Origin of the sequence: Paenibacillus sp. IHB B 3415 (genome assembly GCF_000802655.2) — a bacterium.
Taxonomy (GTDB): Bacteria; Bacillota; Bacilli; order Paenibacillales; family Paenibacillaceae; genus Paenibacillus_AQ; species Paenibacillus_AQ phytohabitans.
The window spans coordinates 1-57671 of record NZ_JUEI01000026.1 but is presented as its reverse complement, the minus strand read 5'-3'; the positions used below and the strand labels follow the sequence as shown (position 1 = coordinate 57671).

At 51.4% G+C, this 57671-nt stretch carries 57 protein-coding genes, 1 pseudogene and 2 riboswitches (1 of these 60 running past the window's edge); of the genes and pseudogenes, 47 read left to right on the top strand and 11 right to left on the bottom strand.

Annotation, left to right across the window (positions count from 1 at the left end; genetic code table 11):
* Both QW71_RS13985 and QW71_RS13980 read right to left on the bottom strand, forming a co-directional pair.
* Window positions 1-203: the 5' portion of an alpha/beta hydrolase gene (locus tag QW71_RS13985; RefSeq protein WP_039298987.1), read on the bottom strand. Its footprint begins 748 nt before the window's first position; the window shows 203 of its 951 coding nt (coding positions 1-203); the start codon lies at window positions 201-203; its stop codon lies beyond the left edge, outside the window.
* 301 nt (window positions 204-504) lie between these two features.
* Window positions 505-1821 (bottom strand): APC family permease, encoded by a 1317-nt coding sequence (locus tag QW71_RS13980; protein ID WP_039298984.1) that lies wholly within the window; start codon window positions 1819-1821, stop codon window positions 505-507.
* Between the two features lie 117 nt (window positions 1822-1938).
* On the opposite strand from QW71_RS13980, the gene QW71_RS13975 reads away from it, so the two are divergent.
* Together QW71_RS13975 and QW71_RS13970 are read left to right on the top strand one after the other, a co-directional pair.
* Window positions 1939-2853 carry a LysR family transcriptional regulator gene (locus QW71_RS13975; RefSeq protein WP_039298981.1) on the top strand — a complete coding sequence of 305 codons (915 nt, stop codon included), beginning with the start codon at window positions 1939-1941 and terminating at the stop codon, window positions 2851-2853.
* Window positions 2850-3782 (top strand): tyrosine-type recombinase/integrase, encoded by a 933-nt coding sequence (locus tag QW71_RS13970; protein ID WP_047013777.1) that lies wholly within the window; start codon window positions 2850-2852, stop codon window positions 3780-3782. The genes QW71_RS13975 and QW71_RS13970 overlap by 4 nt, the downstream gene beginning before the upstream one ends.
* Window positions 3783-4155: 373 nt before the next feature.
* Here the strand turns inward: QW71_RS13970 and QW71_RS13965 are convergent, their stop codons facing one another.
* Window positions 4156-5079, bottom strand: a complete 924-nt coding sequence (locus QW71_RS13965; protein ID WP_039298976.1) for an L-lactate dehydrogenase — start codon at window positions 5077-5079, stop codon at window positions 4156-4158.
* 268 nt (window positions 5080-5347) lie between these two features.
* On the opposite strand from QW71_RS13965, the gene QW71_RS13960 reads away from it, so the two are divergent.
* The 17 genes from QW71_RS13960 (at window position 5348) to murB (ending at window position 24080) form a co-directional block, all read left to right on the top strand.
* Entirely contained in the window at window positions 5348-6733 is a 1386-nt protein-coding gene (locus QW71_RS13960; protein ID WP_039298973.1) for an APC family permease, read from the top strand.
* Between the two features lie 28 nt (window positions 6734-6761).
* Window positions 6762-8054 (top strand): YCF48-related protein, encoded by a 1293-nt coding sequence (locus QW71_RS13955; RefSeq protein WP_047013776.1) that lies wholly within the window; start codon window positions 6762-6764, stop codon window positions 8052-8054.
* Between the two features lie 213 nt (window positions 8055-8267).
* A complete protein-coding gene (locus QW71_RS40930; RefSeq protein WP_171715899.1) occupies window positions 8268-8444 on the top strand; it encodes a hypothetical protein in 177 nt (58 codons plus the stop codon).
* Window positions 8445-8671: 227 nt separating this feature from the next.
* Window positions 8672-9064, top strand: a complete 393-nt coding sequence (locus QW71_RS13950) for a DUF2500 domain-containing protein (protein WP_039298970.1) — start codon at window positions 8672-8674, stop codon at window positions 9062-9064.
* Window positions 9065-9357: 293 nt separating this feature from the next.
* Complete coding sequence (locus QW71_RS13945) at window positions 9358-9780, top strand: cell wall hydrolase (RefSeq protein ID WP_039298967.1); 423 nt, start codon at window positions 9358-9360, stop codon at window positions 9778-9780.
* A 215-nt stretch (window positions 9781-9995) separates the two neighbouring features.
* Window positions 9996-10391 carry a spore coat protein GerQ gene (gerQ, locus tag QW71_RS13940; RefSeq protein ID WP_235441461.1) on the top strand — a complete coding sequence of 132 codons (396 nt, stop codon included), beginning with the start codon at window positions 9996-9998 and terminating at the stop codon, window positions 10389-10391.
* 314 nt (window positions 10392-10705) lie between these two features.
* The gene (locus QW71_RS13935; protein WP_039298964.1) at window positions 10706-12022 is read left to right on the top strand and encodes a hemolysin family protein; all 1317 of its coding nucleotides are present in this window, start codon (window positions 10706-10708) and stop codon (window positions 12020-12022) included.
* A gap of 201 nt (window positions 12023-12223) precedes the next feature.
* Window positions 12224-14143: an ATP-binding protein gene (locus tag QW71_RS13930; RefSeq protein ID WP_052770022.1), complete on the top strand. Its 1920-nt coding sequence runs from the start codon at window positions 12224-12226 to the stop codon at window positions 14141-14143.
* Between the two features lie 93 nt (window positions 14144-14236).
* Complete coding sequence (locus QW71_RS13925; RefSeq protein ID WP_052770021.1) at window positions 14237-14992, top strand: DsbA family protein; 756 nt, start codon at window positions 14237-14239, stop codon at window positions 14990-14992.
* Window positions 14989-15423: a disulfide oxidoreductase gene (locus QW71_RS13920; protein ID WP_039298958.1), complete on the top strand. Its 435-nt coding sequence runs from the start codon at window positions 14989-14991 to the stop codon at window positions 15421-15423. Before QW71_RS13925 ends, QW71_RS13920 begins: the two co-directional genes overlap by 4 nt.
* Before the next feature lie 225 nt (window positions 15424-15648).
* Window positions 15649-15808: riboswitch (cyclic di-AMP (ydaO/yuaA leader) on the top strand.
* 128 nt (window positions 15809-15936) lie between these two features.
* Complete coding sequence (locus QW71_RS13915) at window positions 15937-17754, top strand: APC family permease (RefSeq protein ID WP_039298955.1); 1818 nt, start codon at window positions 15937-15939, stop codon at window positions 17752-17754.
* Between the two features lie 198 nt (window positions 17755-17952).
* Entirely contained in the window at window positions 17953-18966 is a 1014-nt protein-coding gene (locus QW71_RS13910; RefSeq protein ID WP_083442547.1) for an iron-hydroxamate ABC transporter substrate-binding protein, read from the top strand.
* Window positions 18967-19186: 220 nt separating this feature from the next.
* Window positions 19187-20245, top strand: coding sequence for an iron ABC transporter permease (locus QW71_RS13905; protein ID WP_039298952.1), 1059 nt, complete (start codon window positions 19187-19189; stop codon window positions 20243-20245).
* A gap of 11 nt (window positions 20246-20256) precedes the next feature.
* The gene (locus QW71_RS13900) at window positions 20257-21279 is read left to right on the top strand and encodes a FecCD family ABC transporter permease (RefSeq protein ID WP_373604765.1); all 1023 of its coding nucleotides are present in this window, start codon (window positions 20257-20259) and stop codon (window positions 21277-21279) included.
* 58 nt (window positions 21280-21337) lie between these two features.
* The gene (locus tag QW71_RS13895; RefSeq protein ID WP_039298947.1) at window positions 21338-22144 is read left to right on the top strand and encodes an ABC transporter ATP-binding protein; all 807 of its coding nucleotides are present in this window, start codon (window positions 21338-21340) and stop codon (window positions 22142-22144) included.
* Between the two features lie 42 nt (window positions 22145-22186).
* Window positions 22187-22996: a (2Fe-2S)-binding protein gene (locus tag QW71_RS13890; RefSeq protein ID WP_052770020.1), complete on the top strand. Its 810-nt coding sequence runs from the start codon at window positions 22187-22189 to the stop codon at window positions 22994-22996.
* 169 nt (window positions 22997-23165) lie between these two features.
* The gene (gene murB / locus QW71_RS13885; protein ID WP_039298944.1) at window positions 23166-24080 is read left to right on the top strand and encodes a UDP-N-acetylmuramate dehydrogenase; all 915 of its coding nucleotides are present in this window, start codon (window positions 23166-23168) and stop codon (window positions 24078-24080) included.
* 138 nt (window positions 24081-24218) lie between these two features.
* Here the strand turns inward: murB and QW71_RS13880 are convergent, their stop codons facing one another.
* A complete protein-coding gene (locus QW71_RS13880; RefSeq protein ID WP_039298941.1) occupies window positions 24219-24554 on the bottom strand; it encodes a hypothetical protein in 336 nt (111 codons plus the stop codon).
* A gap of 299 nt (window positions 24555-24853) precedes the next feature.
* Here QW71_RS13880 and QW71_RS13875 point away from each other — a divergent pair, with 299 nt between their 5' ends.
* From QW71_RS13875 to QW71_RS13830, 11 genes and pseudogenes are all read left to right on the top strand, one after another.
* The gene (locus QW71_RS13875; protein WP_039298939.1) at window positions 24854-25594 is read left to right on the top strand and encodes a ZIP family metal transporter; all 741 of its coding nucleotides are present in this window, start codon (window positions 24854-24856) and stop codon (window positions 25592-25594) included.
* A 90-nt stretch (window positions 25595-25684) separates the two neighbouring features.
* A riboswitch (PreQ1 riboswitch) is annotated at window positions 25685-25728 on the top strand.
* A gap of 175 nt (window positions 25729-25903) precedes the next feature.
* Window positions 25904-26404 (top strand): preQ(1) synthase, encoded by a 501-nt coding sequence (gene queF / locus QW71_RS13870; RefSeq protein ID WP_039298937.1) that lies wholly within the window; start codon window positions 25904-25906, stop codon window positions 26402-26404.
* A 48-nt stretch (window positions 26405-26452) separates the two neighbouring features.
* Window positions 26453-27115 (top strand): 7-cyano-7-deazaguanine synthase QueC, encoded by a 663-nt coding sequence (queC, locus tag QW71_RS13865; RefSeq protein ID WP_039298934.1) that lies wholly within the window; start codon window positions 26453-26455, stop codon window positions 27113-27115.
* Window positions 27115-27597 (top strand): 6-carboxytetrahydropterin synthase QueD, encoded by a 483-nt coding sequence (gene queD / locus QW71_RS13860; protein ID WP_039298931.1) that lies wholly within the window; start codon window positions 27115-27117, stop codon window positions 27595-27597. Before queC ends, queD begins: the two co-directional genes overlap by 1 nt.
* Window positions 27590-28312, top strand: a complete 723-nt coding sequence (gene queE, locus QW71_RS13855; protein WP_039298927.1) for a 7-carboxy-7-deazaguanine synthase QueE — start codon at window positions 27590-27592, stop codon at window positions 28310-28312. The genes queD and queE overlap by 8 nt, the downstream gene beginning before the upstream one ends.
* Before the next feature lie 216 nt (window positions 28313-28528).
* Window positions 28529-28690, top strand: coding sequence for a hypothetical protein (locus tag QW71_RS40925; RefSeq protein ID WP_167549552.1), 162 nt, complete (start codon window positions 28529-28531; stop codon window positions 28688-28690).
* Between the two features lie 188 nt (window positions 28691-28878).
* A pseudogene (locus QW71_RS41320) lies at window positions 28879-29405 on the top strand (cysteine hydrolase family protein).
* On the top strand, window positions 29402-30220 hold the full coding sequence (locus QW71_RS13845) for a VanW family protein (protein WP_039298924.1): 819 nt from the start codon (window positions 29402-29404) through the stop codon (window positions 30218-30220). The pseudogene QW71_RS41320 and the gene QW71_RS13845 overlap by 4 nt, the downstream one beginning before the upstream one ends.
* An 88-nt stretch (window positions 30221-30308) precedes the next feature.
* The gene (locus QW71_RS13840; protein WP_039298921.1) at window positions 30309-31445 is read left to right on the top strand and encodes a zinc-dependent alcohol dehydrogenase; all 1137 of its coding nucleotides are present in this window, start codon (window positions 30309-30311) and stop codon (window positions 31443-31445) included.
* A 158-nt stretch (window positions 31446-31603) separates the two neighbouring features.
* Entirely contained in the window at window positions 31604-32518 is a 915-nt protein-coding gene (locus QW71_RS13835; RefSeq protein ID WP_039298918.1) for a DMT family transporter, read from the top strand.
* A 65-nt stretch (window positions 32519-32583) separates the two neighbouring features.
* Entirely contained in the window at window positions 32584-33420 is an 837-nt protein-coding gene (locus QW71_RS13830; protein ID WP_039298915.1) for a class I SAM-dependent methyltransferase, read from the top strand.
* Window positions 33421-33874: 454 nt separating this feature from the next.
* On the opposite strand, the gene QW71_RS13825 is transcribed toward QW71_RS13830, so the two are convergent.
* Window positions 33875-34801, bottom strand: a complete 927-nt coding sequence (locus QW71_RS13825) for a LysR family transcriptional regulator (RefSeq protein WP_052770017.1) — start codon at window positions 34799-34801, stop codon at window positions 33875-33877.
* A 260-nt stretch (window positions 34802-35061) separates the two neighbouring features.
* Between QW71_RS13825 and QW71_RS13820 the strand changes: the two genes are divergently transcribed.
* From QW71_RS13820 to QW71_RS13790, 7 genes are all read left to right on the top strand, one after another.
* Window positions 35062-36009, top strand: a complete 948-nt coding sequence (locus QW71_RS13820) for a phosphate ABC transporter substrate-binding protein PstS family protein (protein WP_039298912.1) — start codon at window positions 35062-35064, stop codon at window positions 36007-36009.
* Between the two features lie 99 nt (window positions 36010-36108).
* Window positions 36109-37011, top strand: coding sequence for a phosphate ABC transporter permease subunit PstC (gene pstC / locus QW71_RS13815; RefSeq protein ID WP_039298909.1), 903 nt, complete (start codon window positions 36109-36111; stop codon window positions 37009-37011).
* Window positions 37008-37904, top strand: coding sequence for a phosphate ABC transporter permease PstA (gene pstA, locus QW71_RS13810; protein WP_039298906.1), 897 nt, complete (start codon window positions 37008-37010; stop codon window positions 37902-37904). Before pstC ends, pstA begins: the two co-directional genes overlap by 4 nt.
* Window positions 37905-37950: 46 nt before the next feature.
* Entirely contained in the window at window positions 37951-38727 is a 777-nt protein-coding gene (gene pstB, locus QW71_RS13805) for a phosphate ABC transporter ATP-binding protein PstB (RefSeq protein WP_039298903.1), read from the top strand.
* Between the two features lie 320 nt (window positions 38728-39047).
* Window positions 39048-39776: an MBL fold metallo-hydrolase gene (locus QW71_RS13800; RefSeq protein WP_039298899.1), complete on the top strand. Its 729-nt coding sequence runs from the start codon at window positions 39048-39050 to the stop codon at window positions 39774-39776.
* Entirely contained in the window at window positions 39769-40353 is a 585-nt protein-coding gene (locus QW71_RS13795) for a TetR/AcrR family transcriptional regulator (RefSeq protein ID WP_039298896.1), read from the top strand. The genes QW71_RS13800 and QW71_RS13795 overlap by 8 nt, the downstream gene beginning before the upstream one ends.
* Window positions 40354-40377: 24 nt before the next feature.
* Window positions 40378-41070: a hypothetical protein gene (locus tag QW71_RS13790; RefSeq protein ID WP_083442546.1), complete on the top strand. Its 693-nt coding sequence runs from the start codon at window positions 40378-40380 to the stop codon at window positions 41068-41070.
* Between the two features lie 177 nt (window positions 41071-41247).
* Here the strand turns inward: QW71_RS13790 and QW71_RS40465 are convergent, their stop codons facing one another.
* Both QW71_RS40465 and QW71_RS13785 read right to left on the bottom strand, forming a co-directional pair.
* Window positions 41248-41421 carry a hypothetical protein gene (locus QW71_RS40465; RefSeq protein WP_156118649.1) on the bottom strand — a complete coding sequence of 58 codons (174 nt, stop codon included), beginning with the start codon at window positions 41419-41421 and terminating at the stop codon, window positions 41248-41250.
* 397 nt (window positions 41422-41818) lie between these two features.
* The gene (locus QW71_RS13785; protein WP_039298893.1) at window positions 41819-42430 is read right to left on the bottom strand and encodes a TetR/AcrR family transcriptional regulator; all 612 of its coding nucleotides are present in this window, start codon (window positions 42428-42430) and stop codon (window positions 41819-41821) included.
* Between the two features lie 111 nt (window positions 42431-42541).
* On the opposite strand from QW71_RS13785, the gene QW71_RS13780 reads away from it, so the two are divergent.
* Window positions 42542-43753: an MFS transporter gene (locus QW71_RS13780; protein WP_373604764.1), complete on the top strand. Its 1212-nt coding sequence runs from the start codon at window positions 42542-42544 to the stop codon at window positions 43751-43753.
* A 250-nt stretch (window positions 43754-44003) separates the two neighbouring features.
* On the opposite strand, the gene QW71_RS13775 is transcribed toward QW71_RS13780, so the two are convergent.
* On the bottom strand, window positions 44004-45233 hold the full coding sequence (locus QW71_RS13775; RefSeq protein ID WP_039298887.1) for an aminopeptidase: 1230 nt from the start codon (window positions 45231-45233) through the stop codon (window positions 44004-44006).
* Between the two features lie 52 nt (window positions 45234-45285).
* On the bottom strand, window positions 45286-46524 hold the full coding sequence (locus QW71_RS13770; protein WP_039298884.1) for an aminopeptidase: 1239 nt from the start codon (window positions 46522-46524) through the stop codon (window positions 45286-45288).
* 166 nt (window positions 46525-46690) lie between these two features.
* Between QW71_RS13770 and QW71_RS13765 the strand changes: the two genes are divergently transcribed.
* Window positions 46691-46972 carry a hypothetical protein gene (locus QW71_RS13765; RefSeq protein WP_039298880.1) on the top strand — a complete coding sequence of 94 codons (282 nt, stop codon included), beginning with the start codon at window positions 46691-46693 and terminating at the stop codon, window positions 46970-46972.
* Between the two features lie 133 nt (window positions 46973-47105).
* Here QW71_RS13765 and QW71_RS13760 read toward each other — a convergent pair whose 3' ends face one another.
* Window positions 47106-48452 carry a TrkH family potassium uptake protein gene (locus QW71_RS13760; RefSeq protein ID WP_039298877.1) on the bottom strand — a complete coding sequence of 449 codons (1347 nt, stop codon included), beginning with the start codon at window positions 48450-48452 and terminating at the stop codon, window positions 47106-47108.
* A 150-nt stretch (window positions 48453-48602) separates the two neighbouring features.
* Here QW71_RS13760 and QW71_RS13755 point away from each other — a divergent pair, with 150 nt between their 5' ends.
* The 3 genes from QW71_RS13755 to QW71_RS13745 are packed head-to-tail and all read left to right on the top strand — an operon-like array spanning window position 48603 to window position 49977.
* Window positions 48603-48962: a VOC family protein gene (locus QW71_RS13755; RefSeq protein ID WP_039298874.1), complete on the top strand. Its 360-nt coding sequence runs from the start codon at window positions 48603-48605 to the stop codon at window positions 48960-48962.
* 57 nt (window positions 48963-49019) lie between these two features.
* Complete coding sequence (locus tag QW71_RS13750; RefSeq protein ID WP_039298871.1) at window positions 49020-49442, top strand: GNAT family N-acetyltransferase; 423 nt, start codon at window positions 49020-49022, stop codon at window positions 49440-49442.
* Window positions 49443-49458: 16 nt separating this feature from the next.
* A complete protein-coding gene (locus QW71_RS13745; RefSeq protein WP_083442545.1) occupies window positions 49459-49977 on the top strand; it encodes a GNAT family N-acetyltransferase in 519 nt (172 codons plus the stop codon).
* A gap of 107 nt (window positions 49978-50084) precedes the next feature.
* Here QW71_RS13745 and QW71_RS13740 read toward each other — a convergent pair whose 3' ends face one another.
* Complete coding sequence (locus QW71_RS13740) at window positions 50085-51407, bottom strand: hemolysin family protein (protein ID WP_039298868.1); 1323 nt, start codon at window positions 51405-51407, stop codon at window positions 50085-50087.
* Between the two features lie 115 nt (window positions 51408-51522).
* Between QW71_RS13740 and QW71_RS13735 the strand changes: the two genes are divergently transcribed.
* From QW71_RS13735 to QW71_RS13715, 5 genes are all read left to right on the top strand, one after another.
* Window positions 51523-52290, top strand: coding sequence for a DUF1836 domain-containing protein (locus tag QW71_RS13735; RefSeq protein ID WP_039298865.1), 768 nt, complete (start codon window positions 51523-51525; stop codon window positions 52288-52290).
* 82 nt (window positions 52291-52372) lie between these two features.
* Entirely contained in the window at window positions 52373-53584 is a 1212-nt protein-coding gene (locus tag QW71_RS13730) for an MFS transporter (protein ID WP_039299274.1), read from the top strand.
* A 526-nt stretch (window positions 53585-54110) separates the two neighbouring features.
* Complete coding sequence (locus QW71_RS37975) at window positions 54111-55742, top strand: TerB N-terminal domain-containing protein (RefSeq protein ID WP_052770016.1); 1632 nt, start codon at window positions 54111-54113, stop codon at window positions 55740-55742.
* A gap of 8 nt (window positions 55743-55750) precedes the next feature.
* Complete coding sequence (locus QW71_RS13720; RefSeq protein ID WP_039298862.1) at window positions 55751-57070, top strand: ATP-binding protein; 1320 nt, start codon at window positions 55751-55753, stop codon at window positions 57068-57070.
* The coding region (locus QW71_RS13715) for a DEAD/DEAH box helicase (protein WP_039298859.1) at window positions 57067-57671 on the top strand (605 nt) is incomplete at its 3' end. The genes QW71_RS13720 and QW71_RS13715, both read left to right, overlap by 4 nt.

Here is a 57671-nt window from a genome sequence, read left to right as displayed (position 1 = left end):
ACCTTCACCTCACCACCAGGGCCGCCGGATACCGTCAGATCCTGGATATCCGCTTCGGGCTTGAATATTTCACTGGATTGGACTGTATTTACAGTTTCGCGGCCTTTCTCAGGCCCCAGGTCGGGCAGAAAGGGAGGCTCGGAGTTGTCATCAGCGAATTTCTGGGCTGCGGGCTCGAGAACAATTTTGTTGTCTTCAGGCATGGTTTATAGTCTCCTTCTTAGATCTGATTTAGGTCAGGCTCTCCTTCATCCATAACCATCTGACACTTTTCTGAAACGTATAGCGAACGGAAGCCCCTGGTCAGGGGCTAGTAACTCCGCCGCTCATATAGATAAACAGGCTGCATCCTCCAAATAAGGAGGAGTGCAGCCTGTTTCTTATAAGCGTTCTTATAATGCGCGCCGGGAAATTTCTTCAGCATCGCTAGCTACAGGATTATTCCCTGCACGTTTCTGCATCCTCCAAATAAGGAGGAGTGCAGCCTGTTTCTTATAAGCGTTCTTATAATGCGCGCCGGGAAATTTCTTCAGCATCGCTAGCTACAGGATTATTCCCTGCACGTTTACGTCCCTGTCTTAAATAATCCACCAGAGCAAACAACAGTGTGATCAGCAGCGGATACATTATCGCCCAGCCTGTAAACGGAAACACGGCTACTGTAGCGGCAAAAGAAATCCAACTGATCGTTACGCCTGCCCGGCTGCCCCGCAAGAGGCGGATTCCTGCAGCACACCCGCCAATATAGGTGAGGATAAAGGTGGCATTGGGGAATTTAATCAGTGTCGTAATCGAGAGCAGGCCGCTGCCGTAGAGCGATAACACTGCTATGAAGCAGAGGGTCAGGAAGCCGATCGCTCCCACAGGTGTCTGATACCGGTGGGATAAGCGGCCCATCCATTTCGGGGCATATCCCTGCCGTGACAAGGCGTAAGCTACGCGTGATGCAGCGCTTGAGTAGGCGATGATCGTCGCCGTACAGATGAAGAGTCCGGTGAGTCCGGCAATGAAACCGCCCCAGGCTCCAAGCGGCTGGCTGATGATCCAGACCAGCGAAGAGTCGGCACCTCCGCGCAGATAGCTCTGCGTACCGACAGTGGCGAGTGCCGAGAGGAAATAGAGGATACCGACAATGACCGCAGCGATGGTAACACCCTTGACTGCAGCGCGCTGCGGGTCCTTGAATTCTTCAGACAGATGCGAGACGGCCTCCCAGCCGATGAAGCACCAGAAGAGAATCGCCGCCGCCTGCCCGACACTCTTCCAGCCATGCGGAACAAATGGGGTGAAGTGTATACTCTCCATTCTTGGCAGAGCCGCAGCAAAAGAGAAGACCAGTACGGCAACAATCGCGATAACCACGGCGATTTGTACTTTACCGGCAACCTTCATACCGATCCAGTTGGTAATCAGTCCAATGGCCAGCATCCCTGCAGCGATAGCAATTCGGGCCGAATCGCCCCAGCCCATGGAGGCTGTCATATATCCCGCACCGGTCAGTGCAGCGACAGGACCGCCAATCGGCACGGACATGAGGAAGAACCAGCCGACCAGTGCGCCTTCCTTCGGGCCGAAGGCCAGGGTGACAAAGTGGGATACCCCACCGGCATTAGGGAATTTGGCCGACAGCAGACCCATGGACAGCGCAAGCGGGAGAATCAGCAGGGTCATGAATCCCCAGGCCAGCAGCGAAGCGGGTCCAGCCATCTCCGCTGCCAGTCCGGGTACGATTAACACACCTGAGCCGAGGACGGCTCCTATGTACAGGGCAATAGCCTGCGGCATCCCGATATTCCGTTGTAATGATTTATTTTCCTTCATATAAATAGTCCCGCTTTCCTTGTATTTAAATATAGAGTATCAGATAATAGATCCATTGGAAAAACGGAATTATCGAATGGAATCCATTCGAATAACCGATAGGTTGAAGGAGGCACTATGGAGTCTAAGCATCTGTTCACCTTTCTCGTTGTAGTTGAGACCGGCAGCTTTACCCGCGCAGCCCAGAAGCTTGATTACGCCCAGTCCAGCATTACCGCACAGATTCAGGCGCTGGAGGCAGAACTTGAGCAGCCCCTGTTTGACCGGATCAGCAAAAAGATCATTCTCACCGATGCCGGCCGCCGCCTCCTGCCGTATGCCCAGGAAATCTCCAAGATGCACACGATGGCCGAGAACGCCCTGCGGTCGGAGACGGAAATATCCGGTTCGCTGCGGATTGGTGCACCTGAATCTTTAGCAGCCTTCCGCCTCCCGGGGATTATTAAGGAATTCCGCAGCCGGCATCCGCAGGTGCAGATTACACTGAAGCCGGGAGCCTGCTGGGAGCTGACGGAATTCGTCCGCTCAGGTGAGCTTGATCTAGCCTTTCTTCTCCAACCGGAGACGGAGTACAAGGAGATGTACTGTGACACGCTGATCCATGAAGCCATGACGCTGGTCGCTCCGCTCGATCACCCGCTGCTGGAATTGGAAGAAGTAGAACCGCTGCATCTTAAAAATGTAACGATTCTGCATACGGAAACAGGCTGCACCTACCGCACCCTATTCGAGCGGCATCTGAACAGCCATGGGGTATTCCCCGATCCGAATCTGGAGTTCTGGAGCATTGAAGCGATTAAGCAGTGCGTAATGGCTGGACTCGGCATCTCATTCCTGCCACTGATTACGGTACGCAGAGAATTGGCGGAAGGCAAGCTGGGCCGGCTGAACTGGAATGATGAATCCCAGCGGGTGGCGACCCAAATTGCATATCACAGCAAAAAGTGGAAATCCCCAGCGTTAAGTGAGTTTCTTGGAACGGTGCAGAAGCATGCTGTAATGTGGAGGGAAGAGGAGGAGCACAGGGCATGAATGAGCCGGAGCTTGAATATGAAGAAGAGCTGGATGCCTTTCTGATCTGGATGAAGGACGCCGGCTACACAGCATATACCCAGAAATCCTATCTTGCTGATACACGGGAATTTCTGGGCAGTCTTAATGGACGGGAGCTGGGTACTGTTAAAAAACTGCAGGTTGTCTCCTATCTGACTTCTGTACGGGAACGCGGGGTAAGTGATGCGACACGTAACCGCAAGCATGCCTCAATAAGCTGCCTCTTCAAGGCACTGACGGAGCTGGAGCTGCTGAATATTAATCCGGCCGCCGGAATCAAGAAGTCCAAAACCGAAAAAAACCGTGAGCCGGTCTATCTGGATGAACAAGACCTGCAGCGGTTTCTGTCAGCGGTAGACGGCAAATACAGAAGCCGCAATCTGGCTGTTTTTTTGCTGATGTCGTATATGGGGCTGCGGGTAGGGGAAGTACATACGCTGAATCAGAGTGATTATAATGTAGAGAGACGTTCGCTGCGTGTCTTCGGCAAAGGACGCAAATGGCGCAACGTCCCGGTTCCTGAGGATATTGCCCCGTATCTTGACCAGGCGCTGACCGACCGCCTTAATCCTTGGCACAGCAAGGAGGAGGCGATGTTCATCTCGCAAAAAGGCCGCCGGCTCTCCATCCGCGGCATCCAAGGGATTGCTGCGGATACATTCAGCCGCTTCCAGAGTGAAGTGCCTTCATCCCAGCGCCGGCCGTACTCCAGCCATAAGCTGCGGCACTCCTTTGCCACCATGCTGCTGCGCAAGGGAGCGGATCTGCGTACGGTGCAGGAGCTGCTGGGCCATTCCTCGATCCAGACGACAACTGTATACACACATATTACGAGCCGTGAGAAGGAAGAAGCTATGTCCAGACTGCAGATCGGCATGCCGTATAAGACAGGCAGCGGTGACTCGTGAACCTGGGGCTAACAGCCTCAATACACACTATGAACTTTTGTTCAAAACATAACGCATAAATCACACGGAATGTGCATTTTTATAATGACAACACCGCCTTGAATTGCTACCATGAGAAGGGGTTATTATTCAGGGTATAAGGCGGAGAGGGACAAGCCTCGAAGTCGTAGACACACGATTAGACCATGGATAAAAGAAATTGATAAGCTGGACAGCATTTCTGACTTTAATTGGTTAACGCGTCTTCGCACGTCTGATGGTAAGGCGGGCTGGAGAAGAAGTAGAGTCTGAATCTTGAATCCCTTCCTATAAGTAAAATAGCCGCCAATCCACAGAGGATTGGCGGGGGGCCAGGCTTGTCTATGCGCGGAGATTACAGCTCCAGCTTGGCAATCTCACTTTTGAGCTTATCGGCGGATTGCTGGAACAGAAGCTGTTCTTCGTCACTGAGCGGAAGATCAAGTACTTCACGCACGCCGGAACGGTCTACAACACACGGAGCGCCGAGGAATACATCTGACACGCCGTTGTAGTTGTTCAGCAGTGTGGAGACATTCAGGACGGAGCCTTCATTGTTGAGGATGGAAGCAACAATCCGGTCCAGTGCCAGTGCGATTGCATAGGAGGTAGAGCCCTTGGCATCTATGATCTCGTAGGCGGCATTCTTGGTGTCCTCGAAGATCTCATCACGTTCGGCTTCATCGAAGCCCAGATCAATTCCCGCGACATTGGCGAGACTCCAGACCGGCAGCTCGGAATCGCCATGTTCACCGATGATTTGTCCATGAATACTGCGCGGATCGATTTCCTTATGAAGCCCAATCAGATAACGGAAGCGGGCGCTGTCCAGTACAGTACCGGAACCGATAACCCGTCTGCGGTCGAAGCCGCTGATCTTCAAGGTGGCATAGGACAGAATATCGACCGGATTTGTGGCAATCAGCAGGATAGCGTGATGATTGTATTTCGTGATTTTTTGGATGATATCTTTGAAGATCGAGATGTTCTTGCGCAGCAGGTCGATCCGGGTTTCACCAGGCTTCTGGGAGGCTCCGGCAGTGACGATGATGATGTCCGCTTCCTTGCAGTCCTCATAGGTGCCGGCCCACAGCTTCACACCGCCGACAAATGGCATGCCATGGTTCATATCCAGCGCTTCACCAAGCGCCTTCTGATGGTTCACATCGATGAGTACTAGTTCGGGCATGCGCTTACGCAGCAGCAGCGTATAGGCTGTCGTGGTTCCGACTGCACCGGTGCCGATCACTACGACACGATTGGGCTTAAATGGGGCCATTGTTAGATCTCCTCCAGCTTTCGAATTTTGAAATATAAGGGGTTTATGTGTTAAACACCATCATTCATCCTTATATTTCTCGCTGAAACGGTACCGTCCTATAGAAGGAAGGCAAAGCCGTTTCCACTTGCGGTCCAATCTTATCCATCATAATCTCTAGGGATAGTGTTTTCAAGCTGTCCGCTTTTAATCCATTACCCCAAAACGGGCATGCTAACAATGTATTTCTTATTATCCACTCAATCACTTGACAGGAGCGAATTTCAGAATGGATTTATTCCGCAAAAAACCGCTGGCTATTCCCCAGAATACCGGGGCGGAGAAACTTAGCAAGACACTGGGCGCAATAGATCTGACCATGCTCGGTGTAGGGGCCATTATCGGCACCGGAATTTTTGTAATGACGGGAGTGGCTGCTGCGGAGCATGCCGGACCGGGACTTGTGCTTTCCTTCATCATCGCCGGCTTTGCCTGTGTGTTGTCCGCACTGTGTTACTCCGAATTTGCTTCCACACTGCCCGTATCGGGCAGCGCTTATGCATACAGCTATGTCGCCTTCGGTGAACTGCTGGCCTGGATTCTCGGCTGGGATCTGGTGCTTGAATACGGCGTAGCCGCAGCGGCGGTAAGCAGCGGGTGGTCCGGTTATTTCCAGGGACTGCTGGAAGGCTTCGGCATTCATTTGCCCACCGCTTTGTCAGGGGCGTATAATGCAGATAAAGGGACCATTATTAATTTACCCGCAGTTGTCATTATCCTGCTTATCTCTTACCTGCTGACACGAGGGGTCAAGGAGACCGCCCGTTTCAATGCAGTGATGGTTGTGATCAAAATCTCGGTGGTGCTGCTGTTTATCGTCACCGGTATATTCTATGTGAAGCCGGAGAACTGGACGCCATTCCTGCCGTTTGGTTTCCATGGTGTGGTGAATGGTGCGGCAACCGTATTTTTTGCCTATATCGGATTTGATGCCATTTCGACTGCTGCCGAAGAAGTGAAGCGTCCGCAGCGTGATCTGCCGATCGGTATTATCTCGTCGCTTGCGATCTGTACCGTGCTCTATATCGCTGTATCCTTAGTACTTACGGGGATCGTGCCTTATCAGAACCTCAATGTAAGTGATCCGGTATCGTTCGCCCTGCGGTTCGTTGACCAGAATATGATCGCCGGTCTGATCTCTGTAGGTGCGATTGCCGGGATGACAACCGTGCTGCTCGTAATGCTGTTCGGTCAGACCCGTCTGCTGTTTGCCATTTCCCGTGACGGATTGCTGCCGCAGAGCTTGTCCAAGGTCAGCCCCAAAACACATACGCCGGTGCGCAGCACATGGATGGTCGGCGGACTGATTGCTGTTCTTACCGGCTTCGTCCCGCTTGACCGGCTGGCCAATCTGACCAGTATCGGAACCTTATTCGCCTTCCTGGTGGTTTCGCTGGGTGTTATTGTGCTCCGCCGTACGAAAACGGATCTCAGAAGAGGCTTCAAGGTTCCCTGGGTTCCGTTTATTCCGCTCCTTAGTGCGGCAACCTGCGGTTATCTAATGTATAATCTGGGAAGAGAAACTTGGATGGGCTTCCTGATCTGGCTTGCGGTAGGACTGCTAATCTATGGTCTGTATGGATACAAACGCAGTAATTTAAATACGAAGAAATAACGGATTAACGGGAAGAGGAGAGAGAGCATTGTCATCCACAGCTTCAGGTTACAAGGTTCTGAGAAGGGTGCTGCTGCTTCTCCTGACCTTACTTATTCTCTCGGCTTGTTCTTCTGCTCCCGCTCCCGAGCCTTCCCAGCCCCCGCAGCCGACGGAAGCGCCGGAAGAAGGGCAGATGATTACGGTCATCACACCGGATGCCAAGAACGTTGATAATGAGAATGCCCCGAAATATCAGATTCAGACCCGGCTGACAGACTTCAGGCTGCTTAACCCGTCAGCGGGAATAGCCTGGGGCGTCACCAAAAATGAGCTGCGCATGTATATGACCCTCGATAACGGCAAAACCTGGGCCAATATCTCGCCGGCTACGACTGTGCAGTTTCTGAGCAACCCGGTGTATGGCAAAGAGATCTTCTTCACCGATCCAAGCAACGGCTGGATTATACGAAGCTCTTTCGGCACGACCGAGACCGTGGTGCTGCGCACAACAGATGGGGGACACACCTGGAAAGTTTCTGCTTTTCCTGACACCAACACCTTGTCTTCGTTCTACTTCAGTTCACCGTCCCATGGCTGGGTGATGACTTCCTGGGATGCCAGCTCCACCAAAGAGAGCAAAGCCTTGTATGCTACGCAGGACGGCGGGGCAACCTGGGCCCTGGTCATGCAGAATGAACAGTATAATCCGAATCTGCCTAACAATACAATTCCACTGCCGGGCGTTACGACTGGAATGATATTTAAGGACGGGAGCCGTGGATTCGTAACGCTGCAGACCGGGGCACTGCCTAAGATCTATGTCACCAAAGACGGCGGAGCAACCTGGGCGGCAGGATCTGAATTTCTGGTCAACGAGAGCTTTGGAGGCTGTGACCGGGTCATTGCCGGTGAGCCTGAATTCTTCGGTACGGATCATACAAGCGGATGGCTGTCTGTAGGGTGTCAAAAAGAGAAAGAGGCCAGCATGACCTACAACGGCTATTTCACTGCAAACGGGGGAGAGAACTGGAAGTTTATCAACTTCAGCCGGCCGGCGTTGACGGGAATTAACCGGCATGTGGCACCTGAATTCCTCAGCTCGCAGGCGGGCTGGTCTTTAGAGGGGAACCTTTTGTACAAGACGATGAATCAGGGACAGACCTGGAGGGCACTTCCGGCCAGCAGTGTACTGCAGTCCAAGCTGCTTGAATATCCGGAAGTAGTGAAGCTGCAATTCATCTCGGATGATGTAGGCTGGCTGCTGATCCAGAAAGAAGAAGACCGCAGATCTATCCTGCTGCAGACTACGAATGGCGGAGTGAGCTGGCGGGTCATGTAAGGTAATTAAGAGGTTGTCCGCATTGGCGGGCAGCCTTTTCTTTTGAGAATACGGCCGCAAAGCCCTCTTAATATAAGGAAAAAACTTATTTAAAATTTTCTTTAAAAATGTGAAAAAAATCACATGACAAACTTTCAGTCCTGTGATATATTTAACACATAGAGAACAAGTTCATTTTTTCACAAACTTTCATCCCGAATAGGAGAGATTATTATGAAAACATTTGAAACGGATTATATGACAAGAAACCTGCTGCAATTGTGCTACAACTGTGACGATGCTCACCTGTGTGAAACGGAAGAACAATGCAGAGCTTGCTGGGCGGACAACGGTATGCTGCCGGAAGAAACAAGCGAAACCAGACAATTGCTAGATCTCGTACATGCTTAATGTGACCGCCTCTCTTGGTATAATGAAGACCATTTAAGTTCCCGGATATACGGGGATTTAGGTGGTCTTTTTGGCGTGCTGTCATCATCGCAAGTGAAGATTCTTCCGGAGCAGCCGGGGTTGTTACACATTTGTTATGCTGTCTTGAAGGGAAGAGGCATATACATGTAGAGAAGACCTGCAAAGGGCAGGAAATCTAACCAGATGGGAACAAGGGGGAAGAGACCATGGGAACGGGACCGGATCCATCCTGGATGTTTGATTTTACAGGAACGGTATTGCCGATATTCCTCGCTGTAGTCGTGGGGATTATCGCTGTGTCTGCAGGCAGAGGAATGCTTCAGTGGAGCCGGAACAATAATGCCCCCCTGCAGTCCATACCCGCCCGCATTGTCAGCAAGCGCAGCGAAGTCCGCCAGCAGCAGGCACAGGATGAGAGCAGCCGTACCAGCACAACCTATTACCTGACATATGAAGCGGAGGATGGCGTCCGGAGAGAGTTCAAGGTGGATGGCCAAGAATATGGCATGAGTGCTGAAGGGGACAGGGGGGTGCTGACGTATCAGGGTACAAGGTATCATGGCTTTCAGCGGCGCCCGCACTACTCCACAGCGGAGTAGTGAACAGGCTAGTTCATTGATAGTATGATGATTATTTGAAAAGCGTTCAGCAGCACCTCCTTGTTACCGTCAGCGGTGCAAGGGGGTATTTGGGTTGTGTTTGGCCCCTCGGCTCAATGCAGGTATTCACGGTATACAAAAGTATTGCTGCAGACCCGCAGGAAATTGGGCGGGGACTGTCACCTCTTAGGCGAATGCACATACAATACAGCGAGCAGTAAAGAACAACGGATGCTTGGCGTTACAGCTTTGTTCCATAACTGTCAATGAAGTGATTACAAGGAGGAGAACGCGTGGCCGTCATCAAAACGAACTCGGAGGATGTAAGGGTGCTTGCGCGGCTGATGCGGGCCGAGGCCGAAGAGGATGGGGAGTCAGGCATGCTGATGGTCGGTAATGTCGGGGTCAACCGGATCCTCGGCAACTGTCTGGACTTCAACAACATCCGCAGTGTGAATGATATGGTGTTCCAGAGCCCGGGCGGCTTTGAAGCCCCGCAGAAGGGGTACTTCTATCAGCGTGCAAGGGAGGCCGACATCCGTTTGGCAAAACGCGCTATCGCCGGGGAAAGAACTTGGCCTGCATCAAATGCGCTGTGGTTCTTCCGGCCTGTCGGGGCTTGTCCGGCCAACTGGTACAATCAGCAGAACACCGGCCGCTACAAGGCACACTGCTTCTTCACTCCGACCCAGGTAGATTGTCCGTCATTATTCTAGGTACGCTTAAGTAAATGCTAATCCAAATTCTAGGAGGTTATTCGTAAATGATCGTTCAACCCTACCGTCCCGTTACTTATACGATGGGCAGCAACCCAGCAGGTGGCATGAGCAATATGAACAACATGAACAACATGAACAATATGAACAACATGAACGGCATGGGCCCGATGAATACTATGGGTGCCATGAGCAATAAGGGAAGCATCGGAAACATGGGCACCATGGGTACTATGGGTACTATGGGTACTATGGGCAGCATGCCGCCACAGGTCACCAGCGGCAGCCCCATGACGCCAGCCGGAACCGTGGTCTCAACAACTGCACCGGTGTTCGAACAGTCTTATGTGGAGAACATCTTCCGCCTCAACCTTGGCAAGGTCGGCACCTTCTACTTCACCTATGAGAATAACAAAGACTGGAACGCCAAGGTCTACACCGGAGTGCTTGAAGCTGCCGGCCGCGACCATCTGATTATCAGCGACCGGGCGACCGGACAGCGGGTTGTGCTGCTGATGGTAAATTTCGATTATGCCACCTTTGAAGAGCCGCTTGTCTATCAATATCCGGGAGTTATCGGAAATCCGGCGGTTGTACGGAGCTGCCGATAAGCCTTTCTGGCCATTTATCCATAGAATAACGCAAAAACGGCTGTCCACCTTTGTTTGAAGGCGGTCAGCCGTTTCTTTTGCTACCGTGCGCACATATGCTGTATTTTTCGAGGGGACACGCATGCTTGCTGTTTCACCTAATATATTTATATAATAAAAGTATTATTTATAATCCGTGATTTATGTACAGGAGATGAAGGCATTGGGAAATTGATACGGAAAGGAACAGCTGGCATGATCCAGTCTGACATTTTGAACAAACGAAGGAGGTGGGCCTATCCGCCTGCACAGGAAACGGCGGATAGGAGTATAAATTGAGCGACCCTTTACCCGGTATATTAAATGTAGGTCTTATTATTTTGATTGTGCTGCTTAACGGTTTTTTTGTTTCGGTTGAGTATGCGATGGTGAAGGTGCGCAGCGGGCGCATCGATTCACTGATTGAGGAAGGCAGCAAGAGAGCCCCTGCAGCAAGAAAGATCGTTCATAATCTGGATGGTTATCTGTCGGCCTGTCAGCTTGGCATAACACTTGCCTCGCTTGCGCTAGGCTGGCTCGGAGAACCGGCGATTGCTACGATTGTGGGACCGGTTATTACGAACCTCGGCTTCGGAGAAACAACTGTTTTTGTGGTTTCGCTTATCATTGCCTTTATGTTCATCACTGTTCTGCATATTGTACTGGGCGAGCTTGCCCCGAAGACCATTGCGGTTAATAAAGCGGAGGCTGTACTTCTGCTTGCTGCAGGTCCGATGAATGTTTTTTACCGGATGATGTATCCCTTCATCTGGGTGGTTAACGGAATGGCACGCGGACTGCTGCGTATCTTCCGTCTGACGCCGGCATCGGAGCTGGCTACAGCTCATACGGAGGAAGAAATACGCATTCTGATGCAGGAGAGCAACAAAAGCGGATTGATCGACAACACGGAAATGACCCTGGTGGATAATATCTTCGAATTTGCCGACACGATGGCCAGGGAGATTATGATTCCGCGCACGGAAATGATCTGTCTCAACACACATCTGGAGACAGACGAGAATCTTGAAATTGCCTTTGACGGAATGAGAACCCGTTATCCGGTCTGCGACGGAGACAAGGACCATATTCTCGGCTTCATTCATATCAAGGATATGATCCGTGATAATGCACCCAAGTATAACGAATTGATCCGTCCGATATTGACTGTACCCGAATCGATTCAGATTAGCAGCCTCCTCAAGGTCATGCAGCGTGCCAAGACCCAAATCGCTATCCTGATTGATGAGTATGGCGGTACCTCGGGAATGGTTACTCTGGAGGATATTATGGAAGAGATTGTCGGAGAGATTCAGGATGAGTTCGACGAGGAACGTCCCGGCATCGAGAAGCTGGGGGAGGATGAGTTCTCTATCGACGGCCTGATGCTGATCGAGGAGATCAATGATACGCTCGGAATCCATATGGAGACGGATGATTACGATACGATTGGCGGCTGGCTGTATTCCAAGCTGGAGGTGAATCCTCCGCAAAAAGGCCAGACGGTGGAGTTCGACAATCATTTATTCGTGGTTGAAGAGACGGATAATAAGCGGATTTCCCGGATTAAGCTGCTGAAGGTGCAGTTTTTGACGGAGGAAGCCGGAGCTTAATTACTAGAAGATAAGAGCATGGCGCTATTACAGCGCTGTGCTTTTTTTGCATTCAGGGGCTCCTGTTTTGGCAGCGCTTCCCTTAGGGAAAACTGTCTTTCCCATTAGGCACAATCTACGATTCGACTGGTTTCGCCCAGGGTAAGATAGTGTAACTAGGTGAAATGCAATATCTTGAAGTTCATGAAAGGAGAGAGGCCTATGGAGCATCATCCGAATCATTACAATGATCTGCTTGTCCTCTTATCTATTGCTATAGCATTTCTATCGTGCTTCACAGCCCTGGACCTGGCGGAACGGCTGCTCCGTGGCCGCAAGGGGAATCTCTATATTCTGCTTATCTCTGTAGTGCTGGGCACTGGGATGTGGAGTATGCATTTTATCGGAATGCGGGCGATGGATATAGGAGTTCCGGTATCGTATGATCTGCTGCTGCTTGTGTTCTCGCTGATCATTCCTGTGGCCGCTTCTTATATGCTGTTCGTAATGCTTGGCAACCCCCATACCCGCGGCCGTGTCTATCTGGGACTTGGCGGCATGCTGTTCAGCAGCGGAATCCTGATCATGCATTTCAGCGGCATTCTGGCGATGAAGCTCTCGGCAACGTATGAACAAGGGTTCTTTTCCATTATCCTGTCTATCCTGTTCGCCCTGGTTGTCCCTGTAATTACTGCATCCTACGACCCGAAATGGCTGGAGAATGCCTACAATATGCTTAGTGTCAAAAAACTGCTGCTCGTGTTAACCCTGACCGGAGCGTTCACAGGAATACATTATTCTGCAATGGCCGGTGCATCCTTCACAGTAGTTGACTCATTCTTGTATACAGGTCGCGCTCCGCTCTTGGATGATTCACTGCTGGGCATCATTCTGGGCGGTTCCTTCTTGTTCATTGTGACGATTGTGCTTGGCCTGCTCTATAGGGACCGGCAGCATGTGCTCCGCTTTGCAGCGTTTAATGAGCAGCGTTATATGGCCTTGTTCGAGCATAGCCCGGATATGGTGCTGTGTATTGATCCGGCCCTTAAGAAGATCATCAGTGCCAATCCTGCCCTGCGGCATACCACCGGATATGGAAGAGAAGAACTGGGGGAATTCAAGAACATCCTGTACAGTGCCAGGGATGAAGCCGCGGTCAAGGAAGCTGTGCGCAATGCCTCCCAAGGAAAGTCCTCCAAGCTGGAGCTGAAGGTTATCACCAAAGACGGCCAGCAGATGATCTGCAGCGTAACGGTGTTTCCATTGCTTCATAATAAGGAACAGCTGGTCTATATCGTTGCCGAGGATGTCACTGCCCTGATGCAATACCAGCATGAACTGATTCAGGCCCGGGATGCGGCAGAGAGTGCTGCCAGGATGAAAAGCGAGTTTCTGGCGACGATGAGCCATGAAATCCGTACACCGCTGAACGGAATTATCGGCATCAATCAGCTGCTGGCCGAAGAGATCAGCAAGCCCGAGCATCTGGAGCTGCTGAAGCTGCAGAGTACCAGCAGCCAGGCATTGCTCCATGTAATGAGTGATGTTCTCGATATCTCCCGCCTGGAAGCAGATGGTCTCGTGTTGAACCAGGAGCCGTTTCAACTGACTGTGCTGCTGCAGGAGTGTATGGATCTGTTCGAAGTGATCACCAGAGACAAGCAATTGTCATTTGTGCTGTCGGTAGAAGAGGGGCTTCCCGGCAAGTTCGTGGGAGACATTGCGCGGATCCGTCAGATCCTGGTTAATTTAATCGGCAATGCTGTGAAATTCACTCCTTCGGGAGCGGTTACAGTTACTGTTGAATCCTGCGGTCTGAAGGGAGCGTCTCAGACGCTGCAATTCAAAGTGCATGATACAGGCATTGGCATTCCGCCGGATAAGCTGCAGCTACTGTTCCAATCCTTTTCCCAGGTGGATGCTTCCCACACGCGTAAATACCCCGGTACCGGTCTGGGATTGGCCATTTGCAAGAAGCTGGTGGAGCTTATGCAGGGAGAAATATGGGCGGAACCGGCGCCGGGCGGCGGGACCCAGTTCTTTTTCAGAATTGTACTACAGTCACAGGATTCATCGCCGGAGCTGATTTACAACCAAGAAAATGAAGACAGCGGAGTGCCTGCGGCAACCAAAGCTGTATAATGTAGGGTTTGCCAAGGAGAGAACTTTAATTATATAATTTTAAAGTAACTTATCTTTTATCACGACAGTCCTATGGACAGAAAGGAACTCTCTTTGAGCAAACCGAAAAAGAACAATGTCGCGCTTCCCCAGATGAGCAAGCAGGAGAAACGCCGGGCAGAGCAGGAGCAGCAGAAGCAGAAAACGAGAATTCTGATCGTGAGTACAGTGGCTTTAGTCGTTATTATTTTTGTAGGATTATTCATGCTGGCCTCGAAGGACGGCTCAACCACAGGATCTGCTGCGGCTCCCGTTGACTTCAATTACAGTGAAATGGCACGGCTGGGCAAAGAAGATGCTCCAGTCAAAATCGTTGAATTCGGCGATTACAAATGTCCGGCTTGCGCCCAGTTCACCGGGGTCATTAAACCGCAAATCGTTCAGGAGTATGTCAATCAGGATAAAGCAGCCTTTTACTTCGTCAACCTGGCCTTTATTGGTACGGATTCGAGAACAGCCTCACTTGCGGCACTCTCCGTATACCATCAGAATCAGGAGGCTTTCTGGAAATTCTTCGATGCTATCTATGCTAACCAGGGTGAAGAAAAGGTGGAGTGGGCAACACCGGACTTCCTGGTAAGTCTGGCACAGCAATTAGAACTGCCCATTGACTTCGACCTGCTGCGTAAGGATATTGAAGACAAGACCTACGAAAGCGAACTGGAGAGAGATATCCAGCTTGGCACAGACACCGGCATAACCAACACGCCATCACTGTTTGTCAATGGAGTCAAGGTGAATGAACCTTTTAATATGGAGGAAATCGATGCTCAAATCCAGGTAGCTGCGGAAGCTGTGGCTGCACAATGAATAAATTCTCTGCATTCTGCCGCCGGAATTGTCTCTACTTGGCCTGGTTCGTCTCGGTTGTTGCTGTAGCAGGCAGTCTGTATCTCAGTGAAGTGCTGAAATATGAGCCCTGCAAGCTATGCTGGTTTCAGCGGATATTTATGTACCCGCAGCTGATTTTGCTCGGAATCGCCACTTACCGGGGGGATAAGCGCATTATCCCTTATGTCCTTCCCTTAAGTTTGATAGGCGGAAGCATTTCGATCTATCATTATGCGGAGCAGAAAATTCCGGCACTCAGCAAGGTGCTTCCATGTACAATCGGTGTGCCGTGCAACACGGATTATCTGAATTATTTCGGATTCATTACCATCCCGCTGCTGGCACTCATTGCGTTCGCATTAATAACAATTCTGCTATGGACAGGGCGTAAAGAGGATGCAGGTGAGTAAGAAGCCGTCAGGCAGAGTGAAGAGTATATATTCCCTTAAATTGAGTGTAAATTATTAAGCAGAAATGCTGTAAAATCACGCGATAAAGGGATAATGAAAGAGAATGAAAGATCAAGACATACCGGATCGTGGATTTGGTTGTTTTGGTTGTTTTTCATTCTTTTTTCATTTGTTTCAACGCTTTACGGAAGAGGCATTGTAGATTAATATTAGTCCTTGTGAGAAGTTGAATATGCGCTGAATTTTCCGGAAGGAAAAACGGGGGAACCAAACTTGGCCGAGTGCCAACGGGGTGAATCGGAAGCGGGTCAGCAGACTCGAAAACCGTAGGGCTACCACAGCCCGAATCCGCCAGCTAACCTCGTAAGCAATAGTGGGATAATGACCATGCACTCAAGGCATGCGGATCATTTCCGTATGCTTATTTTTGTGCCTGCATTTATGAAATCCACTTATGAAAACAGCGCGCGGTACTGCCGTTTCAACTTAACAAAGAGAGGAACTGTTACTACAATGGTAAGCAAGGTAAAACGACTATTGATCGGGCGTCCGATGAAGTCGAACGAACTCGATCATGAAAAGTTATCCAAGGTGAAAGCACTGGCTGTCCTGTCTTCTGATGCGCTCTCGTCTGTAGCCTACGGAACAGAACAAATCTTAATCGTACTTGTGGCCGCAGGTTTCACAGCTATCTGGTACTCATTGCCAATTGCATTAGCCGTATTGGGCCTGCTGGCCATCTTAATCCTGTCTTATCGGCAGACCATTTTTGCTTATCCGCAGGGCGGGGGCGCCTATATCGTCGCCAAAACCAATCTCGGGGTTCATACCGGCCTGCTTGCCGGCGGCTCTTTGCTGGTCGATTATATTCTAACGGTAGCGGTAAGCGCCTCGGCGGGAACGGACGCGATCACATCAGCGTTCCCGGGTCTTCATAATCATAGTGTACTTATAGCGGTTACTGTCATTCTGCTCTTAACGATTGTAAATCTGCGGGGTGTTACTGAATCAGCTTCATTCATAGCCATTCCGGTATATCTGTTCGTCGTCTCCATCTTTGTGCTGATTATCGCGGGAGTCTTCAAGTATGCAACCGGCGGTGCTCATGCCCAGGTTCCTGAGATCGGCTCGGCGGTATCGAACGTCAGTATGTTCCTTCTGCTCAAGGCCTTCAGCTCCGGCTGTTCGGCACTGACCGGGGTAGAAGCGGTCTCCAATGCGATCCCTAACTTCAAAGCACCGGCTGAGAAAAATGCGGCTAAAACGCTGATGCTGATGGGTCTGATTCTCGGGGCTATGTTCACGGGGATTACGCTTTTGGCATATTGGTACGGTATCATGCCGGACGAGAAAGCAACGGTTGTGTCACAGATTACCGAGTCTACCTTTGGCCGCGGCGGTTTGTACTTCTTCATCCAAGGAATCACCGCAGTAATCTTGTTCCTGGCGGCGAATACAGCGTATTCGGCCTTCCCGCTGCTGGCGTTCATGTTCGCCAAAGACAAATATTTACCCCATGCCTTCATGGTGCGCGGAGACCGGCTGGGATTCTCCAACGGCATTATTTTCCTCGGCATAATGTCGGCTGTGCTGGTAGCCGCTTTTCACGGAAATACCGAAGGGTTGATTCCATTATACGCCGTTGGGGTATTCATTCCGTTTACCCTTTCACAGCTTGGCATGATGGTCCAGTGGTACAGAACCAAGCCTAAGGGCTGGCAGAGCAAATTCGCTGTGAATACAGTAGGCATGCTCACAACCTTAACCATTACGCTCATCTTCATTATTACTAAATTCTCGAGTGTATGGATGGCCTTCATCTTCCTGCCGCTTGTAATCATCGTGTTCCACCGGATTCACCGTCATTATATGAATATTGCCGATCAGCTGCGCATTTGTCCGGCTACGGATAAACCTTGCATTAAAGGAAGCACGGTGGTTGTACCTGTTGCCGGTGTCACCCGCGCGGTACTGCATTCGATCAGCTATGCGAAGTCATTGACTGAGAATGTGGTGGCTGTATATGTTGGATTCGATGAAGAAGAGATTCACAAAATGGAACAGAAGTGGGAAGAGTGGAACCCTGGGGTGCGCCTGATTGTACTCCGCTCGCGTTACCGTAGCATCATCCGCCCGCTGGTGAAATTCATCGATACGGTGGAGTGGAAAACCGCTTCAACAGATCATATTACTGTACTCATTCCGCAATTTGTTACGAAGCATTGGTGGCAGGCGATTCTGCATAATCAGACCAGCTTGTTCATCCGCTCTTATCTGATGAATCAGAAGGATATCGTTATAGCAACTGTGCCGTATCATTTGCACAAATAGACATACCCTTTATATGTAAAACGGTTGTTTCCGCAGCTTGCGGGAATAGCCGTTTTTTGTTATGCGTAGTGTGAGTTTACATGGATTCAGATAATTTAGTTGACAGAGAGAATGAGAATCAATATCATCAGTTTATGTGAGGCGAAGGCCACAATCACCTTTGACCAATAATGAATGTATATACAGGAGGGGTATTTAATGTTTTCGTTCAACCTGCAAAGATCAACGAGCATGAAGCTGGCTATGGCCGGACTTATGACCACAACGTTGTTACTATCCGCGTGCGGAAATAACAATGCAGCCAATAACGGAGCTGCCGCAACTACGGCACCTGCAGAAGCTACAACTGCACCGGCAGAAACAACAGCTCCAGCGGTAGAGCAAACAGTAACGGATGCCATGGGACATAAAGTTACTATCCCAGCGAACCCGCAGCGTGTGCTTGCTTCTTATCTGGAAGATTACCTGGTCGCACTCGGTGTGACTCCGGTTGCCCAATGGTCCGTGACAAACGGCACTCAGGATTACCTCGCAGCTGAGCTTAAAGATATTCCAACCATAAGCTATGACCTTCCACTCGAAGCCGTAACTAGTTTCGCACCGGACTTCACCATTGTACAATCGGAAGGCACTGTCCAGAACGGTCTGTATGACCAGTTGAACAAAATCGCACCTACGTATGTACTCGGCGATGAGATCAGCAAAGACTGGCGCAAATCGCTGCTCAAGATCGGTGAGCTGCTGAACAAAACGCCTGAAGCTGAAGCAGCCATTGATGCCTATGATCAAAAAGCGGCGGATGCCAAAACAAAAATCTCCGCTGCGATCGGCGATGAGTCCGTTGCCATTCTCTGGCTGGTATCCAAAAACTTCTATATAGTAGATGAAACCCGCAGCAGCGGGGCAGTCCTGTATGGTGATCTTGGCCTGAAGCTTCCGAATCTGGTTACCGAAATTCCTGCTGAGTCCAGAGCAACGTGGAATCCCATTTCACTTGAGAAATTGTCTGAGCTGACTGCAGATCATATCATCCTTGTGAACAGTGATGGAGCGGATGCTGCTGAAGTTACGGATGGCGCGATCTGGAAGGGGATTCCGGCTGTTAAGGCGGGGAATGTTCATGAGTTTGGCAGATCAACCAGCTGGCTGTACAGCGGTCCTATAGCTAACTCCAAAACAATTGATGATGCTCTGAGCAGTCTTGTAAAATAAGCAGCGTTCAAAATGCCGGTAATCAGCCTTTGCCGGTAGAGAGTGTGCAGGTCCTTGTATCCCCGGATACGATGATCTGCACCTTTTTTAAAATGGAGCGATAGATGAGGGCGTCCAACATAGATTACGCGTTATCTGCTTGTACAATATTCATATATTTGCGATAATGAGAATGATAATCAATTAGAAGCAAGTAATAATCCTGTTAAGGAGACGGCTTATGGTTTCATCCACACGTTCTAACTTCAATCCTTCTACGGCTGCAGGGGATAAACCCATCAAGTCGCGGCCGGTGGCTGCAGCTACGATACTGCTGCTCGGAATAGCCGCCATCGTCTTCGGGCTGATGTTGTCTGTATCGGTAGGAGCGGCAGATATCCGGCTGGCTACGGTATGGGAAGCTGTCTTCCGCTTCAATCCGGAGCTGGCGCAGCATCAGGTCATCCGGGAACTGCGAATCCCCCGCGCTTTGGCCGGAGCGCTGGTGGGTGCATGTTTTGCTGTTGCCGGCGCGATCATGCAGGGGATGACCCGGAATCCGCTGGCGGATTCGGGGCTGCTGGGACTCAACGCCGGAGCCGGTGTCGGCCTGGCATTGGCTTTCGCCTTTGCGCCTTCGCTATCTTTCATGTATATCATGATCTACTGCTTCATTGGAGCGGCTGTGGCATCGCTCTTAGTCTTCGGCATCGGATCGCTGTCCCATAGCGGGCTGACACCGCTACGCCTGACCTTAGCGGGTGCGGCGGTCAGTGCCATGCTGCTGGCGGTCAGCCAAGGCATCGCCATTCTGTATCACCTCTCCCAGGATATCGCTTTCTGGATGGCAGGCGGGATTGGCGGAGCGAACTGGACACAGCTCAAGATTATGTCCCCCTGGGTTGCAGGTGCGCTTATCGGGTCGCTGGTGCTCTCACGTTCCATCACGCTGTTAAGCCTGGGAAGGGATGTTGCCGCAGGACTGGGGCAGCGCACACGGCTGGTACAGACCGCAGGGATGATCATTGTGGTCATTCTTGCCGGAGCGGCGGTCTCGACGGTGGGGCCGATTGCTTTTGTCGGATTAATGATTCCGCATATTACCCGTTATCTGGTGGGGGTGGATTACCGCTGGATCATTCCTTGCTCTGCAGTACTCGGGAGCGTGCTGATCCTCTTTGCCGATATCGCTGCGAGAATGATTAATGCGCCTTATGAAACACCGATAGGTGCCCTGATTGCAGTAATCGGCGTACCGTTCTTCATCTATCTGGCCAGCAAGCGCAAGGGGGAGCTGTAATGAACAGGGCAATGTCTGTACCCTCAGCGAAATCGCGCCGCACCAGAGAAGCCGGTATTCTAACCCTGCTTGCTGCACTTATCGTCATTGTTTTTATTGTCAGTATGAATACCGGCTTCATGCGCTTATCACCACTTGATGTTCTACATACTCTGCTCGGCGAAGGAACGAAGCAGCAGAAGCTGATTCTGTTTGATTTCCGGCTGCCGCGTATAGTGATCTCACTGCTCATCGGGGCGGGTTTCGCAGTATCCGGATCTATTCTGCAAGGCTTGTCGCGCAATGCTCTCGCTGAACCCTCTACCTTAGGGATCAACGCCGGAGCGGGATTCGCAGTGCTGATCTTCATTTCATTTGTCCCGGCAACCACGGCGGGGCCCATCTTTGTTCTTCCGCTGCTGGCGCTGGCAGGTGCCGCGCTTACGGCCACGCTGATCTATTTTCTCTCCTACCGGAGAGCCGACGGACTCTCGCCGACACGGCTGATCCTGATCGGTATTGCCGTGGGTGCCGGCATTTACGCTTTTCAGCTGATCCTGTCGTTAAGACTGGACCCGCAGAATTATCAGTTCGTAGCCATCTGGCTGGCCGGCAAAATCTGGGGCGGAGACTGGCGCTTTGTGCTGGCACTGCTCCCCTGGATCCTGATCCTGCTGCCCTTCGCGTTCTACAAGGCCCGGGTGCTAAATGTACTGAATCTGGGGGATGAGACCTCCAAAGGACTTGGGCTGCCGCTGGAGCGGGAACGTCTGCTGCTCTTGGCTGCTGCTGTGGCTCTCGCAGGCGCCTGCGTCTCGGTCAGCGGAGGCATCGGCTTTGTCGGACTGATTGCACCGCATCTCGCCCGCAGACTTGTAGGCCCGCGTCATCAGATCATGCTGCCTGCAGCCGCTTTGATAGGCGCGCTGCTGCTGCTCACCGCAGACACCATCGGGCGCTGGATTCTGCAGCCTACAGAGATACCTACAGGTATCGTGGTGGCGATCATCGGCGCCCCGTACTTTTTATATCTTTTGGCAAAATCTAAGGCTTAACATAGGCATTCATAGGCTAAGTTATCATCAAAAATTAAAATTCTGAGGAGTGAGTATCATGTCGGAACGTTTGAATACAGAACAGCTGAGTATCGGATACGCAGAGGCAATGATTGTAAAGGGGCTGAACCTGTCACTTCCTACAGGGAAGATTACAGCGCTGGTTGGAGCGAATGGCTCAGGTAAATCGACCATCCTGAAGACGATGGCGCGCATCATGAAGCCGAAGAGCGGCAGTGTTATGCTCGACGGCAAATCCATTCATAACCTGTCCACCAAAGAGGTGGCCAAGCAGCTGGCGATTCTGCCGCAGAATCCTACTGCACCTGACGGTCTGACTGTATCTGAGCTTGTGGGTTACGGCCGCTACCCGCATCAGAAGGGCTTCGGCACCATGACGCCTGAAGACCGCAGCATCATTGCTAATGCAATCGAAGTTACCGGTATGACAGAGTTCCATGACCGTCCGATTGACCGGCTCTCCGGCGGACAGCGTCAACGGGCCTGGATTGCCATGGCTTTGGCGCAGCAGACAGATATTCTGTTCCTTGACGAACCGACGACATTCCTGGATATGGCCCATCAGCTGGAGGTGCTGCAGCTTCTGCAGAAGCTGAATGAAGAAGAAGGCCGGACGATTATCATGGTGGTACATGATTTGAACCATGCATCCCGTTATGCGCAGCATATGGTAGCGATCAAATCCGGCAATGTGATCAGTGAAGGGGCGCCGGTTGATGTAATGACACCGGTAGTTCTGCGCGAGGTATTCGGCATTGAAGCCGATATTGTGCCTGATCCGCGTACCGGAGTGCCGCTGTGCCTTCCTTACGAGCTGGCTGCGTACAAGGCAGCTGGACTATAAGCGCGAGCTGTGCAGGCTAGTGGAGCGGAGAGGGGCAGTGCAATGAACGAACTATTGATTAAGGAATTCACCACCAAGTTTGACCTGCATCCTGCGGTACCGGAGGGAGCTCTGCACTCCTTCGCTGCGGCTGAACTGGTGCATGAGCAGGGTATGAGGGCATTTGTGGACACTTACGGGCCGTTAATGAAAGCACTGGACGATAAAGCGGTTGCTGCATATTTCGGCGGCTATCTGTCCAATCTGGCGCTTGCGGTTCAGTATTCAGTCACAGGATATTCCTTCGTTCCTGAACTCAGCCTAGCGAATCTGGGGATTCATCTCATTCCGGCAGACGGATATTGCCGGATTGCCTTCTCCCTTCACGTGTGGAAGACCGAGCAGGCTCCTGAGGAGCAGCAGAGCAGGGAAGCGTGGCGTAATGATGTGTTTGCCCGCTTTTATCAAGAGACTGCCGGTCCTCTGGTACGCTGTATTTCACAGGTGAGCGGTTTATCACTTGGTGAGATCTGGGGACAGATGCCGTCCAAATTCAATTATTATGTGGAGTCCTTTGCAGCCGGAATTACCGATCCTGCAGTGCTTAAGCGGATTGAAGCAGATTACAGCTATCTGAAAGATGAACTGTCTGCTGAAGTATTCCAGATGCCCCGGAATCCGTTTCATGTGAAGGTACGGAGAATTGAATCGCTCGCTGACCCGGAGCAGACTGTACAGATGCGCAACCGCTGCTGTATGTACTACCGGACAGAAGGCGGCCGTCTATGTTATACCTGCCCCCGGATGAAAGAAGAGGAACGTGCAGCGAGAAGGGAAGAATTCCGCTCTGAGCGCGCTGCGGCCGGGAGTTAGGTTATAAACGGGAATGATGAAACATAATAATGCTGTATGCAGCTTCCAAACAGGCTCCTGTCATTGACAAGGGAGCCTGTTCGTTGTTAAAGTTGTGGTTGCCGCGATGCACAGTTGAGGCAGGCAGATGATCACGGTCATCATTTTCATAGAGTTAGGAGCATGAAGTATGAATATCGACAACACATATAAGGACCTGCAGCAGCTGGTCACAGCAGGCTCGCTGAAGCGCCGCCAGAGTCTTAAGCATCTGGTGTATACCCGCATGGGCGGGGAAGCGGATATTTGGGCTGCTCCGGCAACCTACGATGAAATTCAGAGAATATCTACATATGCGCATGATCATCATATTCCGCTTACTGTACTCGGAAACGGCTCGAATGTCATCATCCGGGACGGGGGCATCCGCGGTATTGTGCTTCAGACCTCCGACATGACGGAAATGGGCATCCGGGACGGACTGCTCTACGCGCAGTGCGGGGCGAAGATTATTGATGCTTCAAGGTATGCGCTGGAGCAGGAGCTGACGGGTCTGGAGTTCGCCTGCGGCATTCCCGGAACGGTAGGCGGGGCGCTGTATATGAATGCCGGAGCTTACGGCGGTGAGGTTAAGGACGTGCTGCAAAGTGCACTTGTGATCGACAAGGACGGACAGCTTATTACTATGCAGGGTGACCAGCTTCAGTGGGGATACCGCAAAAGTATCTTTGCCAGCGGAGAGTATATTGTGCTGGAGGCCAGATTTGCGCTTCAGCCGGGTGATCCTGCTGCAATCAAGTCCTCCATGGATGAGCTGACCTATCTCCGCGAATCCAAACAGCCGCTGGAATATCCTTCATGCGGCAGTGTGTTCAAGCGGCCGCCGGGCCGCTATGCCGGCCAGCTGATTCAGGAGAGCGGCCTGCAGGGAACCCGCATCGGTGGAGCGGAGGTATCGCGCAAGCATGCCGGATTCATCGTCAATGCGGATAATGCGACAGCCAGTGATTACATCGGACTGATTCAGCATGTGCGTTCAACGGTCAAGGATAAATTCGATGTCGAGCTGGAGACGGAAGTCGAGATTCTCGGGGAAGAAGCATAAATCAGCTAATAAATTCTTGTATTTGAATTAATAGACGTGTGTAAGGCCATGGGTGTGTTTCACCCATGGCCTGTATGTGTCTCTAGTAGAGGGGAAATAAACATGACGTGCTCAACTTTCCCTGTAGTACTAGTTCATTCAACTCAAGGCCAGCGAATATTTCGCTCTGTCCGTCTCCAGCTCGACATTATCCTCAGCTACTGTATTCAGCTTCAGCCCGCTGACCGCGATCTCATAATTAGGCTGCGGAAGCGGCACAAGCTCACCGTCTGCATTGAGTGTATTTCCCGTTCCCCGCAGAATCAGTGCACTGCCCAGGTATTCATCAAGGACATCCTCGGCATTGCGGTAGTCTACGGTGTCCAGATTAAAGTGAACTGTATCCAGATCATCCAGCTCCTGCTTCTTGATCACCAGCGTTGCGTGCTCCTGCGCCTCCAGCCAATCGATAAGCTTCTGTACGTTTTGTTCCATATAGGATCCCATCCTTTGGTTAGTAAGAGATTGATAATTCTAAGTTACCCTTTTCCGGGCAAATGAATCCATCGGCTTGTCACATCTCCGCTCACAGCCTAACAAACTGCTCCATTCCCGTGAAGGCGGAATATTGTTAATAATATTAATAATTAACATCATAAATAAAACATAAGCGTAAAAGAATAGATCTCGAATAGGTGCCCGCCGGAAGAGGCATTGTTTGCAGATCCCCATTAGGGTGTAAACTACATCTATGCACTTCTATTAACAATACATAAACGGGGAAGGTGAGCATAATGTGGGGTGCATTGATGTGGGGTGCCATTTCCGGCTCTGCTGTATTACTCGGGGCGTTGCTCGCTCTGTTCCTGTCCATTCCAACCAAGCTGATCGGCTTCATTATGGCCTTCGGGACAGGCGTACTTATTGGAGCAGCTGCTTATGAATTGCTGGAGGATTCCGCAAGTGACGGCGGGCTGACTCCGACGATCATCGGTTTTACTGCCGGGGCCCTGGTATTCACGCTGTTTGACTGGTATATCTCGCGAAAAGGCGGAGCCGGCCGCAAACGCTCAGCCAGAGCTTCAGGGAAGACGGAAGCTAAAGGCGGGAGCGGCATGGCTATTTTTGCCGGAACGGTACTGGATGCTATTCCTGAGTCGATCATGATCGGGGCCAGTCTGATTGCCGGCCAAGGTGTAAGTCTGCTGCTGGTTATCGCTATTTTTATCAGCAATATTCCGGAAGGGCTGTCGAGCACGGCAGGGCTGAAGCAGGACGGCTACGGCAAAAGAAAAATTATGCTGCTCTGGCTCGGCGTTCTGGCAATCTCCACCCTGGCTTCAGGCGCTGGCTATACGTTTATGGACCATGCAAGCGGGTATACAGAGGCGATGATTGCTTCTTTTGCCGGGGGCGGGATTATCGCGATGGTCTCCTCCAGCATGATGCCGGAAGCCTATGAGGACGGTGGACCGCTAACGGGATTCATCGCTGCCATGGGGCTGCTGTGCTCGCTGATCCTGGATCAGCTATGAGGGTTGTCAAGCCTCCGGCAATCATGGTATAGTTCAAGACGCACCATATGTATAGTCATAAGCACAAAGAAGGAATCTGCGCGCGCAAGCGCAGGAGAGGTTCGCAAACTCCCTCTATAAAAAACTAAGACCGCCAGAGGCATGATCAGCTTTCCGGATATCCGGGGGCTTAAGGAGTACGGGTATTTGCCTGTACTTATTTCTTGTTATGCCGCGCGTGTCTCATCTTAGTAGAGCCAGGTTTTCGAAATCTCGTTCTTCTTTCCAGTTCAGGCCAGGAGCCTAGGGAAAAGAGAGGGGTTTTTTGTCATGTCAGAAGGCAGACTGAAAGAGGAAATGCAGGAGGTTACCCTGCTGGGTAATCAAGGTACGAAGTATAATTTCGGCTATGCTCCGGAAATTCTGGAGGCGTTCGATAACAAGCATCCCGGCCGTGATTATTTTGTCAAATTCAACTGCCCGGAGTTCACCAGCCTGTGTCCCGTTACCGGACAGCCGGATTTCGGCGTGATGTACATCTCGTATATTCCGGATATCAAAATGGTTGAATCCAAATCCCTGAAGCTCTATCTGTTCAGCTTCCGCAATCACGGGGATTTCCATGAAGACTGTGTCAACATTATTATGAATGATCTGATCTCGCTGATGGAGCCCCGCTACATTGAGGTCTGGGGCAAGTTCACGCCTCGCGGCGGCATTTCCATCGATCCTTACTGCAACTGGGGGCGTCCGGGAACGAAGTATGAGGCCATGGCCGAGCACCGGCTGATGAACCACGACCTGTATCCCGAGAAAGTGGATAACCGTTAATCCGGGAGATCCGCAGCACACAGAACAATAAGGAGGAGAGAACTTACGATGAATAAAAAAGCACTGGTCGTCTTCAGCGGCGGCCAAGACAGCACCACCTGTCTGGTATGGGCTTTGCAGCAGTTCCAGGAGGTTCAGGTGGTTACTTTTAATTATAATCAGCGCCATGCGGCAGAGATTGAAGTCGCTAAGGAGATTGCCGCGAAGTTTGGGGTGAAGCAGCATATTCTCGATCTGGGACTGCTGAATCAGCTGGCCCCGAACGCGCTAACCCGGGATGATATCGAAATCGCTGCCGGGGAGGGCGAGGAGCTGCCGAGTACATTTGTAGACGGACGGAACCTGCTGTTCCTGTCCTTTGCAGCGATTCTGGCCAAGCAACTGGGCTATAGCAATATCATCACCGGTGTCTGCCAGACGGACTTCAGCGGATATCCGGATTGCCGGGATGTGTTCGTGAAATCACTGAATGTTACACTTAATCTGTCGATGGATTATGAGTTCGTGATTCATACCCCGCTGATGTGGCTGGACAAAAAAGAAACCTGGAAGATGGCCGACGAGCTTGGCTACTTCGATTACATTCGTGAGCAGACACTGACCTGCTATAACGGGATCATCGGCAGCGGCTGCGGCACCTGTCCGGCATGTCTGCTGCGCCAGCGCGGCCTTGAGCAATATGAGGCGGAGCGCCAGGAGGCTGGACTATAATGCTGGGCGAAGTATCTGTCTGCAAAATCTTTACCTTTGACGCCGCCCATCAGCTGATAGGGCACAAGGGGAAATGCAGTAATCTGCACGGGCATACGTATAAGCTTGAGGTTGTACTGAAGGGCGTTCCGTCCGTGGAGCACGGCCAGTCGGATGAGGGGTTTGTCATCGATTTCAGCGATATCAAAGCGACGGTGAAGCAGCTTGTAGTCGACCAGCTGGATCATGCTTTTCTGGCCATGGGCAATGAGCCTGTACTGGAGACACTTACGGCTACTGGCTCCAAGGTAGCACTGCTGTCGTTCCGTACGACGGCGGAGAACATGTCAGCATACATCGCTTATGAGCTGAAGCGGGCTTCCTTACCGGTCTATTCGGTCAAGCTGTGGGAGACTCCGACCTCCTGGGCGGAGGTGCTGGCGGCAGACATTCCGGAAGCGGGGCCGTCTTACCGTCTGTACGGAGGCTGCGACCATGAGTAAAATACCCGTAATCGAAATGTTCGGCCCGACGATTCAGGGGGAAGGGGCGGTCATCGGTGTCAAAACGATGTTCGTCCGCACCTACGGCTGCGATTACCGCTGCGGCTGGTGTGATTCCGCCTTCACCTGGGATGGTTCGGCGAAAGATAAAGTAACCCTGATGGAACCGCAGGAGATTCTCGCCGGGCTGCTTGAGCTGGCAGGAGATAATTTCAATTGCGTAACCATCTCCGGAGGCAATCCGGCGCTTATCGGGGAAGCTATGGGTGAATTCATCACCCTGCTCCATGAACGCGGTATCCAGGCGGCCATCGAGACACAGGGCAGCCGCTGGCAGGATTGGTTCAGTGATGTCGATGTGCTGACGATCAGCCCCAAGCCGCCAAGCTCCGGGATGAAGACCGACTGGGACAAGCTGGACGAGATCATGGTTAAAGTCGGTAACAACGGTAAGGCTGCTCACAGCCTGAAGGTAGTTGTATTTAACCAGGAGGATTATGAATATGCCCGGAAGGTACATTTCAGGTACCCGGAGGTCCCGCTGTTTCTTCAGCCGGGGAACGATAATGTCACCGAGGAAGGCGACATTTCAGGCCGCCTGCTGGGCCGGCTGGAATGGCTGTTTAATCTGGTAATTACCGACCCGCAGATGAACAAGGCGCGGGTGCTGCCGCAGCTTCACGCACTAATCTGGCATAATAAGCGGGGCAAGTAAGACCTGTGCATTATATATTGAATGAAGACCGAACTTCCGCGATGCGGAGGTCCGGTCTTTGTGGTATAGTCCCCCGGTCCGCCTGCTCTTCCTTCGGGGTGCCGGTATCCAATTCCCTTTAATGTAATTATTAGGATTTATGTAACAAGCGGAGGTGCATCACCCATTCCAGGCGTAATATACTTGATGGATGATCAAGTTCGAGGGGGAATTGAAATGGAGAACGGATACTACGCAGGCTGGGGAACGCTGGCACTGATTAATGCGGGAATTGCCCAGGGGAAAAACCGGAGCGGATTAAACTGGTTTCTGCTGTCATTGCTGCTGGGACCATTAGCTACCTTTATCCTGGTGATCTCGGATAAGCTTCCAGAGTGAATTATCAGTTATAATATTAGGGAGTATTAGTGCTTAAACGCCATGGTTACAGCATACTTCTGTCTGCAGCACATGATTTCCTAAATGATCTGCGATCCGCATGGATAAGTGATCCGGACGGCAATCCGATCCAGCTGGTATGCAGGAGAAAGTCTGCAGCAGAAGAATAACAGTCCGGGGAGGAATTGATGATGTCAGCCGCATTACTGATCATTGATGTTCAAGAGGCGATGTTTGCTTATCCTGATATGAAGCTGTATGACGAAGAAGGGGTTCTGGAGCGGATCAGCTCACTGCTGGACAAGGCCCGCTTAGCCGGGATTCCGGTGATTTACATCCAGCATACCGAAGAAGAGGGGGAATTTGTGAAGGGGATACCTACCTGGGAGATCAGCAGCCGCATTGCACCGCAGGCAGGGAGAAGGTAATCGAGAAGACAACCCCGGATTCCTTCCATCTCACCGGGCTTCAGGAAGAGCTTGAACGGCTTGGAGTGACGGAGCTGGTCATCTGCGGGATGCAGACGGATTACTGTGTAAATGCCACCAGCAGACGCGCACATAGTCTTGGGTATTCCAGCGTACTGGTCAAGGATGCACATAGTACTTTCGATGATAACCATCTCACAGGTGAAGAAATCGTGAAGCAGCATAATGATGCGCTTGGCTCCGGAATTGCTACGCTGCGCTCAGAACAGGAAGTAACCTTCCAATGAATCCGGTAATTACCGCAATGAAGCCCATCCGCCGCTCCAGGCTGAGATTATTTGCCGGCAAGCGCTATTTTATCTGGAAAAGATATTGGAAATGGGTCACAGCACGGGGCAGGCTCGCCAAGGAACTTCACCCGGAAGCTCTGCCTTATGAGGCGGCCAGCCATGCCACACCTCTGCTTCGGAGCCTGCGTAATGTCGATATGCAGCTGCAGTATAATAAAATAACGAATTTGCGCCTGGCTGTTGCCAAGCTTGACGGACTCGTCATCCGTCCCGGCGAGACGTTCTCCTATTGGCGGAGTATTGGCAAGCCGACCCGCAGGAAGGGTTATCTGGATGGAATGGTTCTGCATTATGGCGGTTTCCGGTCCGGAACGGGAGGCGGACTCTGCCAATTGTCGAATCTGATCTACTGGATGGCGCTGCATACACCGCTCACGGTTACTGAACGGCACCGGCACAGCTATGATGTTTTTCCCGATGAGCAGCGGACACAGCCTTTTGGCAGCGGGGCCACCTGTTCCTATAACTATCTGGATTTGCAGCTTAGTAATGATACGGAGTACACCTACCAGCTGAAGCTTTATCTGGATGAAACCCATCTGCACGGGGAGTGGCGTTGTGACAGCCGGCAGCTCTACAATTATGAGGTCTATGAAGACGGCCATGTGATCAGTCTGGAGCCGTGGGGAGGATATGTACGAAGTAACGCCATCCGCCGTAGGGTACTTACGCTTACAGGAGAGCTGACGGGTGATGAGGCTGTCGCCGAGAACCATGCGCTGATGATGTATTCTCCGCTGCTGCACGGATAAAGCCGGAGGATTTGGGGTTATAACATAGTGTAGCGTGAATTTACAGCTGCTATGTCCATACCCAACTTCTGAAGGAGTGACTCTCAACATGAAGGCAGTAACCTATCAGGGCAAGAAGAAAGTCGAGGTTAAGGAAGTCGCTGATGCGCGGCTTGAGAAAAAGGATGATATCATTGTCCGCATTACCTCAACCGCCATTTGCGGATCGGATCTGCATATCTATAATGGCGAAATCCCGGGCATGCATGATGATTACATTATCGGGCATGAGCCCATGGGAATTGTGGAAGATGTGGGACCGGAGGTCACCAAGGTCAAGAAGGGTGACCGTGTTATTATCCCTTTTAATGTAGCCTGCGGGCAATGCTTCTTCTGCCAGCACGAGATGGAGAGCCAATGTGACCACGCGAATGAAGCCAAGGATACCGGCGGCTATCTGGGCTATTCGGATACTTACGGCGGCTTCGCCGGAGGGCAGGCGGAGCTGCTGCGTGTACCGTACGGCAATTTCGGCCCCTTTGTCGTTCCGGAGGATGCTGAAATGGAAGACGAGAAGCTGCTGTTCCTCTCGGACATTGTACCTACCGCCTGGTGGGGGGTTGAGAATGCCGGCGTGAAGCCCGGAGATACCGTAATTGTGCTCGGATGCGGGCCGGTGGGTCTGCTGACACAGAAATTCGCCTGGATGAAAGGCGCTTCCCGGGTCATTGCCGTCGACCATATCCCATACCGGCTGCAGCATGCGAAGCTGACGAATAACGTGGAGATATTTAATTTTGAAGAAATCAAGGATTTTGAGAAGCACTTGAAGGAGATCACCCGCGGCGGTGCAGATGTGGTCATTGATTGTGTAGGTCTCGACGCCAAGAAGACGGTTGTAGAAAGGGTAGAAACAGCCTTGATGCTGCAGGGCGGTTCACTAGGGGCGTTCCGTATCGCATCAGAGGTGGTCCGTAAGTTCGGTACAATTCAGCTTGTAGGGGTGTATGGGCTGAATTATAATATGTTCCCGCTCGGTCATCTGTTTGAGCGCAATATTACGCTGAAGATGGGACAGGCTCCGGTCATTCATTATATGCCGGCGCTCTACAAGATGATTAAGGAGAATAAGTTCGATCCCACAGATATCATCACCCACCGGCTGCCGATCAGCCGAGCGGAGCATGGGTACAAGGTATTTCAGGAGAAGGAAGAGGACTGCATCAAGGTTGTGCTTAAGCCATAGATACAGATGCTTATTAGCACTGGTATAGGCTCATATGAGGCATGGAACCCGCTGAAAGACGGATTCTATGTCTCTTTTAATGAAAAATGCTGCTTTTTTCTGCAATTTGCGTTAAATTAACATAATGAGTCTTACAAAACACGAAGGGGCGACTACGTATGATTCCCAAAAAACCGCCCGTTCCCGTACCGCTGCTGATGGTGATCGGAATTGTGGCCATATCCTTCTCTTCTATCTTCATTAAGTGGTCGTCTGCTCCGGTGTCGGTTCAGGGGATGTACCGGCTGCTGTTCACCTCACTGCTGATGCTGCCGTTCGCCCGCCGCTATAGCGGAGCAGCTTGGGCGCTGCGCCTGAAAGACTGGTTGCTGCTGGGTGCTTCCGGTGTAATGCTGGCCCTTCATTTTCTGCTCTGGATGGGCTCGCTGAATTACACGTCAGTGGCCAGCTCGACGATGATCATGGCTCTGGAGCCGTTATTCATTATGCTCGGTGCGTACATACTGTATAAAGAGCGAAACAGCGCCTCAGCTATGCTGGGTATGGCTATTGCAATCTTTGGGGTTGTCTTTATCGGCTGGGGCGATATCGGACTGTCCGCCGAGAACCTGAAGGGTGACATGCTGTCGGTTGGCGGAACCGTAGCTGTAGCCGCACATTTGCTGATCGGTCAGAAGCTGGTGGCGCGTATGCCTTCCTATTTGTACAGCCTGATTGTATTCATCTCTGCGGCCATCGTATTTGCTGTTTACAATCTGGTAACAAGTACACCTTTCTTCGCTTATCCGGCCCGGGAATGGGGCATCTTTGTCCTGCTGGCGGTGGTGCCAACCGTATTCGGCCATATTCTGTTTAATTGGCTGCTGCAGTATGCATCAGCGACTACAGTATCGATGAATATTCTGGGAGAGCCTGTCGGCGCAAGCATTCTTGCTTTCCTGCTGCTGGGGGAACAGCTGAGCGGTCTACAATGGGCAGGAGGCGTGCTGGTCATGGCCGGCCTCGGAGTCTATCTGTATTCCGGACGCAGGAAGGCGCTCAAGCTCCAGGAAGCTCTGCCTAATGCGTCATAATGCGTTAGAACGGTGGAGCGATGACATTATTTTTATAGAACATATATAAAGGGGTAACGAACGTAATGAATGAACAAGATCAGAACGAACCGTCAGGTCTAAACGGTGAGGCTGCTCCTTCCAGTGAAGAGTTGTGGAATGAGGATACCTATGCGGCATGGACAAGCCGGTTCGGATCACCAACCGAGGCAGCAGAGAAGCTGGCCAAAGATCCGGAAGGGAAGCTGTTCCCGCTGAATGCGTATTTCGGGGAAGTGAAGGGCCAAAAAATCATGAATCTGATGGGCTCTAACGGCATGAAGGCGGTAGCGCTCGGGCTGCTGGGGGCGGAAGTGACAGTTGCCGATTTCTCGGAGGCGAATGGGCGTTATGCTACTGAACTGGCGCAGGAAGCCGGGGTGAAGCTGAATTATATCGTCTCAGATGTGCTGGGACTGCCTGAAGCCGTACTGGACGGCTCGTATGACCTGGTGTTTGCGGAAATGGGAATTGTCCACTATTTCACCGACCTGGCTCCGTTTATGACTACGGCATACCGGCTGCTGGCACCCGGCGGGAAGTTCGTATTGCGCGATTTCCACCCGGTAACGACCAAGCTGATCTCCTCCAAGGGTTCAACCGCCAAGGTGCGCAAGCATAAAGTGAGCGGTGATTATTTCGATACGGCACTGGAAGAGAAGCAGGTGTCTTACTCCAAGTATATGCCTTCTTCCGGAGAAGCAGCGGGGGCAGACAGACCTAATGTAGTCTACTGGCGGCGCTGGACCATAGGCGAGATTGTAACGGCTGCTGCGGCCAGCGGGCTTGTTATTCAGGAGCTGGTGGAAGAGCCCAACCTGTCGTCGGATGTATATGATAAGGGAATTCCCAAGACCTTCACTCTGGTGGCAGGGAAAAGATAATAAACAAAGTGTAAACGGCTTTGCCGTCCTTTTAAAGACAGCAAAGCCGTTTCAGCGAGAAATAGCAGTAATTTATAGTGTGAAACCTAAGAAGTCATATAAACGGTATCTTTTGAAGCGCGGTTACGTTCGTGCGCTAAGGGATACCTTTTTGTTATGTAAATGTAAATAAAGCGCACTGTAGACATAAGTGTTGTACGTTCTACAACTTTGATGTATGGATAGCCAGGTGTTCAGAAGGATTGTTGTATGAAATACAAGAATAATCCTGCTAAGCCGCTTGGAAAAGATGAAATGTTGCCTTTTTTACAACAATTTTAGTTTCGGGTCAATATAATGAGGGAAATGTTGTATTATGGGCAGGATTTTATATAAAGTTACCAGATTTCTGCTCTGGAAAGCGGATAATCTGGAAATTCCTGCGATGACATCCGCCGCCCGGAAGTCCAACTCTTTACTGGGTACCCGGATCTTCGCGCTGGTCCTCCTCCTGTAAACCGCCACCGCCTGCCATTCCGGCAAAAGCCTTCTGTAACGGGGAGAGGGTGTAGTCTTTGCGCCAGGCCAGCACAAATGCACCATCCCCGGGATGAAGTCCCGGCAGCGGGGCATAGGCCAGACTTCCAGCCTCCAACTCGGCCTCAATCCCTGATTTGGAGAATACTCCGACCATCCCGCCGCAGCTAATCATACGTTTGACCGCCTCCGGCGAGCCGAGTACGGCATGGTTCCACACTTTCACATGATTGAGCTGCGTCCACTTGTCGGAGATTCCGCGCAGGAAGGAGGCGGCTTCATGCTGCACCCAGGGTTCTCGTGCTGCCGTTTCTACCGTAATTTCCTCCGCTCCTGCAAAAGGATGCCCGGGCGCAAAGACCAGCACCGTTTCATCTCTGGCAATCACTTGAGTATGGAAGGAATCATCCTGTCCGTCCGCACTATGCAGCACGGCCAGCTGAATCTCCCGGCTCCGCAGACGCTCCCTGACGGCATCATCCGGCAGTATGGACAGGAACACATCAATTCCATCATGCAGGCCAGTGAATTGGGACAGCAGTTTAGGCACAAGATAATTACCGGGGATGTCGCTTGCTGTAAGCTCCAGATTCCCCGAGGCCAGAGAGGTAAACTGCTTAACTGTCCGCTCTGCTTCTGCCGTCAGCGATACAATCCGCACAGCATATTGATACAGGGCGCGTCCGGCATCGGTGAGCAGCACCCGGCCGCTCCGGAACTGGAACAGTGAAGCGCCAAGCTCACTCTCGAGACTCTTCATATGGAAGGAAACGGTCGGCTGCTTAAGTCCCATCTCAGCGGCTACGTCCGTTACCTTTTTATATTTTTCAATTAGGACTACGATTTGTAATTTCACAAGATTCATGCTGATTCCTCCGGTTAGATGGCGATAAATTAACGATTGTTGCTTATATATAGATTATATCTATGGCATTATTCAAAATCTATTATAACTTTTATCTTCCGCTTTACAAACTCAGTACTTTTACATAACGAACGAGCCCTAGAATAAGAAGAGTCAGAAGAGAAGCTGACATGAGCACAGACAATGCTTCCAAAGTGAGTTTTGTACGAAGCAGACCAATGAAGCAGACACTCACAAAACCTTTAGGAGGAAAAAAAACAATGCAATTCAGAAAATCTTGGATCATGGCTTTGGCTTTAACAAGCGTAGTAGCACTTTCGGCATGTGGCAACGGGGGAAATAATGCGGCAACCAATAACGGAGGCAATGCAGCTGCAACAAATACACAAAACAGCAGCGGCGCCGAATTAAGCGGATCTATCCTGGCTTCGGGCTCCACAGCACTGCAGCCGCTCGTAGAGCAGGCAGCAGAGAAATTCATGGATGCCAATGCAGGCGTGGATATTCAGGTTCAAGGCGGCGGAAGCGGAACAGGCTTGACACAAGTTGCTGAGAAGCAAGTGGATATCGGTAACTCCGACGTATTCGCAGAAGAGAAATTGAAAGATGCTGATGCTGAAAAAGCGGCAGCACTCGTTGATCATCAGGTAGCCGTTGTAGCTATCGCAGCAGTAAGCAATCCGGATGCAGGCGTAGATACACTGACTAAGCAGCAGCTGGTTGACATCTTCACTGGCAAAATCAAGAACTGGAGCGAAGTCGGCGGCGCTGACCAGGCGATTCAGATCATCAACCGTCCTGCAAGCTCAGGTACACGCGCAACCTTCGAGAGCTTCGCTCTTGGCACCAAAACGGATGATCTTCCAGGATCTATTCAAGAGGATTCCTCCGGTACTGTTAAGAAAATTATCGGCGAAACACCGGGAGCTATCGGTTACCTGGCTCTGTCCTACCTGGATGATTCCGTTAAAACCTTGAGCTATGACGGTGTTGAACCTTCTGTAGACAACGTAATTGCCGGTAAATATCCGGTATGGGCTTACGAGCACATGTACACTAACGGTGAGCCGAATGAAACAGTAAAAGCATTCCTGGACTTCATGATGACTGACGAAGTACAGACAGGTGACGTAGTAGAGCTTGGTTACATCCCCGCTTCGCAGATGCAGGTATCCCGCGATGTAGCAGGAACTGTAACACCTAAGTAAGTACTACAGATTCATTCACAGGTATCATCCATTAGAACTTCATGTGATTAGAGGCGGATTTCTTCTGCCTCTCTTTTCACTTTAGAAAGAGGGAGCATCTTGAGGGTAAAACCAAAGAAAACGCGGTTTGAAAAACATCATATAGAGAATTTTATCGGACGCGCTTATATGTCCTTTTGTGTACTGCTATTGATTGTAATCATTGTATCGATGGTTTATTTTGTAGCCTCTAAAGGAATTGCGAACTTTGTAAGCGGTGAGGTTAAGGTTTCCGATTTCCTGTTCGGCACGAAGTGGTCGCCTGAAGCGGATACGCCTTCTTATGGAGCTTTTCCGTTTATAGCCGGTTCCTTCCTGGTAACACTGCTTGCCGCGCTTATCGCAAGTCCGCTTAGCATTTGCGCCGCATTATTTATGACTGAAATCGTCCCTGGCTGGGGTAAAAAACTGCTGCAGCCGGTTATCGAGCTGTTGTCAGGTATTCCGTCTGTCGTATACGGATTCGTTGGCTTAAGTGTCATTGTGCCTTTTCTGCGGAATACATTGCCCGGACAGGGCATCGGGGTTGCTGCAGGCGCGCTAGTACTGTCGGTGATGATCCTGCCGACCATTACCAGCGTGGCTGCAGACGCGCTTGCTTCTTTGCCGCAAAACTTGAAAGAATCCTCATTTGCGCTCGGTGCCACTCGCTGGCAGACGATCTCCCGTGTCATTCTCCCGACGACCTTCCCGGCTATTATGACGGGGGTGGTACTGGGGATGGCCCGTGCATTCGGTGAAGCACTTGCTGTACAGATGGTTATCGGTAATGCGCCTTTTGTGCCGCGTTCGCTGTTCGAATCCGCGTCTACTCTGACCAGTGTTATTACGCTGGGTATGGGGAACACGACGATGGGTTCACCGCAGAACAACGCGCTATGGAGCATGGCTCTCGTGCTTATGCTGATGACATTTGTATTCGTTTTGCTTGTTAGAATGCTCGAAAGGAGAAATAAAATTTGAAGCCGAGAACAGCAGACAAAATTGCCACTGCTATTATTGTAACGTTCGCTTTGCTTATTGTAGCTATTCTGGTTGGCCTGCTTGGATATATCCTCATCCGCGGGATGAGTCATATCAGCTGGGACTTCCTGACTTCGGCACCACAGAAGATCCGTGCAGGAGGCGGGGTAGGACCTCAGCTCTTCAACTCCCTGTTCCTGCTGGTGCTGACCCTGATTATTACTATACCGCTTGGACTTGGAGCGGGGATCTTCATGGCAGAATATGCCCGTCCCGGCAGACTGACTAACTTCATCCGTCTGGTTGTGGAAGTGTTATCTTCCTTCCCGTCCATCATCGTCGGTCTATTCGGTCTCTTATTGATCGTAAATACCTTCAATCTCGGATTCTCCCTGATCTCGGGAGCACTCGCGCTTACCTTCTTCAACCTTCCGCTGATGGTTCGTATCACTGAGCAGGCTTTCCGCACAGTACCTAAGCAGCAGAAGGAAGCAGGCTTCGCGCTTGGTTTATCCAAGTGGAAGATTGTTACTTCGGTACTGCTCCCGGTAGCTCTGCCAACGATCATTACGGGAACGATCCTGTCCGCCGGACGCGTCTTCGGTGAAGCGGCAGCATTGATGTTCACGGCGGGGATGAGCAGTCCGCGTCTGGACTTCAGCAACTGGAATCCGCTTAGTCCTTCTTCACCGCTTAACCCGTTCCGTCCGGCAGAAACACTGGCGGTTCATATCTGGAAGGTCAACAGCGAAGGTCTGGCGCCGGATGCGCTGCAGATCGCAGCAGGTGCTTCGGCAGTGCTGGTGCTGACCGTATTAATCTTCAACCTGGCTGCCCGTTTCTTCGGCAGATTCATCTACCGCAAGCTTACCGCTTCCAAGAGAATGAACTAGGCTAATAAGAAGCGGATGCTGACAAAACTTTTAGGAGGAGTAAGAGATGGGCATAGCGGAACCGGTGGTACGCGAATCATTTCAAACTGAGGATCTGAGTATTTTTTATGGCACTTATGAGGCGGTTAAAGGAATTAGTCTTCCCTTCGCCCAGAATACGGTAACAGCATTGATCGGCCCTTCCGGCTGCGGGAAATCAACCTTTCTCCGTTCCCTTAACCGGATGAATGATGATATCTCCGGCTCGACTACCAAAGGCAGCATCTGGATTGACGGTATAGATATCAACGCTTCCGGAACAGATGTCATCAAGCTGCGCCAAAAAATCGGCATGGTCTGGCAGAAGCCGAACCCTTTTTACAAATCCATCTATGACAATATCGCCTTTGGTCCTAAGTATCATGGAATTAAGGGCAAAAAAGCACTGGATGAAATCGTGGAGAGCAGCCTGCGCCGCGCCGCCCTGTGGGATGAGGTCAAAGACCGCTTGAAGGACTCTGCACTGGCATTGTCCGGCGGACAGCAGCAGCGTCTGTGTATTGCCCGGGCATTGTCGGTTAACCCGCAGATCCTGCTGCTTGATGAGCCGGCTTCAGCACTTGATCCTGTATCGACAGGCAAGGTGGAGGAGCTGATTAAGGAACTGAAGGAAGAGCTGCGGATCGTAATTGTTACCCATAACATGCAGCAGGCAGCGCGGATCTCGGATTATACAGCCTACTTCTATCTGGGCTCGCTTGTGGAATATGACAAGACCGAGAAGGTCTTCAGCAATCCGGAGAATCAGATGACCCAGGAATATATTATGGGCCGTTTCGGCTGACGGACAGGCATTACAATAGTTTCAGGAGCCATAGGCACCATTCCTTGCGAATGGTGTTTATTTTATACCCTAAATGCAATATATAATGTACATAATGGTTTTCTTCTTAGGAATTACCGCGCTGCAGTGGCTAATGATCAAGCGGTCCAATAAAAATGTCGACAAAATGCTGTACTCGGAGAACTAGGAAGAATCCGCAATCAGCGGGGATTTAACCCTCGTTTTTTCAGTACATATGTAGAAAATACAGGTGCCACTTGTAAAACTAATCATATTAGTTTATTATTTAACTAATTACATTAGTTTTGAGGAGGGTCCTTATGAGAGTAACTCAAGATGGGTATCTGCACCAGCTTACCTGGCTGCCGCGCTTATTTCCCGTTAACTGTTATCTGGTCGAAGAAGAAGAGGAGCTTACTCTAATAGATGCAGGCATGCCATATAGTTTACAAGGTATTCTACAACAGTCCGCCAGGCTTCAGAAGCCGCTTACCCGGATCGTGCTAACCCATGGCCATATGGATCATGTCGGGGCGCTGGATGCGCTCAAGAAGCTTGTTCCTGGGGCCAAGGTCTATATCTCGGAACGGGATGCGGCGCTGCTGGCCGGTGACCGCTCGCTAAGAGCAGGTGAGCTTCAGACCCCGATTAAGGGCAGTGTACCGTCCAAGATAGCAACGAAGCCCGATGTGCTGCTGTACGACGGGGATACCATCGGCTCATTGACGGCCATAAGTACACCCGGTCATACTCCGGGATCTATGTCTTTCCGGGATCAGCGCAGTGGCGCACTGATTGTAGGGGATGCGTTCCAGACCTTCCGGGCAACCGCTGTGTCCGGCAAGAAGGTACCATTGTTTCCTTTTCCGGCTATGGCGACATGGAGTCTGGAGCAGGCACTGGCCAGTGCCTATAAGCTGATTGATCTAGCCCCTTCAGTGCTGGCTGTAGGACACGGAAATCTGGTGAGGCACCCGGTAGAAGCCATGAGACATGCGGCAGCAGAGGCGGGCAGGGTATTGGTGAAGGGAGGGAAGGTGCATGGCTAGAGCCGGTTTGGACACACATACTCTGGTGCTGGCAGCAGCAGAGCTGGCTGACGCACAGGGTGTTCATGAGGTGACGCTGGCCGCACTGGCGGCCAAGCTGGGCGTTCGCCCGCCGTCGTTGTATAATCACATTAACGGACTCGCGGGTCTGCGGACACTGCTGGCGATTCATGGGCTGGAGCAGCTCTATGACGCCATGTCAGCGGCAGCGGAAGGCGCACGGGGCGAACAGGCCGTTCATGCGCTGAGTCAGGCTTACATCGGATTTGCCAGACGGCATCCGGGACTGTATGAAACAACATTGAGAGCACCTGAGCAGGGAGATACCGCTCTGGAGGCTGCGGGCGGGAAGGTCCTGTCGCTGATTATTCAAGTCCTGTCCTGCTTTGGGCTGGATGAGGAAGGGAACCTGCACGCAGTCCGGGGATTGCGCAGCATTCTACACGGGTTCTCTGCCCTTGAGAATCAAGGCGGTTTCGGAATGCCGCTGGACTTGAATGTAAGTCTTACGCGGCTGATCCGTGCTTATATTGCCGGAATCCGCTGCATGGGTGAGGGAGCAGATGAGCTTGAATGAATTTCCATCGAGGAGGCGGAATGAGTGGGTAGTGTAGAAAGCCTAGAGAGTATTACAACATTTGAGGAGATGGCTGAGGTTGTGGCCAAGCTGGGGATCGTACCGCTGGCCCCATTGATCCCTGGGCATCCTTCTGTGAACGGGCTGACCCTGGCGGAGAACTGGCATACCGGTTCCGAGCTGGACCCCTGGGGCTGGCGGGTGAGATTTCCGGGAGAAGGGTTGGCCGGATACGGAAAGTTTATCAAGAAAAAAGCCGTTCTGGTATCTCGTGAGTGGCTTCCCGCTTACCTGGCGGCGGCAGGCAGTCCGCGTTCCCTGGAGGAGCGGTATGACAGCGGTCTTGCTACCAGAGAAGCGCTAATGTTATTGCAGATTATCCGGGAGCACAAAGGCATAGAGACACGCCAGCTCCGTTCTATGGCTGATATGAAGGCCAAAGAGAAGAAAACGGCTTTTGACAACGCGGTAACCGAGCTTCAAGGCACTTTGGATATTGTAATCTCCGGAGTTAAGCAACGGCTGAATGCGGACGGTGAGCCGAACGGGTGGAACAGTACCTCTTTTGAAACAACGGGCCACTGGATGAATGATGCGGGAATCGAACCTTTTGATGGAACGAGAGAAGAGGCGGTGGCGTGGCTGCGTTCGAGAATGGACGGTAGCTGGACGCCGGAAGCAATAGCCTGGATCAGCAAGGCGTTAGGCTGGAAATAAGCATATTATGGTAGTCCTCGAGATTAGCGGGGACTACTTTTTTTGTATAGTCGTAGTTGCCAGATTAGAGAGGCTGATTCTAGAACCCCTGTCTACAAAATAAAACGGCTAATCCATTTCCCGCAGGAACAGACCGGCCGTAAGCGCTTACGGGAAAGCGTGTATATTGAGGCAGCCTTATAGCATAGGGGCGAGGTATGCAATCAGAAAGTACAAGAACCCGAACAGCAGCATGATATAGGCTGTGTACTTGATTGCATCGGAGGCTACGATACTTAAGTCTTTGGGGGCCTGGACTTCCAGACGTTCCGGTTCAGTCGAATCCACTTCTTGGTTAAAAGATTCTTTCATCAGGATTCCCTCCTAAGTGTTTGGTAAGCATAAACTTCCAGCATCGCTTCGCAATTCTGGAATTCTGGCATCAGAAGCTTTGAAATAACTTTGGGTGCGGGACTTGTAAATACCATCCTTAATTGTATTGTGACATATTTGTGAATTAAATTCAACAATATTGTGAATATTCTTTGAACATATCTTCAAATTTGGGCTATTCAGAGGATTTGCAAAGAGAAATAGGGTGTTCTACGTGTCAAATTGCGATATGGCTGTCTGTAGCGCATACATATTTTGAAGCATTTAAGACACGTGAAAACAGCCACCCGTTTATCAGGAGGCTGTTAGTCTTTATTTATGGACAATATGAGACAAATGCACATGGACTGCTGAAGATTGTATGATATCGACCTGTTCATTGAGTGGCAGGATTAATCTCCCATACGCTCATTAGTTGATTAATGGCAGAGTCAATAGACTCAAAGGGAACATTGTCCCGGGCTTGTGTCGAGATTCCTCGAAGAAAAGTGTCAAATAAGGTGACCAGCATGGCAATATCCGTGGAATCAGGTAACTCACCGTTTGCTACGGCCCTGACTATACAATCGTTCAGCCAACTGCGGACCTTCTCGCGTTCTTTGGCGAGCATCTCCCGTATGTGAATATGCTCGGGAGTACAGCAGACATCTGACAAAACTAAAAGGCAGCCGGAGGGGTGGGACTTCTCTGTCTGCATTTGGGCTGACCGTCTTAATCCCTGCTCGATGGCTTCCTTCGAGGTTATGCTTGTATCCCTGAAACTTTCTGAAACCTGTCCATAAGTAGAGATATAATAATTGACAGCTTCGCGGAATAGCATTTCTTTGGAGCCAAATGCTGCATAAAAGCTCGCCGCAGATATATCTCCCATAGCTGCGCGCAACTGAGCAAGTGAAGTTGTTTCGAAACCATGCTCCCAGAACAGCAGCATTGCGGAAACAACGGCCTCGTCTCGATTAAACGTTCGCGGGCGTCCAGTTCTTGACATAAGCTAACCTCCTTGATTAATTATATACTAATTGATCCATAAGTCATTGACAAGTGGATTTGTTGCGTTTAACATATGGAATGATCGATCCACAATATCGTAAAGGAGGTAATACAGTTGTCTCTATCGTCAACACCGGAGGATAAACTTCAATCCTCCGATGCTTCTGCTAAGCTTCCCTGGCTTGCTCTGCTGGCACTTGCCATGACAGGATTCATCTGCATTCTTACTGAAACCATTCCTGCAGGCCTGCTCCCATTAATTGGAGAAGGGTTACATATTTCTAAGGGTTTGGCTGGTCAACTTGTATCCTCTTATGCAATTGGTTCCATAGTGGCCGCCATACCGTTCGCTATGTTTACTGGAGGGTTTAGACGCCGTCCGCTGCTGCTCGCCATTATAGCGGTATTCCTGGTATTTAACACCGTCACTGCCCTGTCAGCCAGTTATGTATTAACCCTCATCGCTCGTTTCTTCGCTGGTATGGCTGCCGGAGCTGCTTGGGGGATGATCGCCGGTTACGCACGGCGGATGGTGCCAGAGGTCTTGAAAGGGCGCGCTTTGGCGGTTGCGATGGTGGGAACACCTATCGCACTTACGTTTGGAGTGCCGCTGGGCACCATGCTCGGTGACCTGATTGGTTGGCGTACCGTTTTTGGACTCATGTCACTTCTTACTCTTGTATTAATGGGTTGGGTGCTGTGGAAAGTTCCGGATTATCCGGGGCAGACTACAAATCATGCAATGACCGTTAGGCAAGTGTTTGTAATGCCCGGTTTACGTTCAATTCTTATGGTGGTGTTTACCTGGATGCTGGCACACAATATTTTATATACGTATATCGCCCCGTATCTCGAGCCCATCGGACTCTCAGGCCGTGTCGATCTTGTCTTGCTGGTTTTCGGTATAGCCGCACTTATCTCCATCTTGATTGTCGGACTGTTAATTGACCGTATGCTGCGACCTCTTGTATTGATCAGTTTAATTGGTTTTGCGCTTGTGTCAGTCGCCCTATGGGTGGGCGGAACATCAGCACCAATTGTCTATACTGCAGTTTTTTTATGGGGGGTGAGCTTCGGTGGTGCCGCCACGCTGCTGCAAACCGCCCAAGCTAATGTTAGCGGTGAAGAAGGTGTCGATCTCGCAATGCCTATAAATACCACAGTTTGGAATCTGGCCATAGCTGGAGGAGGAATTGCCGGTGGTGTGTTGCTGGACCATGCTGGAGTCCAGTCATTTCCAGGGGTTCTATTGGCCCTGCTGCTTGTTGCACTAGTTATTGCCTGGAGTGCGAAGAGATACGGCTTTCCCAGCAAGCACTGAAGTCCCTCATCCATAATTACCGCAGTTGTTTGTGGTGACAATTGTTTCAATTTCTATTGCACTTTGTACAGCAGCCGACCTCTTATTTCGCCGAAAAAGGTTGTTTTGAGCTATTGCTGCCATAAGTAACACAGCAACTTGAGAAGAACGCTATAGCTTTCTTATATAAAAGACCCCGCCATTCTCCCATAAGGGGAACGGCGGGGTCATATTTCACTTGACTTCAAAACCACAATCCACAGGCAATAGCTTAAGCCCAATCTCCGTTACGGAAGATCGGGTCAACAGATCCGTCATCGGTAATTCCGTCGATGCTCATCTCCGGGGAACCCATCATAAAGTCTACATGTGTCAGGCTCTGGTTCATGCCTCTTTCAACGAGCTGTTCCTTGGTCATATTGATGCCATCCTGCAGCGTGAAAGCATAAGCAGCACCCAGCGCAAGGTGACAGGAAGCATTCTCGTCATACAGCGTGGTGTAGTAGAGAATGCCGCTCTCCGAGATCGGAGAGTGGAAAGGCACCAAGGCCACTTCGCCGAAGTAGGCCGCGCCTTCATCCATAGCCAGCAGGGAAGCCAAGGCCTCCTGGCCGACCTCTGCGGTAAAGTCTGTGACCTTGCCGTTCTCCAGGGTCAAGGTGAAACGGTCAATAATGTTGCCGCCGTAGCTAAGCGGCTTGGTGCTGCTGACCTTGCCGTTCGCACCGGTCTTCAGCGGGGCCGTAAACACTTCCTCGGTCGGAATGTTGGCCAGGAAGGACATACCGCGGCTGTTCACCGCACCGGCCTGACACCAGATATGGCCTTCAGGCAGCTCGATCGTCAGATCGGTGCCCGGTGCTGTGTAATGAAGCTTGCGGTACTTCTTGGCGTTCAGCAGATCGCAGCGCTGCTTGAGGCCGCCTAGATGGCTGCTCCAGGCTGCAACGGGGTTCTCCTGATCTGCGCGCACAGCTTTGAAAATTGCATCCCATAGCAGTTCAATCTGCTGCTCAGGCGCAGCGTCCGGGAATACCTTGGCTGCCCATGATGGAGAAGGGAAGGCGAGGCCGCTCCAGCTGATATGGTTAGCCATCATCATCTCCCGGTAAGGAGCCATGGCCTGGCCGGCAGTCTTCTGGTTATCAGAGATCCGGCTTGGTTCTACCCCGCTCAGCAAGTCCGGATTAGCCGAGATAATGGTCAGGAACGCAGCGCCATTACGTGCGAGATCCTCCAGTTCATCCGCCTGCCACTTGGGCGGCTCGAGGAAGCTCTCGGATGGAGCAAGATCATAACGTGTCCGTGTGACGAACTCATCGGTATAATTAACCTTTACCAGCTTCGCTCCTGCTTCATAGGCTTGGCGTACAATGAGCCGTACCAGCTCTGCGGAGACGATATCCGCATTGACTACAAGCGTTTGACCGGGCTGAATGTTGACTCCGATCTTTACAGCGAGCAGGGCGTAATTTTCGAGCTTTTGCTTGAAATCCGGCATGATTTCAGCTCCTTTCACTATATTCTATTTTGTATATGGAGTGGAAAAGGCATTAGAATGCCCAGTTGCCCTTCAGGAATACAGGCTCACGTGTACCGTCAGCAGTAATACCATAAATATCCATCTCTGCTGAGCCGATCATGAAATCGACATGGGTTACGCTGGTGTTGAGACCATGGGCGATCAGCTCATCCTGGTTCATTTCTTTGCCGCCTTCGAGGCAGAAGGCATATGCAGTACCGATCGCCAGATGGTTGGACGCATTCTCGTCAAACAAGGTGTTGAAGTAAAGGATGTTGGAGTCGGAGATCGGCGAGTTGTGCGGCACGAGTGCGACTTCACCCAGATACTTGGCGCCTTCATCCAGACTGATCAGATATTCCAGGGCTTCCTGGCCTTGCTCGGCGCTCACGCTGATAATCCGGCCCTGTTCAAAGGTAATCGAGAAGCCGTCAATAATATTTCCGCCGTAGCTGAGCGGCTTCGTGCTTCTGACAGTGCCGTTAACGCCGGTTTTCTTCGGAGCCGTGAACACTTCTTCAGTTGGCATGTTGGCGACAAAAGAATGACCTTTAGCATTGATGCTGTCGCCCTGCGCCCATAGATGGCCTTCAGGCAGCTCAATACTAAGGTCGGTTCCAGGTGCTATGTAATGCAGGCATTTGTATTTCTTTGCATTGAGAACATCCGCTTTCTGCTCCAGCGTATCCAGATGCTCCTGCCAGGCGGCTACAGGGTCTTCGCGGTCCAGGCGTACGGTGTGGAAGATTGCCTCCCAGAGTTTATCTACGCGCTCTTCTTCAGGCACGTCAGGGAATACCTTGTCTGCCCAGGGCTGGGACGGGATGGCTACAATGCTCCAGCTGACTTTATCGGACATCTGCATTTCGCGGTATTTCGTAAGTGCAGCCCCCCGGGTCTTCTGGAAGTTGGCAATCCGCTCAGGATCAATGCCTTTGAGCGCGTCCGGATTCTCGGCAATAACGTTCAGAAATGCAGCGCCGTTCTCGGCGAATTCGGTCACTTCACCCGCGTACCAGGTTGGAGCCTTGGTGAACACTTCCGGTGCAGCATGCTCGAACTGCTGGCGCGTAATGAACTCGTCACTCCAGTTAACCTTGACCTGGCTTGCACCGATGGCATATGCTTTGGCGGTAATCAGGTGGACGAACTCGGCTGCGGAAATCGGAGCGTTCACGACCAGGATTTGTCCCGGCTGAACATTTACACCAATCTGCACAGCCAAATCAGCATATTTACTTAGCTTGGATTGAAGCTCTGTTTGAGTCATTGCGATTTCCTCCATTACCATAATTTTAGCTCGGAATAAGCATTGTACTAAATTATTAACCGCCGGATGAAAAAAGTCAATTACAGCGCAAAAGGAAAGGAATTGCTTACATATCAATGTTATACTGAATATTGTGGGCATGATCAGATGAAAGGAAGGAAAGAGTATGAACCTAGAAATCACCAAAGCAGAAATGAAACGCGTAGAGGATAGAAGCTTTGTCGGGAGAACGGTGTTTACACTGGAGAATCACAGCTCCCCTTATGAGATCACTTTCTTCAGTTCACGGGGAACCGAATGGGATTACAGCCTGAGCTTCGCCGGTGAACCGGGAAGTGAAGAGCAGTTCCTGGAGGTGGATGCCCTGCTGGAGAATGATGATGATGTATACAATCAGCTGCTGGATGCGGCACTCGACACTCAGGAGATTCCGGAAGAAGAAGCTTAGAACCTTTCCCGGATAGCCTTGTCATACAATAGCCTTTCTATGTACAAGCTGTTATTAAAAAATGCGACTCCGTTCCGGCAGGATAACCTTGCCGAACAGGGTCGCATTTCACATTTCACAGGTAACGCAGAGTTTAACCGATGGTAATATTGCCTTCAGGGTACCGGTAGAGTTCCTTACTGTTCTTCGGTTTGAGTGCATAAGCAAGTGTAAGCGGTCCTGTCCGGCCGACAAACATAAGAATGATCACCAGCACCTTGCCGATTGTTGTCAGCTCTGTAGTCAGTCCCATTGTTATACCGGAAGTACCGAAAGCGGAGACTGCCTCGAACAGCACGGTCAGAAAATCCGCACTCTCCGTCACGGACAGCAGCATGGTTGAGATGACCACCAGCATCAGTGACAGCAGGGTCATGGTAATCGCCCTGTAGACATTCTCCTTCGAGATCCGGTGGCGGAACATTACGATATCCTCTTTGCCCCGGAGCTTGGCGTAGGCTGTGCTGGCCAGAATTGCAAAGGTGGTAATCTTAATTCCGCCGCCGGTGGAGCCGGGAGCTGCCCCGATAAACATCAGCAGAATCATCAGGAATTGCGTGGATTCACGCAGCAGCGGGATCTCAATCGTCGTCACTCCACCGGAGCGTGGCGTAATCGCCTGCAGGAAGGAAGCCATAATCTTGCCTCCGGCATGCAGCGGCTTCAGCGTGGAATTCAGCTCCAGCCAGAAGAAAATAGCCGCGCCGATCACAATGAGTGCAGCAGAAGTGGCAAGGACTACCTTGGAATGGAGAGTCAGCCGCTTACGTTTCGGAAAGTCGATTACATCAGATAATACAATAAAGCCGATACCGCCGAGGAAGATCAGCAGCATGGAGGTAATGTTCACAATCGGATCTTCGACATAGCGGGTTAAACCGCTGAAGGGCCCGTGAACATCCCCGAACAGATCAAATCCGGCGTTGTTGAAGATGGATATGCTATGGAATACTCCGTAATACGCTGCTTTGCCAAAAGGCATGTCCATCATAAATCTCGCGGCCAGCAGAACGGCCCCAGTCAGCTGAATCACCAGCGAGTAGATCAGCACCCGGCGGATCAGCTTCACAATTCCCTGCATGGAATTCTGATTCATGGATTCCTGCAGCAGCAGACGCTCCTTCAGTGAGATTCGCTTGTTCAGCACCAGCGTGATCAGCGTCGCCATCGTAACGAACCCGAGACCGCCGAACTGGAACAGCACCAGCAGTACAATCTGTCCAAAAGCCGTCAGCTGCGTTCCTGTGTCAATGACAGCAAGTCCGGTTACACAGGTCGCTGAGGTTGCCATGAACAGTGCATCAATGAAAGAGATTCTTCCGCCGGTAGAAGCAGCAGGGAGACACAGAAGCAGGGTGCCGGCCGCGATTAGTATTGCAAAGCCCAGTGATAGTATTTTGGGCGGCGTCAGCCTGAGATACCCAAAGGATAGGTTAGCCAAGTCTCATTCTCCTGACATCTGGATAGGATCTGACAAGATTATAGCATAACTTATATTCCCGTCACCAAAGAGGCAGGAAATTGACATATTTTATCGAAATGATTAAAGGCTCTACCTACTACTGTACTTTTAGAGGAGGCTCTACTTGCTGTGACAAGTCCCATACGGAATCAGGTTGGCGCTGTCTTCATCCCGGTTAGTGATATTGAAAGGTCCAAAAACTGGTATTGCAGCTTGCTTGGACTGCCGCTTGACGGTGAAATTTTGTTCGGGCATCTGTATGACGTGCCGATGCAGGGTCCGGGAATCGTGCTCGACAGCAGAATTTTTACAGCTGAGGCTGTGCTGAAGGTGCCTTCCTTCCATCTGCTTACCGACGACATCGATGCTGCCTATGATTATGTCAAAGCCAGCGGAGCAGAGATACTCACAGATATTGAACATGATCACTGGTTTAATTTCAAAGATCCGGACGGGAATGTGCTGATGATTTGCCGTTTAACCAATTAATTAATCGCATTAACTATATTAATTAACGTAGTTAATTATAATACAGGGAGTATTCGAATGATAAGAGAAGCCACACCGGAGGATGCCTCCGGCTTAGAGAAGCTGTACCGGATTCTGCTGCCGGAACACACGGATATCCAAGTATCGCCGCAAAGAATCAGCCAAATTGCCAGTAATCCGGACAGCCTGCTGATCGTATACGTAGAAGACGGGGAGGTAGCGGGTACGTTACATCTGCACTTGTGCATGGATGCGCTTAGCGGTGACCGCCCGTTCGGGGTTGTAACTGCCCCGCAGCTGCGCGGCAAGGGAATAGGGGCCTCACTGATGCAATTCGCAGAAGAGGCAGCAGCGGCCAGAGGTGCCCTTAAGGTGATGCTGTCCAGTAAGAGCTGCCGCACGGATGCCCACCGCTTCTACGAGCGTCTGGGGTACGACGGAGAGGGAAGCAAGCTTTTCAAAAAATACATACCGGTCTAAATGCAGGAGGAATGAAATGGATATCATACTTAGGGAACTGATTCCTGAAGACGCCGCCGCACTCTTAAGTCTGCAGCACCGGCTGGATCAGGAAACTTCGTACATGCTGCTTGCACCCGGAGAGAGGCAGACCGGAATTCCGCAGGTGGAAGAAATGATCGCAAGCTTCGGGAATGCTCAAACTTCTATCCTGATCGGAGCCGAAGCAGACGGTGAACTGGCGGGATACCTGTCGGTCAGGGGAGGAAGCGTCAGCCGCAATAAACACAGTGCCTATATAGTCATCGGCATCCTGAAGCAATATCAGGGCATGGGAATCGGCAGCGCATTGTTCCATGAGATGGACTTGTGGGCGAACCGGAGCGGTATTGTGCGTCTGGAGCTTACGGTAATGAAGCATAATGAGCGGGCTGTTGCGCTGTATACGAGGTATGGTTTTGAGATTGAAGGCGTGAAGAAAAAGTCGCTGCTGGTGGATGGGGAATGGGTAGACGAATATTATATGAGTAAAATATTTAACCCCGCCTCTATATAGTTAATGGTGTTAATTATAGGCGTGATTACTTTAGTACTCACCAAAATATGCAAGAAAGGTTCCCTGGGGAAGCGCCTTTCTGTATTACTGCAGCTTATCTATCCGCTTTAGTCGCTGTGTACTGCGGAATCTTCGGTGACCGGAAGATCAATCTTGATCTCAACCTTACGGATACGGTGGCGGTTCATCTCACGCACAGTCAGAGTGACATGCTCATACACATGGCTTTTGCCGACAACCGGCTCTTCCAGGTGACTGTACAGCCATCCGCCGATCGTAGTCACTTCGTCGTCGTGGAAATCAAGACCTGTAAGATCTTTGATCTCCAGCAGAGACACATTGCCGTCAAACAGATAATGTGTCTCGCTCAGCTTCTCTACATTTCTGCGTTCGTCCCCGTCGAATTCGTCGCGGATCTCACCGACAATCTCTTCCAGGATGTCTTCAATCGTAATGAGGCCGGAGGTTCCGCCGTATTCATCCAGCAGCAGGGCGATATGCACGCGCTCCTTCTGCATACGGGTCAGCAGCGTCTTCACCGGCGTTACTTCCGATACGGTTAGAATCGGCAGAATCAGGCTTTTGAAATCAAAATCAGGGTTGTTGTCATATTGCAGGTACAGCTGCTTGGTATTAATCATACCGATGATATTGTCTTTGCTGCCGTCTGCTACAGGGAAACGCGTATACTGCTCCTTGCGGATAATAGCGATATTCTCCAGCAGCGAATGGTCGATGAACAGACATACCATATCTGTCCGGGGAACCATGATTTCTTTGGCCAGCATTTCATCAAAGGTGAAGATCCGGTTCACATAACCGTACTCCGCTTTGTTGATTTTGCCGCTCTCATAGCTCTCGGACAAGATCAGGCGGATCTCGTCTTCACTGTGGGCATCGCCATGTTCACTGGCCGGCTTCATTCCGAACATACGGACGAGCAGGTTGGCGGAACCGTTCATGATCCAAATCAAAGGGTACAATACTCTGTAGAACCAAATAATCAGCGGTGCGGTAATCTGACCGATTTTCTCCGGAATGTTTATAGCGGCCGTCTTCGGTGCAAGTTCACCGACAACGACATGCAGGAATGTGGCGATAATGAAGGCCAGTGCAAAAGCAATAGGCTCACTAACGCTGTGGCTCAGGTTCGTCAGGTCAAACAATGGAATCAGCAGCTGCTCAAATGCAGGCTCTGCCAATGCCCCGATCCCGAGTGCAGTAATGGTGATCCCAAGCTGACAAGCGGACAAATAACCATCGAGGTTGGCGGATACCCGCTGTACTGCCAGCGCGTTCTTCTTCCCGTCGAGCACCATTTGACTGACCTGACTACCTCTTAATCTCACTACTGCAAACTCCGTTGCTACAAAAAATGCGGTTAAAATAATCAAAATTGCCACGAGCGTCAAACTAAGTCCTATACCCATATAATCTTTACCATCCCTTTCGTTCCTAAAATAGGTTATACTCATATTATGAGTTCATATGAACCTATTGTACGAACTTTTCAATGAAATATCAAATGGTGGAGGGTTGCCATCTATGGAAGCATTTACACTTAGCCGGATAGAGATGTCCGGACTATTACTGTCTCTAAGCCAAAACTCGGAGCGGAAGCCGCTCCATATTCTTCAGGAAGCCTGGACCAAATTCCACCGGGAAGAGGTGCGGGAGGGGACGTCACTGCCGGCTTTTCTCTCTACGGACATTCCCCCGATTCTGCAGAAACTGATCAAAGGCAGCGGTATCAAAGGGTTATCCCTTGGTGAAATCGCCTCGCTCGGCAGTCTGATTGAGTATTCCACATTATCTGTTACGGCTATGCAGAACTGGGTAAAGCGTGACTTCAAGGAATATCTCGGGGCGCCGCGTGAAGGGAAGAAGTATTCCATTAATCAGGCTGCGCTTCTATTTATAATTGATGATCTCAAGGCTGCACTCGATTTCGAGAGCATCCGCCAGCTCTTCCGTATGCTGTTCCTGGCGCCTGAGCATGATGATGACGACCTGATCGAGCCGGCACAGCTGTATCACGGGTATGCAGAGCTGTTCGAGGAGATTAAGACCCGCTCCCCGATGCCGGTGCAGGGGCAGGCTCAGCCTGGTAACCCTAAAGAGTATTTACTGAAATCCGACAGTGCGCTCAAATCGGCGATGGACGGAATGATGAAGCGGCTCAGCCATCTGACCAGATCACAGCGGGATGCCGTGCAGAATATGCTCCTGATCGCCGCCATATCGGTTCAGACCTGTTATTTTCAGGCGATGGCCCGGCAATATTTCAATGCGGTGTTATTCCTTGATTTTTGAACCGTCCGATTCTAGAATGTGTAAGTGAAACTAGTCTTACTCCGAGACTTAGCGGGAATCAGGGAAGAGGGTGCTTGTTATGATGAATCAAATGTCGCTGCTGCAGAATCCGAAGCAAAGAAAACTGCTCTTCAGTGCAGGACTCAGCTGGATGTTCGACGCGATGGATGTGGGGATGATATCTTTTGTGGTGGCTGCGCTGGCCAAGGAATGGTCGCTGGGACCGGAGAAGATCGGATATTTAACCAGTATTAACTCGGTGGGTATGGCGGTGGGAGCGGCTGCGGCCGGGATTCTCGCGGACCGGTTCGGCCGCAAATCCGTACTGCTGTGGACGCTGCTGATCTTCTCCATAGCAAGCGGCCTGTCGGCATTCGCCGCAGGGTACGTAATGCTGTGTGTGCTGCGCTTCATTGCCGGCTTCGGGCTGGGCGGTGAATTGCCGGTTGCCTCGACACTGGTGTCCGAGAGCATGCCGGTCAAAGAAAGAGGACGGGCCGTCGTGCTGCTGGAGAGCTTCTGGGCGTTGGGCTGGATTCTGTCCGCGCTGATCGCTTATTTCGTTATTCCGGATTACGGCTGGCGGATTGCCTTCGCGATTGGTGCAGTCCCGGCGCTCTATGCGCTCTACCTGCGTAAGGCGATTGATGACTCGCCGAAATTCGCCGAGATCAAGAAGGCTCCGGTATCCCTGCGGAACCGGATTACGGCAGTCTGGTCTGCGGAATACCGCCGTTCGACGATTATGCTGTGGATTCTGTGGTTTACGGTTGTTTTCTCCTACTATGGCATGTTCTTGTGGCTGCCGACAGTTATGGTGCTTAAGGGCTTCAGTCTGGTCAAAAGCTTCGAGTATGTGCTGATCATGACGCTCGCTCAGCTTCCGGGATATTTCACCGCCGCTTATTTCATCGAGAAATTTGGCCGGAAGTTCGTGCTCGTCATCTATCTGCTGCTGACAGCGGTCAGCGCCGCCTGGTTCGGGAATTCCACAACCGAAGGCATGCTGATGGCCGCAGGGATCTGCCTGTCCTTCTTCAACCTGGGGGCATGGGGCGGGATGTATGCTTATACACCGGAGCTATATCCCACTACCATCCGTTCGACTGGTGCCGGACTGGCAACCTCTTTCGGACGTATCGGGGGTATTATTGCACCTACACTGGTCGGCGTGATGGTGGGCAATTCGGTTGCGATCAGCACGATCTTCATGCTGTTCTTCGTAACGATTATCATTGGGGCGCTGGCCGTGCTGTTCCTGGGGAAGGAAACGAAGGGTACAGAGCTGCTCTAAGCATAATTTGAAAAATCATCAGGAGTTATACTCCAATCAGGCCAGCCGAAAGTTCCGGCTGGCCTTTGTTATGGCTTTAGCCAGTTGAGTGCGTGAAACCGCGCGATACAAAAAACCACCCAAAAACCACCCGCTATGCGGGTGGAGGGAAGCCTCCGCTATTGCAGCCCACAGGGGGAATATAGTATATTCTTAAGGAAGACACAAACGAACGTTCTCATTGTCCGGCAATGTGCAGTGACAGACACTCTAATCTAGGATCTTGAGGAGCCAGTCTCTCAAGGTCTTTTTTGAAATATACGCCAGAATGGGTATGTTTACGCCTGCCGAAACGGCGGTTGCCATCCCTTAGAGTGCAGAGAAGCTGTTTCTGACTATTGCTTGGGGAATTCAGGGAGTCTTACTCTTTATTTCGCATGCGGACTGGTGGGGGTTCAGTACAGGACTGGAGACCGCTGCATCACCGTCATAACGCATATGGTATAATGGTAAAAATTATTATGGCACACTAATGGAGCGGGTAAGTATGGCTAAAGACAGGCAGGGCCTGCATTTCACGGAGCTGGTCTGGGAGAGCACGGAGCAGAATATGGCAATTCCGCCGCGCAGTTCTGCAGAAGCGGTTATACCGAAGCCTCCGGAAGGTCCGGGCAAGAAGAAAACGTCCCAATATGATACAGTACAGCTCCAGCTATGGGATATGGAAGAGACACAGGAGCCGGTAACCACTACGGAGAGCCAGTTTGTCCAGCGGGCCCGGGAGCTTGCGGATCATAAGGAGCCTGCGGCTTTATTTGTTCCGTTCAAAAGCTATTGGCCGACTTACGGCCATATGACAGGTGCGCAGAGCCGGTGGTATTTCTTCTGGCGGGATGAAGTCCGGCAAGGTAGATACCCGAAGACCGACCTCTCCTATATCTTTCTGCATATATATGAGCTGATTAACGGTGTAGGCTGGGATGAGCCGCAGGATGGATGCCGTCAGCTCGGCTTGCTCTGGGAAGCCTACCGTGACAAGTATAAACGTCTGGATCAATACCTTGGCGGATGGATTGCAGATTTCTCATTCGTGCATAAGCTGGATATCCCGCTCTCGGAGATTGTCATCCGTACACGCGGGCTTGCCGGGGATCTGGCTGAGCTTGAGCTTGTCCGCTGCCTGTCTGCTACCCCGGAGCAGCTTAGCATCGAGGTGCTGAGTGTGATGTCGGATTATGATATCAGCAAATCGAAATTCTATACAGGTGAAGGAAAAGCTGCTGCGGAAAAGTACATCCCCCAAGTAGTGGCACTAATTGATACGTATGTCGCGCGGAAGCACGGCTCGAATCTGATCACGATGTTCCCGCCCGGTCCGCCGGTTGTCCGTGAGCGGTATTTGTTCCGCAGCGCAGTATATGATATCTCACTCTATGGCTACTCTGTTCTTATACCTGTCGTACGAATCAGCAAATCGCCTCCGCTGCGCAGCCTGATTACACGCTTATTCCGGCTGACCGAGAATAAACTGCGGGCGCTTATGGGTTATCGCGGACGGCTCAAGGATGTCAAAGTTGATGCCGACATGGAGGACTTGGTGACCAAGTTCCTGCAGCGTGAATTCCGCAAGGCGGAGCAGGAGGAGAAGGGTCCGGCAGTTGTGATTGATCAGCGGAAGCTGGAACAGCTGAAGAATGACTCCGAGGTGGTGCGTTCGCTGCTCACGGTGGAGGAAGCGCTGGAGAAGGATGATGAAACGGATTGGGGCATAGAGGGAGTGGATGAAGATGAACCGGGAAGTGTCGCGGTTGCCGCTGGTTCCAGGTCAGAGGAGCCAGCGGTTAGAGAAAGTGACGAAGAGAAGCTGGACATTATTGTTGAAGAACCTGCTGTGCAAGGACAAGCAGATTATCCGCTGCCAATTATTGATGGCGAAGCGGACAGCTGGACGTCCTTCGCTTCTGAACTGAGTCTGCTGCAGCGGGATGTGTTGCTTGCGCTGGCGGAGGATGACGGCCTGGTGAAGGTGAACCGGCTGGCAGCGGGCGGCGGGACCATGGCAGAGCTGCTGTTCGATGAGATTAATGAACTTGCTATGGATAGTCTGGGGGATCTCGTCATCGACGGTGAAGAGCTGACCGAAGAATTTATATCCATGCTGCACTATATAAAGAGGTGAAATCAGGAATGAACCCACTCAAAATACCGAAGCGGATGACCACCGCGCTCGTCAACTCGCTGACAGCGGGAGTTGTGCCGCGTATCGGTCTTGAATATATTGCCGTCGGCCGCCGGCCGGAGGTTGAAGCCATCCTCCGCGATATGGATAATATCGCCGAGGGCGGAGCCGCCTTCAAGCTGATTACGGGCAAATTCGGCAGCGGCAAAAGCTTCCTGCTGCAGATTATCCGCAATTACGCGATGGACCGGGACTTCGTGGTCGCGGATGCGGACTTGTCGCCGGAGCGGCGGCTTGTCGGTACGAAGGGGCAGGGGCTTGCCACCTACCGCGAGCTGATGAGCCATCTGTCGACCCGGACGCGCCCCGATGGCGGGGCACTGGAGATTATGCTGCAGAAGTGGATTATGTCTCTGCAGCAGGCCGTCATGCAAGAGAAGGGCTATGGGCCGGATGCGCTGGAGCTTGGTGAAGAAGTGGAGCAGCGGATCTATGCGGTAGCCTCCGAGATGCGCGGGCTTGTGCATGGCTTCGACTTCGCGAAGGTGCTGGCCTCTTACTGGAACGGGCATAAGCTGGCCGATGACGCACTGAAGCAGGATTCGCTGCGCTGGCTGCGCGGCGAGTTCGCGACCCGCACGGAAGCGCGCAAGGCGCTGGGGGTGGGCGTCATTATCGATGACGACAACTGGTATGATTATATGAAGCTATGGGCGGAATTCACCGGGGCCATCGGCTATAAGGGGTTGCTGCTGTTCATCGATGAGGGAGTCAACCTCTACAAGATAACCAACAGCATCTCCCGCCAGAGCAATTATGAGAAGCTGCTGACCATGTTCAACGATACGATGCAGGGCAAGGCAGAACGGCTGGGGATCTTCGTCGGCGGCACACCGCAGTTCGTTGAAGACCACCGGCGCGGCTTATTCAGCTATGAGGCACTCCGTTCCAGGCTGGTAGCCGGGCGGTATGCCGGTGCCGGACTGAACAACTTCACCGGGCCGATCATTGCCCTGGACATGCTCTCCCATGAGGAGATTCTGATTCTGCTGCAGAAGCTGCGGGACATTCACGCGCTGCACTACGGGTATGAAGCCAGACTGACGCAGGAGCAGCTGGTGCATTTCATGGAAGAGGCTGTGAACCGGCTGGGTGCAGAGGAGCTGCTTACCGCGCGTGAGGTCGTGCGCGACTTCATGGATCTGCTGCATACGCTGAACCAGCATCCGGAAATGTCGTTCGAGAAGCTGGTCGGGGAGCGGACTCAGCGGCCTGCCGAGACCGGACAGAATGAACTGGACGGATTCCTGGCGGAGTTTGACCTATGAGTGATAACCCGTTCTACCGGCTGGCTCCGTTCATTAAAGAATTCATCTATAAGAACCGCTGGGATACGCTGCGTGAGGCCCAGGTAGATGCGTGCCGGGTGCTGTTTGACACACCGCATCATCTGCTTATCGCTTCCGGGACCGCTTCGGGCAAGACAGAGGCGGCTTTTTTTCCCGCGCTTACGGAGCTGTATGAGCGTCCGTCCGCTTCTGTAGGTATTCTGTATATCGCTCCGCTAAAGGCGCTGATCAACGATCAGTTCACACGGTTAAATGACCTGCTCCGGGAAGGGAATATCCCGGTCTGGCACTGGCATGGCGATGTGCCGCAGGCGGATAAGACGAAGCTGATGCAGAACCCATCCGGGGTGCTGCAGATTACACCGGAATCACTGGAAGGCCTGCTGATGAACCGCCCGAATGCCATCCCGGCGCTATTCCATGATCTGCGCTTCATCGTAATCGATGAAGTGCATGCCTTCATGGGGGCGGACCGCGGCATTCAGGTGCTGAGCCAGCTGGCCCGGATCTCGCGGATGGCCGGTTGTCATCCGCGGCGGGGGGGTCTGTCCGCAACGCTGAGCGACTACGCTTCCGTCAC

What these genes read in the sequence shown, in the direction of transcription:
- QW71_RS13980 (WP_039298984.1), bottom strand. Translation starts at nt 1,821, where the DNA reads ATGAAGGAAAATAAATCATTACAACGGAATATCGGGATGCCGCAGGCT.
- QW71_RS13975 (WP_039298981.1), top strand. Translation starts at nt 1,939, where the DNA reads ATGGAGTCTAAGCATCTGTTCACCTTTCTCGTTGTAGTTGAGACCGGC.
- QW71_RS13970 (WP_047013777.1), top strand. Translation starts at nt 2,850, where the DNA reads ATGAATGAGCCGGAGCTTGAATATGAAGAAGAGCTGGATGCCTTTCTG.
- QW71_RS13965 (WP_039298976.1), bottom strand. Translation starts at nt 5,079, where the DNA reads ATGGCCCCATTTAAGCCCAATCGTGTCGTAGTGATCGGCACCGGTGCA.
- QW71_RS13960 (WP_039298973.1), top strand. Translation starts at nt 5,348, where the DNA reads ATGGATTTATTCCGCAAAAAACCGCTGGCTATTCCCCAGAATACCGGG.
- QW71_RS40930 (WP_171715899.1), top strand. Translation starts at nt 8,268, where the DNA reads ATGAAAACATTTGAAACGGATTATATGACAAGAAACCTGCTGCAATTG.
- QW71_RS13950 (WP_039298970.1), top strand. Translation starts at nt 8,672, where the DNA reads ATGGGAACGGGACCGGATCCATCCTGGATGTTTGATTTTACAGGAACG.
- gerQ (WP_235441461.1), top strand. Translation starts at nt 9,996, where the DNA reads ATGGGCACCATGGGTACTATGGGTACTATGGGTACTATGGGCAGCATG.
- QW71_RS13930 (WP_052770022.1), top strand. Translation starts at nt 12,224, where the DNA reads ATGGAGCATCATCCGAATCATTACAATGATCTGCTTGTCCTCTTATCT.
- QW71_RS13920 (WP_039298958.1), top strand. Translation starts at nt 14,989, where the DNA reads ATGAATAAATTCTCTGCATTCTGCCGCCGGAATTGTCTCTACTTGGCC.
- QW71_RS13915 (WP_039298955.1), top strand. Translation starts at nt 15,937, where the DNA reads ATGGTAAGCAAGGTAAAACGACTATTGATCGGGCGTCCGATGAAGTCG.
- QW71_RS13910 (WP_083442547.1), top strand. Translation starts at nt 17,953, where the DNA reads ATGTTTTCGTTCAACCTGCAAAGATCAACGAGCATGAAGCTGGCTATG.
- QW71_RS13905 (WP_039298952.1), top strand. Translation starts at nt 19,187, where the DNA reads ATGGTTTCATCCACACGTTCTAACTTCAATCCTTCTACGGCTGCAGGG.
- QW71_RS13900 (WP_373604765.1), top strand. Translation starts at nt 20,257, where the DNA reads ATGTCTGTACCCTCAGCGAAATCGCGCCGCACCAGAGAAGCCGGTATT.
- QW71_RS13895 (WP_039298947.1), top strand. Translation starts at nt 21,338, where the DNA reads ATGTCGGAACGTTTGAATACAGAACAGCTGAGTATCGGATACGCAGAG.
- QW71_RS13890 (WP_052770020.1), top strand. Translation starts at nt 22,187, where the DNA reads ATGAACGAACTATTGATTAAGGAATTCACCACCAAGTTTGACCTGCAT.
- murB (WP_039298944.1), top strand. Translation starts at nt 23,166, where the DNA reads ATGAATATCGACAACACATATAAGGACCTGCAGCAGCTGGTCACAGCA.
- QW71_RS13880 (WP_039298941.1), bottom strand. Translation starts at nt 24,554, where the DNA reads ATGGAACAAAACGTACAGAAGCTTATCGATTGGCTGGAGGCGCAGGAG.
- QW71_RS13875 (WP_039298939.1), top strand. Translation starts at nt 24,854, where the DNA reads ATGTGGGGTGCATTGATGTGGGGTGCCATTTCCGGCTCTGCTGTATTA.
- queF (WP_039298937.1), top strand. Translation starts at nt 25,904, where the DNA reads ATGTCAGAAGGCAGACTGAAAGAGGAAATGCAGGAGGTTACCCTGCTG.
- queC (WP_039298934.1), top strand. Translation starts at nt 26,453, where the DNA reads ATGAATAAAAAAGCACTGGTCGTCTTCAGCGGCGGCCAAGACAGCACC.
- queD (WP_039298931.1), top strand. Translation starts at nt 27,115, where the DNA reads ATGCTGGGCGAAGTATCTGTCTGCAAAATCTTTACCTTTGACGCCGCC.
- queE (WP_039298927.1), top strand. Translation starts at nt 27,590, where the DNA reads ATGAGTAAAATACCCGTAATCGAAATGTTCGGCCCGACGATTCAGGGG.
- QW71_RS40925 (WP_167549552.1), top strand. Translation starts at nt 28,529, where the DNA reads ATGGAGAACGGATACTACGCAGGCTGGGGAACGCTGGCACTGATTAAT.
- QW71_RS13845 (WP_039298924.1), top strand. Translation starts at nt 29,402, where the DNA reads ATGAATCCGGTAATTACCGCAATGAAGCCCATCCGCCGCTCCAGGCTG.
- QW71_RS13840 (WP_039298921.1), top strand. Translation starts at nt 30,309, where the DNA reads ATGAAGGCAGTAACCTATCAGGGCAAGAAGAAAGTCGAGGTTAAGGAA.
- QW71_RS13835 (WP_039298918.1), top strand. Translation starts at nt 31,604, where the DNA reads ATGATTCCCAAAAAACCGCCCGTTCCCGTACCGCTGCTGATGGTGATC.
- QW71_RS13830 (WP_039298915.1), top strand. Translation starts at nt 32,584, where the DNA reads ATGAATGAACAAGATCAGAACGAACCGTCAGGTCTAAACGGTGAGGCT.
- QW71_RS13825 (WP_052770017.1), bottom strand. Translation starts at nt 34,801, where the DNA reads ATGAATCTTGTGAAATTACAAATCGTAGTCCTAATTGAAAAATATAAA.
- QW71_RS13820 (WP_039298912.1), top strand. Translation starts at nt 35,062, where the DNA reads ATGCAATTCAGAAAATCTTGGATCATGGCTTTGGCTTTAACAAGCGTA.
- pstB (WP_039298903.1), top strand. Translation starts at nt 37,951, where the DNA reads ATGGGCATAGCGGAACCGGTGGTACGCGAATCATTTCAAACTGAGGAT.
- QW71_RS13800 (WP_039298899.1), top strand. Translation starts at nt 39,048, where the DNA reads ATGAGAGTAACTCAAGATGGGTATCTGCACCAGCTTACCTGGCTGCCG.
- QW71_RS13795 (WP_039298896.1), top strand. Translation starts at nt 39,769, where the DNA reads ATGGCTAGAGCCGGTTTGGACACACATACTCTGGTGCTGGCAGCAGCA.
- QW71_RS40465 (WP_156118649.1), bottom strand. Translation starts at nt 41,421, where the DNA reads ATGAAAGAATCTTTTAACCAAGAAGTGGATTCGACTGAACCGGAACGT.
- QW71_RS13785 (WP_039298893.1), bottom strand. Translation starts at nt 42,430, where the DNA reads ATGTCAAGAACTGGACGCCCGCGAACGTTTAATCGAGACGAGGCCGTT.
- QW71_RS13775 (WP_039298887.1), bottom strand. Translation starts at nt 45,233, where the DNA reads ATGCCGGATTTCAAGCAAAAGCTCGAAAATTACGCCCTGCTCGCTGTA.
- QW71_RS13770 (WP_039298884.1), bottom strand. Translation starts at nt 46,524, where the DNA reads ATGACTCAAACAGAGCTTCAATCCAAGCTAAGTAAATATGCTGATTTG.
- QW71_RS13765 (WP_039298880.1), top strand. Translation starts at nt 46,691, where the DNA reads ATGAACCTAGAAATCACCAAAGCAGAAATGAAACGCGTAGAGGATAGA.
- QW71_RS13750 (WP_039298871.1), top strand. Translation starts at nt 49,020, where the DNA reads ATGATAAGAGAAGCCACACCGGAGGATGCCTCCGGCTTAGAGAAGCTG.
- QW71_RS13745 (WP_083442545.1), top strand. Translation starts at nt 49,459, where the DNA reads ATGGATATCATACTTAGGGAACTGATTCCTGAAGACGCCGCCGCACTC.
- QW71_RS13740 (WP_039298868.1), bottom strand. Translation starts at nt 51,407, where the DNA reads ATGGGTATAGGACTTAGTTTGACGCTCGTGGCAATTTTGATTATTTTA.
- QW71_RS13735 (WP_039298865.1), top strand. Translation starts at nt 51,523, where the DNA reads ATGGAAGCATTTACACTTAGCCGGATAGAGATGTCCGGACTATTACTG.
- QW71_RS13730 (WP_039299274.1), top strand. Translation starts at nt 52,373, where the DNA reads ATGAATCAAATGTCGCTGCTGCAGAATCCGAAGCAAAGAAAACTGCTC.
- QW71_RS37975 (WP_052770016.1), top strand. Translation starts at nt 54,111, where the DNA reads ATGGCTAAAGACAGGCAGGGCCTGCATTTCACGGAGCTGGTCTGGGAG.
- QW71_RS13720 (WP_039298862.1), top strand. Translation starts at nt 55,751, where the DNA reads ATGAACCCACTCAAAATACCGAAGCGGATGACCACCGCGCTCGTCAAC.